42 protein-coding genes and 1 tRNA gene are annotated in these 44,249 nt (G+C 40.0%); 7 read left to right on the forward strand and 36 right to left on the reverse strand.

Annotation, left to right across the window (positions count from 1 at the left end; translation table 11 throughout):
* Positions 1–34: 34 nt before the first annotated feature.
* The 4 genes from FD44_RS04145 to FD44_RS04160 form a co-directional block, all read right to left on the reverse strand.
* Positions 35–583, reverse strand: a complete 549-nt coding sequence (locus FD44_RS04145; RefSeq protein WP_010620594.1) for a GNAT family N-acetyltransferase — start codon at positions 581–583, stop codon at positions 35–37.
* On the reverse strand, positions 543–1,019 hold the full coding sequence (tsaE, locus tag FD44_RS04150; RefSeq protein ID WP_033445284.1) for a tRNA (adenosine(37)-N6)-threonylcarbamoyltransferase complex ATPase subunit type 1 TsaE: 477 nt from the start codon (positions 1,017–1,019) through the stop codon (positions 543–545). Before tsaE ends, FD44_RS04145 begins: the two co-directional genes overlap by 41 nt.
* Before the next feature lie 66 nt (positions 1,020–1,085).
* Complete coding sequence (gene pta / locus FD44_RS04155) at positions 1,086–2,057, reverse strand: phosphate acetyltransferase (RefSeq protein WP_010620592.1); 972 nt, start codon at positions 2,055–2,057, stop codon at positions 1,086–1,088.
* A 57-nt stretch (positions 2,058–2,114) separates the two neighbouring features.
* Positions 2,115–2,816 carry a uracil-DNA glycosylase gene (locus FD44_RS04160; protein ID WP_010620591.1) on the reverse strand — a complete coding sequence of 234 codons (702 nt, stop codon included), beginning with the start codon at positions 2,814–2,816 and terminating at the stop codon, positions 2,115–2,117.
* 120 nt (positions 2,817–2,936) lie between these two features.
* On the opposite strand from FD44_RS04160, the gene FD44_RS04165 reads away from it, so the two are divergent.
* A complete protein-coding gene (locus tag FD44_RS04165; protein ID WP_010620590.1) occupies positions 2,937–3,512 on the forward strand; it encodes an LURP-one-related/scramblase family protein in 576 nt (191 codons plus the stop codon).
* A gap of 29 nt (positions 3,513–3,541) precedes the next feature.
* On the opposite strand, the gene FD44_RS04170 is transcribed toward FD44_RS04165, so the two are convergent.
* From FD44_RS04170 to FD44_RS04225, 12 genes are all read right to left on the reverse strand, one after another.
* Positions 3,542–4,285, reverse strand: coding sequence for an amino acid ABC transporter ATP-binding protein (locus FD44_RS04170; RefSeq protein WP_010620589.1), 744 nt, complete (start codon positions 4,283–4,285; stop codon positions 3,542–3,544).
* On the reverse strand, positions 4,282–5,670 hold the full coding sequence (locus FD44_RS04175; protein ID WP_235786633.1) for an ABC transporter substrate-binding protein/permease: 1,389 nt from the start codon (positions 5,668–5,670) through the stop codon (positions 4,282–4,284). The genes FD44_RS04170 and FD44_RS04175 overlap by 4 nt, the downstream gene beginning before the upstream one ends.
* Positions 5,671–5,889: 219 nt before the next feature.
* Complete coding sequence (gene smpB, locus FD44_RS04180; RefSeq protein ID WP_010620587.1) at positions 5,890–6,363, reverse strand: SsrA-binding protein SmpB; 474 nt, start codon at positions 6,361–6,363, stop codon at positions 5,890–5,892.
* A gap of 33 nt (positions 6,364–6,396) precedes the next feature.
* Entirely contained in the window at positions 6,397–8,742 is a 2,346-nt protein-coding gene (gene rnr, locus FD44_RS04185; RefSeq protein ID WP_010620586.1) for a ribonuclease R, read from the reverse strand.
* A gap of 3 nt (positions 8,743–8,745) precedes the next feature.
* Positions 8,746–9,501, reverse strand: a complete 756-nt coding sequence (locus FD44_RS04190; protein WP_010620585.1) for an alpha/beta hydrolase — start codon at positions 9,499–9,501, stop codon at positions 8,746–8,748.
* Between the two features lie 68 nt (positions 9,502–9,569).
* Entirely contained in the window at positions 9,570–9,806 is a 237-nt protein-coding gene (gene secG, locus FD44_RS04195) for a preprotein translocase subunit SecG (RefSeq protein ID WP_010620584.1), read from the reverse strand.
* 97 nt (positions 9,807–9,903) lie between these two features.
* Entirely contained in the window at positions 9,904–11,181 is a 1,278-nt protein-coding gene (locus FD44_RS04200; RefSeq protein ID WP_010620583.1) for a hypothetical protein, read from the reverse strand.
* Positions 11,182–11,253: 72 nt separating this feature from the next.
* The gene (eno, locus tag FD44_RS04205; protein ID WP_010620582.1) at positions 11,254–12,573 is read right to left on the reverse strand and encodes a phosphopyruvate hydratase; all 1,320 of its coding nucleotides are present in this window, start codon (positions 12,571–12,573) and stop codon (positions 11,254–11,256) included.
* Positions 12,574–12,665: 92 nt separating this feature from the next.
* Positions 12,666–13,421 carry a triose-phosphate isomerase gene (tpiA, locus tag FD44_RS04210; RefSeq protein WP_010620581.1) on the reverse strand — a complete coding sequence of 252 codons (756 nt, stop codon included), beginning with the start codon at positions 13,419–13,421 and terminating at the stop codon, positions 12,666–12,668.
* 116 nt (positions 13,422–13,537) lie between these two features.
* A complete protein-coding gene (locus tag FD44_RS04215) occupies positions 13,538–14,740 on the reverse strand; it encodes a phosphoglycerate kinase (RefSeq protein ID WP_010620580.1) in 1,203 nt (400 codons plus the stop codon).
* A gap of 98 nt (positions 14,741–14,838) precedes the next feature.
* A complete protein-coding gene (gene gap / locus FD44_RS04220) occupies positions 14,839–15,849 on the reverse strand; it encodes a type I glyceraldehyde-3-phosphate dehydrogenase (protein WP_010620579.1) in 1,011 nt (336 codons plus the stop codon).
* A gap of 66 nt (positions 15,850–15,915) precedes the next feature.
* A complete protein-coding gene (locus tag FD44_RS04225; RefSeq protein ID WP_010620578.1) occupies positions 15,916–16,944 on the reverse strand; it encodes a sugar-binding transcriptional regulator in 1,029 nt (342 codons plus the stop codon).
* 235 nt (positions 16,945–17,179) lie between these two features.
* Here FD44_RS04225 and FD44_RS04230 point away from each other — a divergent pair.
* The 3 genes from FD44_RS04230 to FD44_RS04240 all read left to right on the forward strand — a co-directional run bounded on the left by FD44_RS04230 (position 17,180) and on the right by FD44_RS04240 (position 18,678).
* Positions 17,180–17,251: transfer RNA gene (locus FD44_RS04230), tRNA-Arg, on the forward strand.
* A gap of 270 nt (positions 17,252–17,521) precedes the next feature.
* On the forward strand, positions 17,522–18,115 hold the full coding sequence (gene clpP, locus FD44_RS04235) for an ATP-dependent Clp endopeptidase proteolytic subunit ClpP (RefSeq protein ID WP_010620577.1): 594 nt from the start codon (positions 17,522–17,524) through the stop codon (positions 18,113–18,115).
* Positions 18,116–18,165: 50 nt separating this feature from the next.
* Positions 18,166–18,678, forward strand: a complete 513-nt coding sequence (locus FD44_RS04240) for a thioredoxin domain-containing protein (RefSeq protein WP_010620576.1) — start codon at positions 18,166–18,168, stop codon at positions 18,676–18,678.
* 41 nt (positions 18,679–18,719) lie between these two features.
* Here the strand turns inward: FD44_RS04240 and whiA are convergent, their stop codons facing one another.
* The 19 genes from whiA to FD44_RS04335 form a co-directional block, all read right to left on the reverse strand.
* On the reverse strand, positions 18,720–19,661 hold the full coding sequence (gene whiA, locus FD44_RS04245; protein WP_010620575.1) for a DNA-binding protein WhiA: 942 nt from the start codon (positions 19,659–19,661) through the stop codon (positions 18,720–18,722).
* 4 nt (positions 19,662–19,665) lie between these two features.
* Positions 19,666–20,682: a gluconeogenesis factor YvcK family protein gene (locus FD44_RS04250; protein WP_010620574.1), complete on the reverse strand. Its 1,017-nt coding sequence runs from the start codon at positions 20,680–20,682 to the stop codon at positions 19,666–19,668.
* Complete coding sequence (gene rapZ / locus FD44_RS04255) at positions 20,682–21,557, reverse strand: RNase adapter RapZ (RefSeq protein ID WP_010620573.1); 876 nt, start codon at positions 21,555–21,557, stop codon at positions 20,682–20,684. The genes FD44_RS04250 and rapZ overlap by 1 nt, the downstream gene beginning before the upstream one ends.
* Positions 21,558–21,696: 139 nt before the next feature.
* Positions 21,697–22,227 (reverse strand): HdeD family acid-resistance protein, encoded by a 531-nt coding sequence (locus FD44_RS04260; RefSeq protein WP_033445286.1) that lies wholly within the window; start codon positions 22,225–22,227, stop codon positions 21,697–21,699.
* Positions 22,228–22,377: 150 nt separating this feature from the next.
* Positions 22,378–25,227: an excinuclease ABC subunit UvrA gene (gene uvrA / locus FD44_RS04265; protein ID WP_010620571.1), complete on the reverse strand. Its 2,850-nt coding sequence runs from the start codon at positions 25,225–25,227 to the stop codon at positions 22,378–22,380.
* Positions 25,228–25,259: 32 nt separating this feature from the next.
* A complete protein-coding gene (gene uvrB, locus FD44_RS04270; protein ID WP_010620570.1) occupies positions 25,260–27,260 on the reverse strand; it encodes an excinuclease ABC subunit UvrB in 2,001 nt (666 codons plus the stop codon).
* A 152-nt stretch (positions 27,261–27,412) separates the two neighbouring features.
* Positions 27,413–28,354 (reverse strand): thioredoxin-disulfide reductase, encoded by a 942-nt coding sequence (trxB, locus tag FD44_RS04275; RefSeq protein ID WP_010620569.1) that lies wholly within the window; start codon positions 28,352–28,354, stop codon positions 27,413–27,415.
* Between the two features lie 90 nt (positions 28,355–28,444).
* On the reverse strand, positions 28,445–29,338 hold the full coding sequence (gene galU / locus FD44_RS04280) for a UTP--glucose-1-phosphate uridylyltransferase GalU (RefSeq protein ID WP_010620568.1): 894 nt from the start codon (positions 29,336–29,338) through the stop codon (positions 28,445–28,447).
* Positions 29,339–29,354: 16 nt separating this feature from the next.
* Positions 29,355–30,380: an NAD(P)H-dependent glycerol-3-phosphate dehydrogenase gene (locus FD44_RS04285; protein ID WP_010620567.1), complete on the reverse strand. Its 1,026-nt coding sequence runs from the start codon at positions 30,378–30,380 to the stop codon at positions 29,355–29,357.
* Position 30,381: 1 nt separating this feature from the next.
* Positions 30,382–31,242, reverse strand: coding sequence for a prolipoprotein diacylglyceryl transferase (gene lgt / locus FD44_RS04290; protein ID WP_010620566.1), 861 nt, complete (start codon positions 31,240–31,242; stop codon positions 30,382–30,384).
* A gap of 19 nt (positions 31,243–31,261) precedes the next feature.
* On the reverse strand, positions 31,262–32,200 hold the full coding sequence (gene hprK, locus FD44_RS04295) for an HPr(Ser) kinase/phosphatase (RefSeq protein WP_010620565.1): 939 nt from the start codon (positions 32,198–32,200) through the stop codon (positions 31,262–31,264).
* Between the two features lie 82 nt (positions 32,201–32,282).
* Complete coding sequence (locus FD44_RS04300) at positions 32,283–32,636, reverse strand: phage holin family protein (protein WP_010620564.1); 354 nt, start codon at positions 32,634–32,636, stop codon at positions 32,283–32,285.
* On the reverse strand, positions 32,633–32,938 hold the full coding sequence (locus FD44_RS04305; protein WP_010620563.1) for a PspC domain-containing protein: 306 nt from the start codon (positions 32,936–32,938) through the stop codon (positions 32,633–32,635). The genes FD44_RS04300 and FD44_RS04305 overlap by 4 nt, the downstream gene beginning before the upstream one ends.
* Positions 32,939–33,115: 177 nt before the next feature.
* Positions 33,116–34,270, reverse strand: a complete 1,155-nt coding sequence (locus FD44_RS04310) for a PDZ domain-containing protein (RefSeq protein ID WP_010620562.1) — start codon at positions 34,268–34,270, stop codon at positions 33,116–33,118.
* Positions 34,271–34,357: 87 nt separating this feature from the next.
* Positions 34,358–35,474, reverse strand: a protein-coding gene (gene prfB, locus FD44_RS04315) for a peptide chain release factor 2 (protein ID WP_187240413.1) whose coding sequence is annotated in 2 segments (ribosomal slippage) — positions 34,358–35,401 and positions 35,403–35,474 — 1,116 coding nt in all. Because the reading frame shifts where the segments join, the coding sequence is not laid out codon by codon here.
* 55 nt (positions 35,475–35,529) lie between these two features.
* Positions 35,530–37,893: a preprotein translocase subunit SecA gene (gene secA / locus FD44_RS04320; protein WP_010620560.1), complete on the reverse strand. Its 2,364-nt coding sequence runs from the start codon at positions 37,891–37,893 to the stop codon at positions 35,530–35,532.
* Positions 37,894–38,046: 153 nt separating this feature from the next.
* Positions 38,047–38,604, reverse strand: a complete 558-nt coding sequence (hpf, locus tag FD44_RS04325) for a ribosome hibernation-promoting factor, HPF/YfiA family (protein ID WP_010620559.1) — start codon at positions 38,602–38,604, stop codon at positions 38,047–38,049.
* Between the two features lie 137 nt (positions 38,605–38,741).
* Positions 38,742–39,167 (reverse strand): ComF family protein, encoded by a 426-nt coding sequence (locus FD44_RS10565; protein ID WP_162258114.1) that lies wholly within the window; start codon positions 39,165–39,167, stop codon positions 38,742–38,744.
* Positions 39,168–39,423: 256 nt separating this feature from the next.
* Complete coding sequence (locus FD44_RS04335) at positions 39,424–40,776, reverse strand: ATP-dependent helicase ComFA (RefSeq protein WP_010620557.1); 1,353 nt, start codon at positions 40,774–40,776, stop codon at positions 39,424–39,426.
* 59 nt (positions 40,777–40,835) lie between these two features.
* On the opposite strand from FD44_RS04335, the gene FD44_RS04340 reads away from it, so the two are divergent.
* On the forward strand, positions 40,836–41,480 hold the full coding sequence (locus FD44_RS04340; RefSeq protein ID WP_029327620.1) for a YigZ family protein: 645 nt from the start codon (positions 40,836–40,838) through the stop codon (positions 41,478–41,480).
* Positions 41,481–41,505: 25 nt separating this feature from the next.
* On the opposite strand, the gene FD44_RS04345 is transcribed toward FD44_RS04340, so the two are convergent.
* Positions 41,506–42,612, reverse strand: a complete 1,107-nt coding sequence (locus FD44_RS04345) for a glycosyltransferase family 4 protein (protein WP_010620555.1) — start codon at positions 42,610–42,612, stop codon at positions 41,506–41,508.
* 327 nt (positions 42,613–42,939) lie between these two features.
* On the opposite strand from FD44_RS04345, the gene FD44_RS04350 reads away from it, so the two are divergent.
* The gene (locus tag FD44_RS04350; protein WP_010620554.1) at positions 42,940–43,377 is read left to right on the forward strand and encodes a CidA/LrgA family protein; all 438 of its coding nucleotides are present in this window, start codon (positions 42,940–42,942) and stop codon (positions 43,375–43,377) included.
* A 47-nt stretch (positions 43,378–43,424) separates the two neighbouring features.
* Positions 43,425–44,207, forward strand: coding sequence for an LrgB family protein (locus FD44_RS04355; protein WP_010620553.1), 783 nt, complete (start codon positions 43,425–43,427; stop codon positions 44,205–44,207).
* Positions 44,208–44,249: the final 42 nt, after the last annotated feature.

The raw sequence follows: 44,249 nt of genomic DNA on the forward strand, positions 1-44,249 counted from the left end.
CAATATTTGGGGTTCACTTCATTATTAATATTGATCAAAACTCTTTTTTGACGGATAAATTCATCATAATCGTGTTCTTTTTTTCGCCATCAGGCAGTTGCATCTTCTCGGCTTTTAAGATTTCAAAGCCTGCGCGCTTATAGATATGAATTGCCGCGGCGTTTTCGGCGATGACCGTCAGCCATAATTTACGAAGCTTCGACGTCGTCTGAGCCCAATAAATTGCTTCATCGACTAACATACTCCCTAACCCTTGATTCCAAAATTCTTTTAAGACGCCAACTCCTAATTCCGCTTCTGCTTTTTTGGAATCTGTGCATTGCAGACTTACAACACCAATTAAACTGCCGTCAAAATCAGCAACAATCACCTGATCCAAAGGTGATTGATTAATAAGTTCCAATTGGTCACTTTCTTCTTGAACGGACAACATTGGAATTTGTTCATCAATGGTAATTGTTTCCGTTTCCGATTGAAGCTTATTGAGTAACTCAACTAAGGCTGCTGCATCAGCGCTTTCCACTCCCCGCGCAGTCACTTCTTCACTCATTTGAATGTACCAATTTTTGACTGATTTCTTCAAATCTGGAGCCATTTGGTTTTAAAATTAGTTTTCGGTCATTCTCTGCCTGATCATCCTCACGTAAAAAAACAATTCTCAAGTAATTTTCTGGTAAATCTTCATTGATAAACTTCGACCACTCAACAACGTTAACCCCATCGCCATTAAAATACTCATCAAGTCCAAGTTCATCAGCGCCGCCTTCTTCAAGACGGTAAGCATCCATATGGTACAGTGGCAATCGCCCCTCTTGATATTCGCGAATAATTGTAAAAGTAGGACTTTTGACGTTTTTCTTAATGCCAAGACCACTCGCTAATCCCTTCGTAAAGGTCGTTTTTCCAGCGCCAAGATCTCCGTCTAGTAAAATTAAATCCTTTGCCAACAGGAATGGTGCGAGTTTTTTCCCAAGCTCAAATGTCTGTTCTGAATTTGTTACTTCAACTTCATAATCCAAATTATCTTCCTCCAAAATTAAAAATAGCCTCCCAAAAGAGCGCCTTTTGAGGGACTATCTTAAAATTTATGCATCAAAAGATTGCGCAGCAGTGATAATGGCAACTTTATATACATCCTCTTCATTTGCACCACGTGAAAGGTCAGAGACAGGCTTATTTAGTCCTTGTAAAATAGGACCAATAGCTTCAAATCCGCCAAAACGCTGTGCAATTTTATAGCCAATATTACCTGATTGTAGTTCAGGGAAAATAAATACGTTAGCATGTCCAGCTACCTTAGAACCGGGAGCTTTCTTTTCGCCAACTGATGGAACGAAAGCTGCATCAAACTGTAGCTCGCCATCAAGCGCCAAATCAGGGGCTTGTTCATGTGCTAATTTAGTTGCTTCTTCAACCTTAGTGACCATTTCACCCTTTGCTGAACCCTTAGTTGAGAAGCTAAGTAATGCAACCTTAGGATCGATACCAAAGACCTTAGCAGTGTGGGCACTTTCAATGCCAACCTCTGCCATACCTGCAGCATCTAATTCAATATTAATGGCACAGTCAGCAAAGACGTAACGTTCTTCACCCTTTTGCATAATAAAAGCACCACTAATTCGTTTAACGCCGGGCTTTGTTTTGATAATTTGTAAAGCAGGACGAACGGTGTCCCCGGTTGGATGATTAGCACCTGAAACCATGCCATCTGCTTTATCCATATAAACAAGCATCGTTCCAACATAATTAGGATCTTCAAGCATTTTTTTGGCCTGATCTTCAGTGTTCTTTCCGTGACGACGTTCTACCAATGACTGTAACATTGCATCATCAGCAGCCACCTTAGGATCCACCACTTGTACCTTGCTTAAATCCCAACTATGACTTGCAGCAAGCTTTTTAACCTGTTCTGGGTCACCTAAAACAATTGGCGTTACCAAATCGTCTGCCGCTAATCTAACTGCGGCACCAACAATCCGTTCGTCTTCCCCTTCAGGGAATACGATTGTTTTCTTTTGCTTGCTAATCTTCTGCTTTAACCCATCAAAAAGTTCCATGTACAAAGCCTCCACTAAATAATATTTCTCAATCTCTCTTATAGAAATAGCTTGGACTCACTTGTCAGATTGCGTTAATTCAACGTGTTCTGGCAATTGCCAATCAATCGGCGCTTCTCCCATTGATTTTAAGGCGATATTCGTCTTAGAAAATGGTTTTGAGCCAAAGAATCCACGATTTGCCGAAAGCGGACTCGGATGGACCGATTCAATGACAATGTTCGTCTTGGTATCAATCAACTTAATCTTATTTTGAGCTGCCCTTCCCCACAAGATAAAGACCACGGGTTCCGAGCGTTGAGACAAAGCTTGAATCGCAGCATCAGTGAGCTGCTCCCATCCCTTACCTTTATGCGAAAACGCTTGACCATTTCGCACGGTCAACACTGAATTCAGTAAGAGCACTCCCTGCTTCGCCCATTTTTCCAAATAACCATGATTAACTGGTTTGATTCCAAGATCTGACTCTAATTCTTTATAAATATTTCGCAAAGATGGGGGAATTTTTTCGCCAGGTAAAACTGAAAAACTTAAGCCATGAGCTTGATGTGGTTCGTGATATGGATCCTGACCCAAAATAACGACCTTTACCTGACTATATGGCGTCCACTCGAAGGCTTCAAAAATTTGAAACATATCCGGATGAATATCATAATTCTGATACTCTTCCTTTAAAAACGCATGCAATTTTTGATAATAAGCTTTCTCAAATTCCGGCTGAAGTACTTCCCACCAGTCATTATGAATAAACGGTTTCATTCCCAACACCTCAAGGTTTATTCTATCATAATTTATCACGAAATAACATTAACGGATTTATTTCTCCGTTCATGATAAACTGTCTTTAGTAGTATTATTAAACTAGAAACGAGGGATCTTATGCGCAAGCTTTATATCAATCAATCTAGTTTGAAAACGCAAGAATCTGCTGTTGTCCGAGATGAACAGCGTCAATCCATTTATTTGTTAATCGGTAAATGGGGAATAGCTGCTGATTCCATTTCTGCTTACAATATGCACGGTGGTTTAGTAGCCGAATTAAAACAACTTTCAACTGGCCTATTTCCTAAGTTTGATTTGTACGCTTACCAGCATAAAGTTGGAACAGTTTCTAAACATATTGCCTTCCAAAACGAACTAACCTTTGTTCATGGCTTAAATTGGGTTATAGTCGGAAATCAGCTTAAGGGCGATTATAAGATTTACCATGGATTGAACCTTGTTATGTCTGTTAAATCAGGCGAATATAATGGTAGCCACAATTATAAGGAGCTCGTAATCTCCGAGATTGAAGATGAACCCGTTTGCGTTTGTCTTGTGGCAATCCTTGATCACTGGGCTCACCGTAATCAGCCTTTAAAAAATAGAATAGCATCTCGTCTGAATCCCGGGACAAATTTGGGTCAAGTTCAATATCGAATTACCTCTTGTTCAGATGAAGACCATAAAAAATAGTCATTCGACTTTATCGAATGGCTATTTTTTTACACGTTCATAACTTTGCTCAAAAAATCTTGCGTCCGGGTATTTTGTGGATGATTAAACACCTCATCCGGCGTACCAATCTCTTGAATTTTACCGCCATCCATAAAAGCCACTCGGTCGGCCACTTCTTTAGCAAATCCCATTTCGTGAGTAACGACAACCATCGTCATCCCGTTTGTCGCTAAATCCTTCATGACGGCAAGTACATCGCCAACCATTTCAGGATCCAAAGCACTCGTTGGCTCATCAAAGAGCATAATCTCTGGTTCCATTGCTAAAGCTCGTGCGATGGCCACTCGCTGCTCCTGTCCACCAGATAGCGAAGCAGGCTTCACATCTGCCTTGTCTGATAGTCCAACCTGATCAAGCAAGCGCACAGCACGTTTTTTGGCATCAACTTTTGTTAATTTTTTTAGTTGAACGGGTGCCAGCATAATATTCTCAATCACTGATAAATGTGGGAACAGATTGAAATGCTGAAAAACCATGCCGATATTTTGTCGGACCTTATTTATATCGGTTTTTTTATCCACAAGATTGTATCCATTGATTTCAATGATGCCAGAATTTATTTGTTCAAGGCCGTTCAAACACCGCAATAAAGTTGATTTTCCTGAACCAGAAGGTCCAATCACACAAACAACTTCTTTGGGAGCAACTTCTAAATTAATGCCACTTAACACCTCATTGTTGCCATAACTTTTATGGAGTTCTTTAACTGATACCTTTAACTGTTCGTTCATACTTGTGTCCTTCTTTCAACCCAGTTGGATAGCCAAGTGAGCAACGTAATGATAACAATATAGATAATCGCAATTATCGTCCAAATTTTGAACCCTTCCATATTTCTTGAAATAATCACTGTTCCTGTTTCGGTTAATTCAAACAGGCCAATAACGGAAAGAATTGACGTGTCCTTTAAAGTAATGATGAACTGGTTTACAAATGATGGCACCATAATCCGTAATCCTTGAGGCATGATAACCCGTCTCATTGCCTTTCCATATGGTAAGCCTAACGACCTTGCAGCTTCCATTTGGCCCTTATCCACAGCTAGGAATCCACCCCTTACAAACGCACCGGTATAGGCCCCTTCGTTAAGCGTTAATGCAATTATTCCGGCGACTAGCGCAGGTATCTTATTTCCAGTTAGGTTGGGAAGCCCAATATAAATGAAAAATGCTAGAACCATGAGTGGCATCCCTCGGAAGAGATAAATAATGACTGCCGCTATGCCCTTTGCAATCCGATTTGGAATAACACCCAAAACTCCCAGAATAATTCCTAAGATTGTCGCAAAGAAAATTGAAACAACTGTTAATTCAAGCGTTAGAACTAAACCATGTAATAGAGCTGCTCGATTCGTTTTAACTAACCCAATGAAAGTTCTGCTAGATTTTGAATCAGTCGTTAATTTAGATTTCTTTGATGAAAGATATCGATCAACGATTTTTTTGTACGTGCCATCCTTTTTTGCTGCCTTCAGCCCTTTATTGAATTTGCTAAGAAGTAAGGCGTTCTCACCTTTCTTCACGGCAAAACCGTACTTACCAGCTTGCTGAGGCTTCGTGACAATTTTAAGCCCATCTCCATTTTTAATTCCGTAAGCCATCACAGGATAATCTTCAAAGCATGCAACTGAATTGCCAACTTTAACATCATTATACATGGTATTCGAATCGTTAAAATACTTAATTTTAAACCCATATTTAGACTGCAATGATTTCCCATATTCTGCAGCCGTTGTTCCTGTTTTTAAAGCCACTGTTTTGCCCTTTAATTGCTTATATGTTTTAATTTTACTTTTCTTACCAACAGCCATTACTTCTCCTGAAGAATAATACGGTTCGGAGAAATCAAATTGTACTCGTCGTTCACTGGTAATATTCATGCCGGCAATAACGCCATCCACTTGTTTTGCCTCAAGTGCTTGTACACATGCGTTAAAGCTCATTGGCTTTAATTTGTATGTAAAATGCTCCTTCTTTGAAATTTCCTTCAATAAGTCCATATCGATTCCTCGATAACTACCATTATCTGCCCGAAATTCAAATGGCGCATAAGTTGCATCTGTTGCAATCGTATAATTAGGCTCGCTAGCGGCAGAAACCTTTTGGGCATTACCCATTACCAGCCATACGAGTGTCAAACAAAAGCTTAAAATAATAACCCAATATTTGCTTCTCATAAAACGACCTCATTTCTTGAAATGAATTTCATGTTATAAAACATAACATACATTTTGTGAAAATGCGATAGTTTTATTAAAATCAAATTAAAATATTGGACGTCATGTTAGGTTAAGTGCACAAAAAAAGCCATGAAAGTTATTTCATGGCTTAAATCATCAATAGTGCTTGAGAACTCTCGCAATTTGTCGATCTTGATCTCGACGCTTGATGGTTTCTCGTTTATCATACTCGTGCTTACCTTCGCCAACTCCTAACAAAACTTTGGCAAAACCCTTTTTCAGATAAACTTTAAGGGGAACAATGGTAATCCCTTTGTCCATTGTCATCGTTCCGAGCTTTTTAATTTCTTTCTTATGGAGCAACAACTTTCGATTTCGCAACGGATCGTGATTGAATCGGTTTCCCTGATCATATTCACTAATGTGAACATTTACGAGCCAGGCCTCACCGTTTCGAATCTGTGCAAACCCATCCTTTAAATTAAGTCGTCTCTCACGGGCAGACTTAATTTCAGTACCAGTCAAAACAACGCCAGCCTCGACAGTTTCTAAAATATTATAATCGTGCCTGGCCTTCTTGTTTTGAGCTAATACATTGTCATCATTTTGTTTCGTTTTCTTTTTTGCCAAATTCGTCACCTCGATATAAATGGATGCGACGCTTTATTTTCGCCGACCTTGATTAGATCCGTTTCGATTAGATCTGCTTTTATCATTTGGTCGATTATTTCCGTGCTGTGCGGAATGTTGATTACTTGAATGTGACTGACCCGGTTTGTGTGAACCACCATTACCACGTCTGGGTCCGCGCGAATGAGATGGGCGCTTTGGAAGTAAATCACTGGTTGGTGTTTCTTCAGGATTTACCAGATCAAAATCAACTGCACTCTGTTCCTTATCTACATTGACAACTTTAACCTTAACAGTTTGTCCGATTCGATAAGTTCGTTTTGTATTACGGCCAACTAGTGCCAGGTACTGTTCAACATACTCGTAGTAATCATCCTGCATTCTACTAATATGAACCAAACCTTCAACCGTGTTGTCCAATTCAATAAACATCCCAAATTTCATAACCGAGCTGATAGTGGCAACAAATTCTTCGCCAACGTGATCTGCCATGTATTCAGCTTTCTTCATGGCGTCTGTGTCTCGCTCAGCGTCAACCGCACGTCGCTCATTTTCTGAAGAACGAGTGGCAATTTCGTCAAGTAATCCACCATATTTTGCCTTAGATTGCTTGGTTATGCCATTTTCTTCATAGTAGTGAATTAGTCGATGAACCATAGTATCTGGATATCGTCGAATTGGTGACGTGAAGTGGGTATAAAAGTCCGCTCCCAATCCAAAATGTCCAAGCGATTGATCCGTATATCTTGCCTGCTTCAAACTGCGAAGCATCATGACGGAAACAACTGCCTCCTCAGGCTTGCCTGCAACCTGCTTCAAGATTCCTTGCATCGTTTTAGGACGTAAGTGAGCTGGATCTCCCTTGACGTTAACACCAAATGCCGTCAAGAACTCAAAGAAACTTTTAATTCGATCAGCATCTGGTGTTTCATGAACACGGTAAATGAACGGTGCCTTTGCTTGATCATAGTTCTGAGCGACTGTTTCGTTTGCGGCTAACATAAATGATTCAATCATTCTTTCAGCCAAACCACGAACTCGAAGCTTAATGTCGACTGCATGACCTTTTTCATCCACAATAATTTCTGCTTCACGGTCATCAAAGTCAATTGCGCCACGGCGCTTACGATGCTTATACAAGATTTTGTGTAAAGCACCCATTGTTTCAAACATTGGTACTAATTCAGCGTACTCATCTCTGGTTTTGTCATCATGGGCTTCAAGAATTTGGTTGACCGCTGTGTAGGTCATACGAGCAGTAGACTTCATCACACTTGGATGAATCCGGTGCTTAATGACGTTACCTTCTTGGTCAATCTCCATTTCACAACTCATACAAAGTCGCAAAACGCCTTCATTAAGCGAACAGATTCCGTTTGAGAGTCGTCTAGGCAACATCGGAATAACCCGATCCGTCAGATAAACACTGGTTCCTCGTTTGAATGCCTCTTGATCAAGCAGTGATCCCTCTTTAACGTAGTGGGAAACATCAGCAATATGGACGCCTAGATGGAAATTACCATTAGGCAGTTTCCAAGCCGTCACAGCATCATCCAAGTCTTTTGATGATTCACCATCAATCGTAACTAATTTTTGATCAGTGATGTCTTCTCTGCCGGCCATTTCTTCCTCAGTCACGTGATCTGGAATTGAATCTGCTTCCTGTAAAACATCCTCAGGGAATTCTGCTGGAATATCATGCGCATAGACAATCTGAAGAATATCAATTCCTGGATCGTCAACACTACCGATAACTTGATTTGCAACTCCGACCATAGCGAGTGGATGTTGACTATTAGGATATTCAGTAATATCTGCTGTCACAACTTCACCAGGTGTTGGCTTTAATCCAACGTCCGTTACATAGAACTTGAATCTCTTCAACTTCTTATCAGTAAGTCTTATTTGACCATAATACCCTTGGTCATCATCAGTCTTTTGAAATTCTCCCACAACATGATCATAGTGGTGAGTGATGATTTTCGTGACTTTTCCTTCTGGACCCTTGTCAGAATGGGGATCTGCACGACGCACAATCTCCATTTCGACTTCGTCTCCGTTAAGCGCACTAAGTGTATTGTCCGGTGCAATAAAGGCATCAGATTCAACTTCACTATAGGACACAAAGCCAAAGCCCTTATCATTACCATGAAAAATACCTGATAATACCAGAGCTGCAGGGTTTAGCTGAAATTTGCCAGTCCCCGTTACAATACTTTGCTTCTCACGTTCTAGAACGGCTAGCTCCTGAACAATTAACTTAAATGCCGCTGAACCATGATAACGTAAGGCATCTGAGATTTCTTCAACTGAGTAGCTTTTTTCTGGGTTATTTTGTAACAACCCGATTATTTGATTTTTTAAATTATTATCTTGCACTTTTTATTCCTCATCACTATAGATTGATTTCAGAAACTGACTTATGTCAGCCTCTAATTGTTTGTGTGCACTATTTACCGTTAATGCGTGTCCAGCCGTCTCGTACCACTTAAATGAGACGTCTGAATGATTAAGTTCCTCTGAAAGTAACTTACCACTTTCAGGACTCACCAACTCGTCAGCACCGCCCTGTGCCACAAAAGTTGGTTGTGAAATATCACTTAGATGTGCGGCAATATTTGCCGTTTCCGCATCAATTAATGCCAATTGATCCGGTAATTGTTGCCTGATTTGAGCAATTCGACCTAACTTTTCAGTTTCGTTTAGTTCCTGGGCGTTATATGTCATATCAGCGAGTCGATAAAATTCGTCTGAAATATCACTAAAACTTTCTGTCAAAACCGGTGCACTAAAAGATCCACCAGCAACTAACTGATTATCCATTTCTAGAGCTTTAATGGCGTACGCTCCGCCAAGTGAAAGCCCAAAAATGCTAATCGATTGATATCCTTTTTTCCTTAGATATTCAATCGCAGCCTTAACATCTTGCCACCATACGTTAGGGTCCCCAAGCCTCAAGATATCAAGCGGTTCCCCAGTTGAATGTCCCGTAAATAATGGTGCAAATACGGTATAATTCTCATGTTCCAACGTCCGAGCAAGTAATCGAACATCGTTTGGTCCACTTGCATATGCATGGAGTAGGATGACAGCCCTTGGTCCATGTTCAAATAAAAATGGTTTCTGTGCTTTAAACATCATCCTACTCCCTTACCTGAATATGTATAAAAAACCTCCTGTAATCAAATCACAGGAGGTTCAACTGACTAGTGTGAAGATAAATAAACCAATGCGAGTGCATCCACAAAGAAAACAATTCCAAGGACAGTTGTAACTTTCTGCATAAAAGCTTCAAAGCCTCGTGCTTTTTGTTTTGAGAATAACTCGTCTGCGCCACCGCTTAAAGCAGACATAGCGTCACTTTGTTTTGAAGGTTGCATCATAACGGCGATAATAATCAACACGCTCACAACTAACAAAATTGTCATTAATAAATTATACAAAGAAATGCCTCCTAGACATTGCAATAGGTCTGATAACACTGATACTAATCTATCATAAATAAAGGAAGAATTCCAGTATCAACTGCGTAAATTACGCTTACTGTACACCACGTTTTTTATAAATACGATCGGCTAACCCTAGGAATGCCAAAATACTAATTCCGATTAGCGATGTAAACTTGGTTAGTCTATTTTCACTGGTTTGTGGCAATTTTGATTTTTGACCAAGGCTCTGAGTTGCCGAATCATGATTACCTTCAACTGGTTCTTGGGTTGAAGATAGTGAATCATGATTTAAACTACTTTTAGCTTTCGTCTTTTTGTCAGTATTGCTATTTTTTGATTTTAATTGCTTTTTCTGATCTTTTTTGGTTAATTTTTTATTTGTTGTACCTAAAGTTGATTTGACTGATTTAGTTGGCTTTGAAATTGATGGGGTGAGTGGCTCCTGTTCCATTTTGTTGCTTGTCACATCGTTAGGTTTGAACTCTTTAAGGATTGAAATTTTGCGTTCCGGTTGGACTACTTCATTTTTCTTAACCTCTTCATTTGTTTGCGTGTCAGCATCAATGCCAAATACCTTATCCAAATTAGGTAGCTCATCTGTTTTCGAATCTGAATCAACTCCAGCTGGCTTGACCGAACCACCTGTTTGGACACCGGAATCAATCAATTCAACCTTGTCCGGTAATGTCGTTTGAGTGTCTTGATCAATGCTAGCAGGTTTGTCTGATTCTTTTTCTGAGCTAGTTTCATCATCTTTTTCATCAGGTAAAACAGGCTTCGTAATTTCCGCTATAAGGTCACCTTTATCTTTATCGTCCTCTGATTCTTTCTTTGGCTCTCCAGCGAGTTTGTATCTCAGAACAATCACCTGGTTTGGATCAGAAATGATTCCCTTTTTACTGTCTGGATTTAATAGCTCATAGTTTGCCAATGATTCATCCGTCAGTTCATCAGTATTATATTTGCCACCCACCGTTGCCGTTTTAAATTTTGACTCGGGTTTGATGCCATCCTTGGCCTCAGTTCCATCATTTTGAATTAACTGATATTTAACGCTTGGTGTTGCAGGATTTCCATCGTAAAAACTACTATAGACTTGATCCTCCTTACTAGAGGTAATAAATATTGTGCTGGATTTTCTTGTATAATTTTTGATTTCCCCTAGAGGGTTATCCTGCTTTCCTGCTGGAAGATCCTTTTGGACTGAATCAAGTTGAATATCTTGCTTGCTCCCATCCGTGTTGACCACCCGTCCAACTGCATTCACCGTAACATGATACGTTTTTTCATCCGCATGAGCGTTGACCACCATTTGACTGAATGCACATGTTCCTAAAACCATTGCCGAAACTACTTTAAATTTATTCATAAAAAAACCTCCTTCGTAAGATTAATTACGAAGAAGGTTTCAAAAATCATCAAACTTTATTTATAAAGTTGATTATTTACTTTGAATAGCATCACGAGCTTGGTCGCTCAAGTTATAGAATGAGTTAACACCCTTATACTCTGAGACAGTACCAAGTTGATCTTCAATTCTCATTAATTGGTTGTACTTAGCGATACGTTCGCCACGACTCATTGAACCAGTCTTAATTTGGCCAGCATTCAAAGCAACAACTAAGTCAGAAATGGTTGTGTCTTCAGTTTCACCTGAACGGTGAGAAATGATGGCAGTGTAACCAGCTTCTTTAGCCATTTCAACAGCTTCAACTGTTTCAGTTAAAGTACCGATTTGGTTAAGCTTGATTAAGATTGAGTTTGCAACGCCCATCTTGATACCCTTTTCAAGGTAGTCCGTGTTAGTAACAAATAAATCATCACCAACGATTTGGACTTTCTTACCAAGACGATCAGTTGCCATTTGCCAGTCTTCCCATTCGTTTTCATCCAAAGGATCTTCGATTGAGATAACTGGATACTTGTCAACGATACTCTCAAGTAATGATACGAACTCATCAGCATTGTATGACTTACCGTCACCAACTAAGTCGTAAGTCTTTGTGTCTGTGTTGTAGAATTCTGATGCAGCACAGTCAAAGGCAATCGCAACATCTTTACCTGGCTTGTAGCCGGCACGTTGGATAGCTTCAACAAGAATATCAAATGGTTCCTCGTTATTCTTCAAATCAGGAGCAAATCCACCTTCGTCACCAACAGCAGTTGAGTAACCGCGTTCGTTCAAGATAGCTTTTAAGCTATGGAAAGTTTCTGCACCCATACGGATTGCTTCTTTAACAGAAGGTGCACCAACAGGCATGATCATGAATTCTTGGAAATCAACCTTGTTGTTGGCATGCTTACCACCATTGATAACGTTCATCATTGGAGTAGGTAATACATGGCCATTAAAGCCACCTAAGTAGTTATATAATGGTGTTTCTAGTTCGTCAGCGGCTGCACGAGCGGCTGCAAGTGAAACACCTAAGATTGCGTTTGCACCGAGCTTACCCTTGTTAGGCGTACCATCAAGCTTGATCATGGCCTTGTCAATTGCAACTTGGTCAGTTACATCGTAACCCACAATTTCTTTTGCGATAATGTTATTAACGTTGTCAACGGCCTTCGTAACACCCTTGCCGCCAAAACGATCTTTGTCGCCATCACGTAATTCAACAGCTTCATGTTCACCAGTAGATGCACCAGAAGGAACGATTCCACGGCCCATAGCACCAGCTTCAGTATATAATTCGACTTCAACGGTCGGATTGCCTCGTGAGTCTAAAACCTCACGAGCATAAATATCAGAAATAATTGACATTGTATTCTCTCCTTATGATTTTATTGCCTAACGGGAAAACATCCCGATTACCATTTTATAAGTTTACTACTGAACTTGCAATTATATTTTACTTATTTTTTATATTGAACTAGTTGTAAAAACGTTTTCTCATCCAAACTTGCGCCACCAGCAAGAACGCCATCAATATTGTCCTTATTCATGATGCCGGAAACATTTTCTGGATTGACGCTACCACCGTATAAGACACGTACTTGATTGGCAATTTCATCGCTGTAAATATCCGCAACTGTTTGCCGAATTAAATAACAACCATCCTCTGCTTGGTCAGCAGAAGCCGATTTACCACTTCCAATTGCCCAACTTGGCTCATATGCAATAATCAAGTGTTCAGCTTCTTCAGGACTAACTCCCTTTAGCGCTGCAGTAACTTGACTGACAACCCAATGAATATCTTCACCAGATTCTCGTCGGCCCATCGTTTCATCGCAACAGAGGATTGGAATCATCTTATTATCAAAAACCGCATGGACTTTCCGGTTAATAATATCATCTGTTTCATTAAAGTAGCGACGCCGTTCCGAGTGCCCAATAATGACATAGTGAAGTCCCATGTCTTTTAACGCCATTGGACTTGTTTCGCCAGTATAAGCACCCTCATTCTCATAATAACAATTCTCTGCAGCGATCTGAAGTCGGTCCCCAGTATTTGCGTCCATCATCGATTTTAACAAAATTGCTGGTGCCGCTATTGCCGTTTCAATTTCATTCGGAGCTGGCAGTTTATCGGTTACTTGAGTGATGAAATCAACTGCCTCAGTGACAGTTTTATTCATTTTCCAATTACCCGCAATGAGTGGTATCCGCACGATATAACTTCCTTTCAAGAAGAAATTTAGTTTACTTGCTCATTCTACCGAAAACGCTTTACTTAATCCAGTCATATATAAAAACCAGACCTACTTATCGTAAGTCTGGTTTGAAATTACTTTTCGCTAATAGCAGCAATACCTGGTAAAGTCTTACCTTCAAGGTATTCAAGTGATGCGCCACCACCGGTAGAAATATGAGTTAATTTATCAGAAACGCCAAGTTGTTGAACGGCAGCTGTTGAGTCTCCACCACCAACAATTGTAGTAGCGTTGCTTAAATCGCCCAAGAACTTACCAATTTCAAGAGTTCCTTCAGCATAGTTACTCATTTCGAACACACCCATTGGGCCGTTCCAAACAACTAACTTAGCATCCTTAAGAACGGCCTCAAAGTCTTGAACTGACTTTGGTCCAATATCAAGTGCCATGTAGCCATCAGGAATATCGCCTTCAACTGTCTTGCTTGGAACATCATTAGAGAACTTTTCAGCAACAATTGAGTCGACAGGAAGAACTAATTTATCGCCAGCTTTGTCCATAATTTGCTTAGCAAGGTCAATTTTGTCTTCTTCAACTAATGAATTACCAATCTTCATACCCTTTGCAGCATAGAAGGTGTAAGTCATTCCGCCACCAATAATTACTTTATCAGCTTTGCTTAATAAGTTGTCAATGACTCCGATCTTATCGGAAACTTTGGCACCACCAAGGATAGCGACAAATGGATGCTCGGGATTTGATACAGCTCCACCAATAAACTTAATTTCTTTTTCCATTAAGAAACCGGCAGCAGTTTGACCCATGTTTGAAGCAATACCAACGTTTGATGCATGGCTACGGTGCGCAGTTCCAAAAGCATCGTTGATAAATACGTCACCCAATGAGGCCCAGTACTTACCTAACTCAGGATCGTTGCCAGATTCACGTTTAACGTATTCCCCGTCTTTAACATCTTCAAAACGGGTGTTTTCAACAACGAGAACTTCGCCGTTATTCATCTTATTAATTGCGTCTTCCAACTGTTTGCCTTCAGTAACGGGAACGAAGGTAACTGGCTTGTTTAAAAGATTTGATAATCTTTCTGCAACTGGACGCATTGAAAGTGACTTCTTGTCATCTTCCTTTTTGATTCGGCCAAGATGAGAGAAAAGGACAGCCTTACCACCATGTTCGATAACATAGTTAATGGTTGGTAATGCAGCTTGAATTCGGTTATCGTTACCGATAACGCCGTCTTTAATTGGGACATTAAAGTCGACACGCATTAAAACTTTTTTGCCTTCTAAGGCTAAATCAGAAACAGTTAATTTTGCCAATTGAATGACCTCCAAAAAAATTGATAGTTATTATTCTAATTATTAAAAAAGCGGAGAAGTTACCTCCCCCACCTTTCCAATTTGATTACATTATTAAATTAAAGAGTTGCAAACTTCAACAATGTACGAACCATGTTGCAAGTAAAGCCCCATTCGTTGTCATACCAAGCAACAGTCTTAACTAATTGAGTATCACCATTAGTTGTTACTTCAGTTTGAGTTGGGTCAAATACTGAACCATGATCGTCATCGATGATATCAGTAGAAACGATTTCGTCTTCGTTCCAGCCGTATGCATCGTTGTTAAGTGTATGCTTCTTCATAGCACTGTTGATTTCATCAGCAGTAACCTTCTTGTCCAATACAGAAACAAGTTCAGTCAAAGAACCGTCAACAACAGCAACACGTTGTGCATGTCCTTGTAACTTACCCTTTAATTCAGGGATAACCAAACCGATAGCCTTTGCGGCACCAGTTGAGTGAGGAATCGTGTTAATGCTTGCAGTACGGTTGTTACGCATCTTTTTGCCTCGAGGGCCATCAAGAATTTGTTGAGTAGCAGTGAAGGCATGAATAGTCGTCATTGTACCAGCTTTAATTCCGAAGTCTTCGTTCAAGAAGTATGCCATAGGTGCTAAACAGTTAGTGGTACATGAGCCAGCAGAAACGATCTTGTCGCCTGCTTCAAGTGTATCCAAGTTAACACCAGCAACAACTGTACGAACATCGCCAGCAGGTGCTGAAACTAGTACACGCTTTACGCCAGCGTCAAGGTGAGCTTGTGACTTTTCTTCTGAAGTGTAGAAACCAGTACATTCAAGAACAAAATCAACGCCATCATTCTTAACCCAAGGAATGTTCTGTGCCTTTGGTTCAGCATATACAGGATATTCCTTTCCATCAACAACAATACCCTTGTCCGTTGATGAAACTTCGCCTGGGAAACGACCATGTGTTGAATCATACTTTAATAAGTAAGCCAACATTGATGGGGTTGTCAAGTCGTTAATTGCAACGACTTCAATTTCGTCAGAGTGTAGTTGGTGGATTCGCTTGAATGCTAAACGGCCAATCCGTCCAAAACCATTAATACCAATTTTTACAGTCATACTAAGATTTCCTCCTTAGGAAGTTAGAAAATATTATTTTTAAAAAGTAACACAAATGATATAGTATCACTTTTTTAAAATCGTGTCAGCAGCTCCTTCATCCGTGATTAACCACGTCTGTTTCGGAGCAATTTTTGCATATGCCTGAATTGCCGCGGCTTTTTGGGGGCCACCAGCAACAGCAAGTACAAAATCCATTTCGGCAAGATCCTCAAGTTGAAGACCAATTCTTGGTAACTTATAAACTATTTGACCACTTTTATCAAAAAAGTACCCAAAAGCCTCTCCAACCGCTTGCCTTTTTTTCAGCGTTTCAATTAGCTCAGGCGACATTTGTCGCCGTTTGGCCATTTGAATTGCTTCACCAATACCATGAATTACAATGTTACTGGACTTAATAAGTTTCATCACATCTCTTATGCCCGGATCCAATCTCAAAGAGTCAATTGCTTCCTGACTAATTGATTCAGGTATAAATAGTGAATGATATTGACTACCCGTTTGTTCCGCCATTTTAGCGCTAATGGTGTTCGCCTGCAGTGCAGGTGCTTCACCAATTCCACCACGAGCCGGGACAAAAGTTAGTTCCCGATTTCGAGCCAAAGCCGGGGTTAAACACTCAGCAACGCTGACCATTGTCGACCCACCCATAACCGAAACAACGGACGGTCCTAACGGCAACTCATCTTGCAACAAGTCGCTTGCGGCCTTTCCCATCGCTGAAAGCACTTCTGGCTGAGTATCTGCATTACCAGATACTATCAAGCACCGTGCAATTCCAAGACAGGATCTTAATTGCTCTGCTCTGTGTTTTCGACCCAACAACAAATCAATTGTTCCTTTTAACTTAGCCAGTACTTGTATGCCCTCGGAAGTTGTTTGCATCCCAATCTTATCGATTGAAATCAGATTGAACTCCTTGAGTAATTCGGTTTCGGTTCTCATGACTCGCTCAGTCACACGCATTTTTGTCGCTAGCGTTCTTCTACCGATGGGTTGAAAGCGACTGATTGCATCTAAAAATCGGTACCGGTTGATTAATTTATCCTGCATATCCGGGACAATCTTATTAAGCCACTGCCATTCTTCTTGCAAAGTTGTCAACTCCTCTAGTGGGACACAAAACGACCGTCCACGTCCTGAGGCGACCCATCATACCCAAAAAAATAAGGCAATGCCTTGTACCGTGGTGCTAATTCAACTTAGCATCCACACATTATATTAATCCAGATGCCCTATTTCGTCAATCACTTGTACTTAATTAATCGACTGGAGACTTCTTGAATTTTTATCCAGAATCAGTTATAGTTATTAAGGTATTTGAAACTATGCGCCCGTAGTGTAATGGATCGCACGTAAGATTCCGGTTCTTGAAATGAGGGTTCGATTCCCCCCGGGCGCATTACGTTTATTACTTATCTAAATTGATTCATATTCTGCATTGTGGAGTCGGGAAAATATTCCGACTCTTTTTTAAACTTCTCTTTTATCCTTCAACTGCACTTTGCAGATAATTATGGCAATCCTTTGACTTTTAATGCTCAAATCAGCCATAATATAACAGATGCAAGGTTCAGTTCATTTTGTTTGACCTTAATTGACCTTAGCGTTAAACTACTTTTATTAGTTAATAAGACTAATTTTTACATGCTTATAAGGAGGCAACACAACTATGAATTTAGTCCCAACAGTTATCGAGCAATCGTCACGTGGCGAACGTGCTTATGATATTTACTCAAGACTTCTCAAGGATCGAATCATTATGTTATCAGGTCCAATCGAAGATGATATGGCAAATTCAATTATTTCCCAGTTACTCTTCTTGGATGCACAAGATTCAGAAAAAGACATCTATCTTTACATCAATTCCCCTGGTGGTGTTGTAACATCAGGACTTGCCATCTACGATACAATGAATTTCGTACAGGCTGATGTTCAGACCATCGTCATGGGTATGGCTGCTTCAATGGCTAGTGTGCTTGCTACTTCTGGTGCCAAGGGCAAACGTTTTGCATTGCCTCATTCAGAAATTTTGATTCATCAACCTTCTGGTGGCGCACAAGGGCAACAGACTGAAATTGAAATTGTTGCTGAAGAAATCCTGAAGACTAGAAAATTAATCAACAAGATTTTAGCTGACAACACTGGTCAGTCACTTGAAACCATTAACAAAGATACTGAGCGTGATCATTACTTAACCGCACAGGAATCTGTTGAATATGGTTTAATTGATAGTATTATGACGAGTAGCAAGGATCGTAAATAATAATCATTAGGTCGATCATTAAGTGATCGGCTTTTTTTGAGGTGATAGATATGGATATTAGCAAAATTGATGTAACTAAAGTCAATTCCGCCAATAGTATCGTTATTGGTAATCCCAACACCACCAAAACCGTGGTTGAGTATCTTAATCTGCGCTGCCCTTGGAGCAAGTTGTGGTTTCAAAAGAATGATAGTGTTTTGGCCACGGCCGTTTCATCTGGCAAGGTTAACCGGCATATCAAGCTCCTCAATAAGTTTAAAGAGCCATTAAAAAAAGGAAATATTGTCCATCAATACATTCCAAGCGATCCATTAATGGCCTATCTTTTAATAAAATCTGTTTTTGATAATCAAGAACAGTGGAAGAGCCTCGATGATGCCGAAATTCCTTACTATTTAGAATCGGAGCTACACCTCCACCACCAGCAGAATGCTAAGATGCTAGCCAATATTGTGACGGAAGCAGAAGAAACGCATGTCCAATTCGTTCCCTCTATTGTTGTTGGGCACCATGTTTTTGATGAGTCTATTTCACCTGAAAATTTATCAAAATTATTAAACTAAAAAGCAGGATCAACTGAAGTTCATTCAGTTGGTCCTACTTTTTATGCACTAATTTCATGTTGCCGTAAGTCATCTGCAAATTCAGTAATCTTCTTTAATCGATGATTAATGCCTGATTTAGAAATAACCCCGCTCGGAATTAAGTTGGCTAATTCCTTTAAACTAACTTCTTTATGAGTTAATCGAATTTCAGCAACTTCCCGTAATTTAGGAGGTAATTGATCTAATCCAACTGTTGCTTCAATAAATCTGATGTTTTCAATCTGTTGACTTGACGCGTTAGCAACTTTATCCATATTGGCGTTTTCACAGTTCACTAACCGATTTACTGAGTTTCGCATATCCCGCATAATTCGAATATCTTCAAACTTTAGCATCGATTGTGTGGCCCCAATCAACGAAAGAAAGTCAGCAATTCTTTCGCCCTCTTTTAGATAGGTAATATAGCCGCTACGCCGATTAGTGATTCGGGCATTCAAACCATACCGATTCATCATTTCCATAATCATCTGATTATGTTCCTCGTATAATGAATAGATTTCCAAATGATAACGGGAAGTTTCAGGATTATTGACTGATCCCCCCGCCAAAAAAGCACCCCGTAAATAAGATCTGACTTGCGCGTCGTTTTTCAAAAGGTCACTGGGCACCTTTTCAGCAATTTGTGTCCCATCAAAAATTGATAAGTCCTCAAGAACTTCCTGATTCCCAGTTTTCACTCGGACAATGTATAAGTTATTCTTTTTCAACTTCATCTTTTTTCGAACGATGAGCTCACTTTCTAGCTCATAAAATTGTTTCAATAGCTGATAAATCCGCCTTGAAATGGCCGGATTTTCAGTTTGGATATTCAAAACAAATGCATGATTTTGCAAAGTTAATGAGCCATTCATCCGAATTAAAGCCATTAACTCTGCTTTTGCATTCTCTCTGTGAACTGACAATGTCGTCAGTTCCTTTTTAACTTCACTTGCATAAGACATTTTGTCACCTCCAGGCACTATCTCGCCAACTGGGTTGCCCCAATAAATTTACTAATTCTGCAGTAACCTGGTCTCCATTATGGAATGCACCATTGTCCCGTAATTCCAAAAAGTCATCAGAAATAACGCGACATCCCTGTTCCTTTAGCCCTTTGAAATCATGGGTTACCTCTTTAGACATTTCATTCCAACGCTGATAATCAATATATTCATCTGGAACCTTTTTGGTGTTAACAAGAACCGTATCTACAAATCTATCGTGTAAATGTTCATGCAACACCCGAATATGGTCCGCATCAGAAAAGTTTTCAGTTTCGCCCTTTTGGGTCATAATATTGCAAATATAAACAACCTCGGCCTGCGTTTTCTTAACGGCATCGCCTACATTACTGATCATTAGGTTAGGTAAAATACTGGTAAACAAGCTACCTGGGCCAAGTACAATCTGGTCAGCATCCATAATGGCATCAATAACTGGTTGCACAGCTTCTGGCTGCTTGTCCTTGTGTAATCGTGAGGATACCCATACCCGTTTGATAAGTTTATGAGCCGCTGAAATTTCCGATTCTCCCGTAATAGTGGTGTCGTCAGCAAATTCAGCATTTAGCTCCAATGGCTCATCTGCAGCCGGATAAATATGTCCATCCACTTTCATCATGCTAGAAAGTTCTTGAACGGCATCAAAAATACCATTTTTCATTTCAGATAGCGCCGCAATAATTAAATTACCAATCGCGTGACCTGCGAAAAATTGGTCCTTACTGTTAAATCGATATTGAAAAATATCAAGATAGAGTTGTGGCAATTTAGATAGCGCAGCCATGACGTTCCGAATATCTCCAGGTGGGACAACGTTCACATAGTTGCGAATGACGCCAGAAGAACCACCATCATCTGCCACCGTCACGATTGCCGTAATATCAACATCCTGATCCCGCAAACTTTTTAAAATAACTGGTAGTCCTGTTCCACCACCGATAACGACTATTTTTGGTCGGTGCCACTTATTTCCATTTAACATTAATGCTTGGCACCTCCTTGGCTTTTTTCGACATCTCGATGGGATGTATGAACTGGATATTTGTCTCCCAGTGCCTCAGATAGTCGTTCAACCAACGCAACTGACCGATGTTGACCACCTGTACAACCTATGGCGACCGTTAAACTTGTTTTTCCTTCTTTTTTATAGCCTGGCATCATAAATGATAATAATCCTAAGAAACGCTCATAAAATTCAGTCGTCTCCGGCTGTGCCATCACGTAATCGTATACCGGCTTATCCTGACCCGTTTTACTGCGTAGTTCTGGAATATAGTATGGATTCGGTAAAAATCGAACATCCATCACGATATCCGCATCAATTGGAACCCCGTATTTAAATCCAAATGACATCATTTCAATGTGAAATGGTGTATCAACATTTGCTTCAAAACTACGGAAAATTTCTTCACGTAGTTCCTTAGGTGCAAGATTACTGGTATCAATCACAAATTGAGCTGATTGCCGAACTTGTGCTAATAAATCACGTTCTTTTTTGATTCCCTCAAGTACTCTTCCATTTCGGGCAAGTGGGTGAGCTCTTCTTGTTTCCTTATATCGAGAAACTAGCTCTTCATCAGAAGCGTCCAAGAAAATGATTTTTGCACCATTATCTTGTGACAAATTCCCTAGCGTTTCAATGACATCCTTATAAAAGGCTCTGGATCTCAAATCAATCGCAAGTGCAACCTTGCTAAGCTTCCCTGATTCCTTAACTAACTCAAGAAACTTTGGTAAAAGCGAAGGCGGCATGTTATCAATACAAAAGAAACCTAAGTCTTCTAGTGAACGCATCGCAACCGTTTTACCGGCGCCACTCATTCCCGTAATAATTACTAATTGAAATTCTTTAGTCATAGTCAGTCTCCAATGTACCCAAAATGATGACAGCTAAAAATTCATACTATAACACTATAACATACCTGGTGTTTCATTTACAGCTAGCCCTTTCCAAACTAAAAGCCATAGTTAGTTAATTCTAACTATGGCTTTTATATTAACGTCTAGCAAACGCCAGAACAATTGCATTTATTCCAAAAATAACTAAATAACAAACGACTAAAATGTTAATTGAGAAAAAGGCAATCCAGGGATGAACGAAAAGCAAGATACCTGCAATTAAGCCTAAGACATCAAGTATGAGCGATAACCAGAAGAAATGGCTTCTAAGCTGACGTACATGGCTCACGACGATTAATCGTTCAATCGAGTCGAAGATAAACCAAATTCCAAATAGGTAACCCAACGTCACGATTGCACTTTGATAATCGAACAAAAAGATTAGTCCAATAATAATATCTAAAACGGCGAATACAAGTGCAACAACTGCTCGGCCATTCACGTAATCTCTCAACTTAGAGTAGCCAGCAAATGTCGTTAACCCACTTAGGATCGCCATAATTGCCATCAAAAGTGCAATTGCAATGGCGCTAACCTTTGGTGCCGTAAACAATCCAAACGCAACAACGATAAAGAGTATTCCAGTAATGAGCTCGTGCCAATCAAATCCCCAAGCTCTTCTATTCATGTTAAACAAACGCGTTTCCCCCTCTTCCGGGTAATATTTTATATGAAACTGGTTTCATAATACTGGTTTTTACTAATTTTCACAAGTTTTCGCCCAATTGACGCTAATTAACCAAAAAAAAATGACGGCTAATTCGCCATCATTTGAGTCTTACTGATTTTCAATTGTTCGCTTCGTATCTCTTTCAAGCACAGGCTTTAAATATTGACCTGTATAACTTTCCTTAACTTTGGAAATGTCTTCAGGCGTTCCAGTAGCGACAATTTGTCCGCCACCTTCACCGCCTTCAGGTCCTAAATCTATCAAATAATCCGCAGATTTAACGACATCCAAATTATGTTCGATAATAAGAATTGTATTCCCATTGTCGACGAGGCGTTGTAGAACAACCAATAGGCGCTTAATGTCATCCATGTGTAAGCCAGTCGTTGGTTCATCCAAAATATAGAAGTTCTTCCCATCGGCCTTCTTTTGTAGCTCGGCAGCTAATTTCATTCGTTGTGCTTCACCACCAGAAAGCGTTGTGGCTGGTTGGCCCATCTTAACGTAACCTAATCCAACGTCTACAATCGTCTGCAATTTACGACTAATTTTAGGAATAGCGCTAAAGAAATCAAGTGCTTCCGTTACCGTCATATCCAAAACTTCCGCAATATTTTTCCCTTTGTAGTCTACTTCCAATGTCTCGGAATTATATCGACTACCATGGCAAACTTCACATGGAACATAAACATCAGGTAGAAAGTTCATTTCAATTTTAAGAATTCCGTCTCCATGACACGCTTCACAACGGCCACCCTTGATGTTAAAGCTAAATCGGCCCTTTTGGTAACCTCGTAGCTTGGCTTCGTTTGTTTGCGCAAACAGCCCCCGAATATCATCAAAGACGCCCGTGTACGTTGCTGGATTACTTCTCGGCGTTCTCCCAATTGGGCTCTGATCAATATTAACAATTTTCTCAATATTCTTATAACCCGTGATTGTCTTATACTTCCCAGGCTTTTCAGAATTATGATTTAATTTTTGCGCCAATGCCCGTTTCAAAACAGAATTCACAAGTGTCGATTTTCCTGATCCAGATACGCCAGTAACCCCGATAAATTTACCTAGTGGAAAGTCTACCGTAATATTCTTGAGATTATTTTCAGAAACACCGGTCAGTTTAATTTTTTTGCCGTTCCCTTTTCGACGCTCTAGTGGAACGGGAATAAATTTCTTACCAGCTAGATATTGCCCAGTCAATGATTTTTTGACTTTCTCGACCTGTTTAGGTGTCCCAGCAGCCATCACTTCACCACCGTTTTCACCCGCACCGGGTCCAATATCAATTAGATAGTCCGCGGCAAGCATCGTGTCTTCATCATGTTCAACAACGACTAATGTATTCCCAAGATCGCACATTTTCTTAAGTGAACTAATTAACCGGTCGTTATCGCGCTGATGAAGACCAATTGAAGGTTCATCTAGAATATAAAGGACCCCAGACAGGTTTGATCCAATTTGAGTCGCCAAACGAATTCGTTGCGCTTCTCCACCTGATAGTGTTCTTGCTGAACGACTCAAAGTCAGGTAACTTAATCCAACATTTTCCAGAAAAACGAGTCGATCCCGAATTTCCTTTAAAATTGGCTTTGCGACAACTGAGTCCTGTTCACCAAAGGATAAATCATCAAAGTAGGATAACTCTTTACCAATCGCCAAATTTGATACTTCCGCGATATGCTTTCCATTCACCTTAACGCTTAAAGCTTGCGCATTTAACCGAAATCCATGACAAGTTTGACAAGTTAATTCACGCATGTATGACTGCATTTGATTTCGAGTGAAATCTGAACTAGTTGAGTGGTACCGACGATTAACGTTATTAATCACACCTTCAAATGGTGCTTCCGTATCTTTTACGCCACCAAAGTCACTTTGTAGATGAAAATGGAATACTTTTCCCTTCGAACCATACAAAGCAAACTCTCGATCTGATTCACTCAATTTCTTCCATGGTGTATTCATGTCGACGCCAAACTGTTCGCAAGCCTGTTCTAACATTTCCGGATAGTATTGTGAACTAGTTGGATTCCAGGGTGCAAGAGCTCCCTCACTTAACGTTTTCGTATCATCGGGTACAACAAGATCCTCATCAACTTCAAGCTTAATACCTAAACCATCACAATCGGGACATGCGCCAAATGGGGCATTAAATGAAAAGAGCCGTGGCTCCAATTCACCAACTGTAAATCCACACACCGGACAAGCATAATGTTCGGAAAAGAGAATTGGATCGCCATCAATTAAATCCGCCACTGCGTAACCGTCACTCATTCTTAATGCTGCCTCGAATGAATCAAACAGCCGCGAGCGAACGTTCGTTTTGACAACAATTCGGTCCACAACGACGTCGATTGAATGTGCCTTGTTTTTCTCCAAATCGATATCATTATCAATGTCGCGAACATCCCCATCAATTCTAACTCGAACAAATCCTTCACGCTTAATGCGCTCTAGGACTTTTTTGTGCTGACCTTTCTTTTGTCGCACAATGGGGGCTAAAATTTGAACTTTTGTACGCTCTGGCAACTGCAAAACTCGATCAACCATTTGTTCAACCGATTGACTTGAAATTTCAGTTCCATCGTTCGGACAAATTGGTTTACCAACTCGCGCCCACAATAAACGCAAGTAATCATTGATTTCGGTAACGGTTCCCACCGTTGACCGTGGATTCTTAGAAGTCGTTTTTTGATCAATCGAGATTGCTGGTGATAGGCCATCAATTGAATCAACATCTGGCTTATCCATTTGTCCCAAGAATTGTCGCGCATATGCCGAAAGACTTTGAACGTATCGTCGCTGACCCTCAGCATATAGCGTATCGAAAGCAAGTGAACTCTTTCCCGATCCAGACAACCCAGTCATGACGACCAACTTATTCTTAGGAACCGTCACATCAATATTCTTTAGATTATGAGAACGCGCTCCGTGAATGACAATTTCATCATTTGCCAATTATTATTCCTCCTACATTTACCGCTAGCATTTTACTGCTGTGCTTTTAGTTCCAGAATTGTGTCACGTAAATTTGCAGCATTTTCGAAATCTAAAGCCTTAGCTGCTTTTCGCATTTGACCCTCTAGCTGTGCTAACATTGCGTCTTGTTGTTTTTTCGTCATTTCTTCAAAATCAGTTTCGAGGAAATCATCCTTCTCCCCTGATTTGTCATTTGGTTTAGTAACCGAAATAAGTTCACGAATGTCCTTCTTGATGGTCTTGGGGGTAATGTGATGTTCCTCGTTATACTTTTCTTGAATTGTACGTCGTCGAACCGTTTCATCAATCGCCCGTTGCATCGAATCCGTCACTGAATCGGCATACATAATAACTTTACCGTGTTCATTTCTTGCAGCCCGCCCCATCGTTTGAATCAAGGAACGTTCATTACGAAGGAACCCTTCCTTATCAGCATCAAGAATTGTGACTAATGAAACTTCAGGCACGTCAATTCCCTCTCGTAGTAAATTAATTCCAACGAGGACGTCATACTTACCAAGTCGCAGATCACGAATAATTTCAGTTCGCTCTAAGGTCTTAATATCACTATGCAAATAGGCAACCTTAATCCCTAAGTCCTTCAAATAATCAGTTAAATCTTCCGCCATTTTTTTAGTCAAAGTGGTGACAAGAACTCGCTCGTCAGCATCCATTCGCTTATGAATTTCACCAACTAAATCATCCATTTGACCCATAATTGGCCGGACTTCAACTTTAGGATCAAGCAACCCCGTTGGTCGAATAATTTGCTCCACCACATCAGTTGTTCGGTCTTCTTCATAAGGGCCAGGAGTTGCTGACATATAAACAATCTGATTCACGTGAGTTTCAAACTCCTCACGCGTCAGTGGTCGGTTATCTAACGCACTTGGCAGTCTAAATCCGTAATCAATCAGTTGTTGCTTACGAGAACGATCACCCTTATACATCCCACCAATTTGGGGCATTGTCACGTGAGACTCATCAACCACAATTAAAAAGTCGTCAGGGAAAAAGTCCAGTAGTGTGTAAGGTGGTTCACCCGGTTTTCGACCATCCATGAATCTTGAATAATTTTCAACCCCGTTGGTATAACCCATTTCCTTGAGCATTTCAATATCATAGGTTGTCCGTTGCTTCAGACGTTCCGCCTCAAGTAATTTACCCTCTTTTTCAAAATAGGCAAGCCGATCCTTTAGCTCTGCTTCAATTCCCTCAATTGCTCGTCCCATCGTATCCTCATTCGTCATAAAATGAGTGGCCGGGAAAATGACAACGTGATCTCTATCACCGACAACTTCGCCGGTTAAAGAATCAACCTCACGAATTCTGTCGATTTCGTCACCAAAAAATTCAACTCTTAAGGCTCGTTCATCCCTCGAAGCTGGAAAAATTTCGACAACATCCCCATGAACTCGAAAACGTCCACGTTGAAAATCGATATCGTTTCGATCAAATTGGATATCAACCAATTTACGCATCAAATCGTTTCGTTCAATCTGTTGACCCACACGTAGCGAAACGGCGTGATTCTTATATTCAGTGGGATCTCCTAATCCAAAAATCGAGGAAACAGATGCGACAACGATAACATCGTTTCGTTCTAGCAACGAACTAGTTGCGGAATGTCGTAGTTTATCAATCTCATCATTAATCGATGAGTCTTTTTCAATATAAGTATCACTCGAAGGAACGTAGGCTTCTGGTTGGTAATAGTCGTAATAACTCACAAAATATTCCACCGCATTATCTGGAAAAAATTCCTTGAATTCACCATAAAGCTGTCCTGCTAGCGTCTTATTATGCGATAAAACCAAAGTGGGTTTATTGACGTTCTTGATAACGTTAGAAATCGTGAAGGTTTTCCCAGTTCCAGTGGCACCCATCAAAATTTGTTCTTTTTTGCCAGTTTTTATTCCGTTTGTTAGTTCAGAAATGGCCGTCGGTTGGTCACCGGTTGGTTGATACTTTGAAACTAAATTAAATTCACGATTATCTTCACGTTCTATCATGTCTAACCTCCATAGTTTTCCACTCAAAAAAAGGAAAGCACTTGCCTCCCTGTTGTTTACCGAATTATTTTACCATACCGAACATAGTTTCGCTACTTATCCCACTTACCGTAAAATACAAAAAAATTGACCTATTAAAGGTCAATTTTTAGTTATTTAACATTCACTTGGGTTTTTAGATTTTCAATAAAATTGAACACACCTTGGCCCGCAATACCGCCCTCACCAACAGCTGTGGTAATCTGACGAAGTTCTTTTTTACGAACGTCACCAATGGCATAAATACCCGGAACCTTGGTTTCCATTTTATCATTGGTTAAAATCCAACCGTCATCATCAGTAATACCTAAATTACGAAATGATTCAGTCATTGGTAGAATGCCAATATAAATGAAAACGCCAGATGCATCAATTACTTTTTCTTCGTTCGTCTGGTTATTAACAACCTTCACGCCGGTAACCTTCATGTCGTCGCCTAAAATTTCCTCTACATTGGTATTCCAAACAAAGTCAATTTTATCGTTGGCAAATGCTCGATCCTGAAGAATTTTCTGTGCGCGCAACTGATCACGACGATGAACAACCGTCACTTTGGAAGCCAGTTTTGCTAAATAGGTTCCCTCTTCAATAGCAGAGTCACCACCACCAACCACGACAACCTCGCGATTTTTGAAAAACGCACCATCACAAACTGCACAGTATGAGACACCACGGCCACCATAAGACTCTTCACCGTCAACGCCCAACTTCTTGTATTCAGAGCCGGTTGCAATCACAATCGCCTTAGCTTGATAGCTATCAGAATCTGTTTTTACAAGCTTATAAGCACCATGATCTTCAATGCTTTCAACCGTACCATAACCATATTCAGCACCAAATTGGGTTGACCCCTCATACATGTTTTGGGATAAATCTGGTCCTAAAATTGATGAGTAACCCGGATAATTTTCAATTTCGGCTGTATTATTCATTTGACCGCCATAAATTCCGCGATCTAACATCAAAACGGACAGGTTTGCTCGTGAAGCATACAAAGCGCTAGTCATGCCGCCTGGTCCAGCACCAATCACGATTACATCGTATTCTTTTGCCAAATTCTCTCCTCCAGTCGTTTATAATAACTAGCCTGTACTTTACTATCGAAAAGTAAGTCTGTCCAATATTTTAACTCAATTTTGATTTAATTATTTTTTTGAATCTTCATTCGTTAATTGTTTGCCAAGCATCTTAATATAGCTACGGAGTTGATCCTTAACTTCTGGATGACGTAATCCATATTCAATATTTGTTTGGAGCCAACCAAATTTATTACCAACATCATGACGATCACCCTTGAACTCGCGCGCAAAGACTCGCTGAGTTGTGTTCAGTAAGTCAATCGCATCCGTCAATTGAACTTCGTTTCCTTTACCTGGTTTCGTATTCTCCAGAGCCTTAAATATTTCTGGGGTAAACAGGTAACGACCAATGATTGCTAAATCTGATGGTGCATCTGCTGGATCTGGTTTTTCAACGAATGAATTAACATTAAACAGACCTGGTTTAACTTCTTCACTTGGATCAATTACGCCATACTTTGCGGTCTCTTCGTGTGGCACCTTCATAACAGCAAGTGTTGATGCACCAGTTTCTTCATATGAATCCATCAATTGCTTCGTTAATGGCACTTTATCCTCCATCATGTCATCACCTAACATAACGACAAATGGTTCATTACCGATAAAGGCCTTTGCTGTTAACACAGCATCCCCTAAGCCACGAGGATGAGATTGTCGAATAAAGTACAAATTGATATCTGTCGTTTCTTGAACGAGTTTAAGCATCTTATCTTTGTGTTTTGCGGTTAAATTGGCCTCAAGCTCTGGGTTTGAGTCAAAATGATCTTCAATTGAGCGTTTACTTTTGCCGCTCACAATGACGATATCTTCAATCCCCGACTTGCGCGCTTCTTCAACGATAAATTGAATCGTGGGTTTATCAACGATTGGTAACATTTCCTTAGCTAAGGCCTTCGTTGCTGGTAAAAATCGGGTCCCCAACCCAGCTGCTGGAATAATCGCTTTTCTAACTTTTTTCATAACCTAATACGTCTCCTTAATTTAAATCCATACTCTCAGAACGGCCTTCACGTTGCATTAAATCCCGAATTGCAGTCTTAACATCTTTATTTTCATACAAAACTTGATAAATGGCATCCGTAATTGGCATTTCGACACCACGAATTTTTGATAATTCATAAGCTGCTTTTACAGTTGTTAAGCCTTCAATCACCATTCCCATTTCATTGACAACTTTATCCAAAGGAACACCCTTGCCAAGCTCATTTCCTGCTCGCCAATTACGTGAGTTAATACTCGTTGACGTGACAATGATGTCCCCAACACCGGATAAACCGATGAAGGTGAATGGGTTCGCGCCAAATGATGTACCTAACCTTGATATTTCAGCAAGGCCACGGGTCATTAATGCTGCCTTGGCATTGTCTCCATAACCAAGACCATTTAAAGCACCGGCACCCAACGCAATGATGTTTTTAAGTGCTGCACCAATTTCAACACCAATGACGTCATCATTGGTATAAACTCGGAAATAGTTATTCATAAAGAGGTCCTGAGTGTGCTTTGCTGCCTCAAGATCTTCACTAGCTGCCGTAACTAACGTGATATCTTTCTTAGCGACTTCTTCAGCGTGACTTGGACCAGATATAACAGAAATTGCTTTACGTTTCGTATCTGGAATTTCTTCAGTCAATACTTCAGATAGGCGTTTGTACGTATTCTCTTCAATTCCCTTACTTGCATGAATTAAATAGGGCTTTATTCCTAACTCGCTAATTGCCGTATTTACTTGCTTTGCAACGGAACGGACCGCTTGCGTGGGCACAACAAAGAGAATTGTTTGTGCACCAACTAGGGCAGTCTTCAGGTCTGAATAAGCAACTAATTTATCCGAGTAAGTAAAGTTAGAAACGTAATTTACATTCGTATGTTTCTGATTCAGTTCTTCAACTTGCTTTGGGTTGTACGACCAGAGTCGAACGTCATTTCCATTTTCAACTAATAAGTTAGCTAAAATACTACCCCAAGATCCAGCGCCTAAAACTGCAATTTTTTCAGTCATGTTAATTCTCCTTATTTTTAACTAATTGATCCTTCTTTACAAATGGATTCCCATCCAGATACATTGGTGTTCCCATTTCCCTGTGTCGACGATAAATGATTAGAATAATGCTTCCAACGAATAGCACAATGGAGAGAACTTGGGAAACCCTAATGGTATTCGCTATCATCAAGCTATCAGTCCGCATTCCCTCTATGAAAAATCGACCAAAGGAATACCAGATGACGTAACTGAGGAATACCTCTCCTTGCTGGAATAGGCCCTTCCGATGTCTAAGTGACATCAAAACAATAAAGCCTAAGATATCCCACATAGATTCATAAAAAAAAGTAGGTTGACGATACGCACCGGCAATGTGCATTTGTTCAATAATCCAGTTAGGCAAATGAATTGACTGCAAGAATGCCAAACTCGTTATTCGACCAAAGGCTTCTTGGTTCATAAAATTCCCCCAGCGGCCAATTCCTTGCGCCATGATAACAGTTGGTGCGGCTACATCTAGCATCAACCATGTGGGGATGAATTTTGCCCGGCAAAATAGATAAACAACTATTCCTGCCCCAATTAAGGAACCATATATGGCAATTCCGCCGTCCCAAATTTTAATAATTTGGTCTAAATGTTGTTGATAATATCCCCACTCAAAAGCGACGTAGTAGATACGAGCACAAATTAATGCGGCGGGTAATGCCCACAAAATCATATCATAGATATCATCCGCAAGTATATTTCGCCTTGTCCCTTCACGTACAGCCAAGGTGACGGCAATGATAACTGCCGTTGCAATGATAATTCCGTACCAATGAACTTCGATTGGTCCTAGATTAAAAGCAATCGGGTTTAGTGCTGCTTGTATGCCCAAGAATGCGACCCCCTAAATTCTATTTTTCTTTAGAATTTTCCTTTATTAGACTGTTTAGATTTTCATCAAATACTTTGGTAGCATCGTAGCCCATTGAGCGAGCCCGGAAATTCATGGCCGCAACCTCAATAATGATTGCCAAATTTCGACCTGTTTTAACAGGAATGGCCACTTTGGGAACCTCAACATCGAAGAACTGACTCGTTTCGGTGCCGTTTCCAAGCCGATCAAATGGTGTATCCGGTGACCAATTTTCCAAATGGACGATGAGATCAATTGGGGTCTGGCTTCGAACGGCTCCAGCGCCAAATAAATTCATCACATCAATAATTCCGATTCCTCTAATCTCAAGTAAATGATTAAGAATTTTAGGTGCTTCTCCAACAAGCGTTTGCTCGTCTTGTTGATGAACCTCAACTCGATCATCAGCAATTAATCGATGCCCACGTTTGATCAATTCAAGTGCCGTTTCACTTTTACCGATACCGGAATCACCCGTGATTAAAACACCAAGTCCATAAATATCCACAAGAACCCCGTGAATTGACTGCCTTTCAGCTAATTTACCTTCCAAATAGTTGGTCATATTACTTAATACTCTTGAAGTGGTTACCTTTGTGCCCAGGATTGGAATTTTTGCATCCTCAGCGGCTTTAACTAGCTGCTTCGGGGGCTCGATATTTGTTGACACAACAAATACTGGCGTTTCTGGTTGACACATTTCTTCCATAACTTTTGTTAACTCTTTATTGGTCATTTTCTTGGTAAATGACGTTTCGGTAATTCCCAACAACTGAACCCGTTTAGCTGGGTAATAATCAAAATAACCAGTCAGCTCTAATCCGGGTCGTGAAATATCACTCGTTGTAATTAATCGATCTTCTAAATATTTTTCCCCCGCATAAACGTTCAACCTCACGTTTTTAACGAGTTCTGCTACGGTTACACTATCTGCCAAAAGAATACCCTCCTTAACCGCTTTCACTTGATTTAGTTTATCACTTTAAGTTAGTTGCTTACTAGCTTTATTCTATAAATAATCAAGACTTTCTTGATGTTACAAAACTAGAGATAATCGTATTGCAAATTGACATCAGGACGGCCATCAATAATGATGCGCCAAATGACGAAAACCTAAAACTGTTTCCGATAAAGAACGCTGTCAGTTGAAGCATGACTGCGTTAATCACAATACTAAATAGGCCAAGGGTCAAAACCGTTATTGGTAAAGATAGTATATAAAGAATGGGTCTAACAAGCGCGTTTAAAACTGCCAAAATTAAACTCGCAACCAAGGCAATCCAAATATCTGAAACAAAAAACATGTTCTTAAAGAATCCGGCTAATGCAATGAACAACAGTGTGTTGATAATAATTCGCATCCAGAATTTCATTTAGAATCTCCTTCTTTGTGATGTTGGTCATGTTCTTCAACGTCATCTAGGTTTTTCCTTTCAGGTTTTGCGTGATTCATCATGTTAAACAGCGAACTTCCCTGACGTTTACTTGGAATAAAGGTAATGAGGACCGCATAGATTAAAATGCCACCAAAAACGTGTCCTGGAAACACACTTAGTACAACGTAGAGTACCCTGACAATGGTTGAATTAATACCAAAGTATTCAGCCAATCCACCAAGGACGCCACCGATAATTCGATCATCTGATCTCGTAAGTCGTTTTCTGTTTTTTGCCATTTTATTTTCTCCATTCAAATTGAACTAGTTATTAAGTCTATTTTACCATTACTTGGATTAGACCAAAAATAATAGGTCAGAGGCTTCCTTCTCGGATTGCCGCTGACCTATCTATCATATAATTTAATCTCTCATTCTAACAGAAATACTTTTTCTTTTAGGCAATTTTTATAACGTTTAGTTATCTTTAAAAATCACAAGCCCAATTTCATGGGGTGAATCCGTAAAAATGGCCGTTTCAGTGATGTTAAATTGGCCATCATGCCCCTTAACCCTCAAATGACAATACGTTGGGTTCAGTAACAGGGCACCATATAATTCAGTTTCTGAGGTGACCGACTGATGGTTACATTCTAAAATGATATCCCCTACAACGAGATTCATTTTAGCAGCGGGCGTCCCAGGCTTAATTCCAAGTATTCGAACTCCCTCATCAGTTTTTGAATACCAGAACGACTGATGACGATCAAACCACTTTGCTCTGATAAAGGTGAAGCAGTAGACCACAAATAGTAGCAGGATAGAATACCATGCGATTCCAGCCACAAAATAATTAATAGCGGATAAAATAATTCCAAGTAGTCCAACCAACAATTGCTGACGACTGAGAACCTGCAAAGCTTTCTTAGGAAGTTGTCTAAAGATGGTCATTCGGAATCCAATCAATATTGGTATCAATAAAAAACTAATCGGATGCCCAGCAATATTAAAAACTGGCCAAAATGGTATATGAACACTAATCCAGTCCCCAGGAACTAACATCAAGGTCGGTACGATAAGTAATTCTTTAAAAGGATAGCCGCCCACTAATCGTCCCCGGCGTTTCGGATATATTTTTGGAGAAGGATTACGACCACCAACTCGCGAAAGAAACCAGCTGGTTAGCAAAATAATCAGCGTCAAAAGGATTAAGAAATTAGCTGGGTTAGCGGTTGCATTTGTTAAGCCGAATGGCAAATTAACAGCATCGAGTGGGTTAAAGTTGAAGTAGTTTGAAGCCCACATCAATAGTGCTGCAAAACTGACCCCTAACACAGGTGCAAGAACCCCAGGTAAAAGCAGCAAAGCGAGTAACGTCACAAATTCATAAATCATGATGAACCAAATCGGTAATGTTAAGCCAACAACAACTGAAATAACGGAGGCAACTATCCCTAATAGAATGCCCCATAGTAAAAAGTGTCGAATTTCAAATTCTTCGCTAAAAACTGCACTTCTAAAGTCTTTTCGTTCTCGCTTTATTCGTCCCCTAGCTGACAGCCAAGTTCGTAAAAGCCCAACCCACAAAACAGGCTGACAAAAGAATATTAGTATAATCCACCAAATGGTCATTATTTTCCCCCATAATTTTTCTATGTAAACCGAGTTAAGAAACTCTCGGTTATCTTATTATATCGCATTGTAACGATATACTTCTTGTTAATCTGGATTTTCTTTACCCAACTGAAACTGTAAGTAAGCATCAATAAATGGATCTAAATCACCATCCATGACCCCTTGCACATTTGCAGTTTCCTGATTGGTCCGATGATCCTTAACCATCGAATACGGATGAAAGACGTAAGACCTAATTTGAGATCCCCACCCAATATCAAGTTGAACGCCTTCAAGAGCAGCTTTCTCTTTCGCTTTTTTTGATTCTTCCAATTCGTACAATTTTGCCTTCAGCATATTCATTGCCGTTTGACGGTTTTGTAGTTGCGAACGTTGAGCCTGACTGGCCACGACAATTCCAGTTGGCTCATGGGTAATTCTAACCGCTGAAGAAGTCTTATTAACGTGTTGACCACCTGCACCACTCGCCCGATAGACGTCGACCCGCAGATCTGCTGGATTGATTTCAATATCAACCGAATCATCTAGTTCTGGCAAAACATCAACTGACGCAAATGAGGTATGTCGCCTACCCGCTGAGTCAAAAGGCGAAAGCCGAACAAGGCGGTGAACTCCTTTTTCCGACCTTAAGTAGCCGTACGCATTATGTCCCTTGATTAATAAGGTCACACTATTAATGCCGGCAACATCTCCTGGTTGATAATCTACTGTCTCAACCGCGAAATGGTGCTTCTCTGACCATCTGGTATACATTCTAAGAAGCATGGATCCCCAATCTTGCGACTCTGTTCCACCAGCTCCCGGATGAATTTCCAAAATAGCGTTGTTCTTATCGTATTGTCCGTTCAATAATTGAGCCAGTCGATATGCCTGTAAATTTTCTTGCAATTTGGCAAGCTTTTCTTCAAATTCAGTCCACATCTCATCATCAGGATCGTCCATTAATAGTTCCAACAGAACGTTTACATCATCCAAATCGGTGGTCAATTTATGAAAATCGTCAAACTTTTTCTTCAAATCATTCGTTTCATCGATTAAACCTTGAGCACTTCGCTGATCATCCCAAAAATGCGGTTCAGTCATTTTACTTTCATTCACCGAGATGCTTTCACTTAGAGAATCTAAGTCAAAGCGACCCCCTAAAGCCATCAATTTCTTGTTGGATAGCTTGTAATTGTTTTTTTGCGTCACTTAATTCCATTATTATCTACTCCTTAAAAAACGACATAATGGATACCCCATCATGTCGTTTTGTGTTATCTCGTAATATTTTGACGAATTTCTGACTTCATGAAAAGTCGTGTTGCATCGTAATCGATATCCGAAATAATTTCTTCAAACATCCGATAACCATCTTGTTGGTATTCAACCAATGGGTTCAATTGACCATATCCACGAAGACCAATCGATTGACGCAATTGATCCATTGCATCAATGTGATCTGTCCAGTGTGAATCAACAACTCGAAGAATAACAACCTTTTCAAATTCTAGCATTTGAGCTGGATCATACAATTGTTTCTTCTTTTCATCATAAACTTTGTTTGCAATATCCATTAAGTAAGACTTAATTTCATCTGCGTTCTTACCCTTAAAGTCATCTAAACTAATTTCTTCAGGACTGACCATTGCGGAAATTGCAAAATCAAGGATTGTACTTAAATCCCAATCTTTCTCTTCTCCTTGAGTGTGTAAGTTAACCACCCGTTCAACAGTTCGCTCAATCATTGGGATAATAACCCACTTAAGGTCTGTATCTTCATCGATAACCAATGAACGCTGCTTATAAACAACTTCACGTTGCTCACGCATCACATCGTCATATTGAAGCACGTTCTTACGTGAATCGTAGTTATTACCTTCAACCCGTTTCTGAGCTGATTCAACTTGTTTCGTAATCATCCGGCTTCTGATGACAGCTTGTTCGCCATCAACATTCATTCTCTCAAGGAAGTTCTTGATTCTATCTGATCCGAATCGACGCATCAAATCATCTTCCAATGACAGATAAAACTGAGTCATACCAGGATCACCTTGACGGCCAGAACGGCCACGAAGCTGATTATCGATACGACGTGATTCATGTCGTTCAGTACCAATAACAGCTAAGCCGCCGACTTCACGAACACCGGGTCCTAATTTAATATCAGTCCCACGACCGGCCATGTTGGTTGCAATCGTAACTGCACCCCGTTGACCGGCATTCATAATGATTTCAGCTTCTTTAGCATGATTCTTTGCATTCAAGACAACGTGAGGAATTTCTTCTTCATCGAGTCGTTGAGATAAGTACTCAGAAGTTTCAACTGCAACAGTACCAATTAACATCGGTTGGCCTTTGGTATGCAGTTCCTTAATCTTGCTGATAACTGCCTCAAACTTAGACTCCAATGATGGATAAAGAACATCAGGTTCATCAATCCGAATAACTGGCTTGTTTGTTGGAACAGTCACAACTTCCATATTATAAATTTCACGGAACTCTTCCATTTCAGTTCGAGCTGTACCCGTCATACCTGAAAGCTTTTTATACATTCTGAAGAGGTTTTGGTAAGTGATGTTTGCCATCGTCTTACTTTCCTCTTGGATTTCAACAGCTTCTTTAGCTTCGATTGCTTGGTGAAGTCCGTCAGAATATCGACGGCCTTCCATGACACGTCCCGTAAAGGAATCCACAATCAAGACTTCACCATCTGAAACAACGTAATCCTTATCACGCAACATAATGAAATTGGCACGTAGCGCTTGATCCAAATGGTGGGTTAAGGCTGTGTTATCAGTATCATAAAGGTTCTTTAAGTTGAAATACTTTTCAGCCTTAGAAATTCCCTGTTCATTTAAAGAAACGGTCTTTGACTCCAAATCAATCTTAAAGTCATCGTTTTCATGGAGCGTTTTAGCAAAACGATCTGTCCGTTCGTAGAGCTGAGTCGTTCCTTGAGACTGCCCAGAAATAATCAGTGGTGTCCGAGCCTCATCAATCAAAATTGAATCAACTTCATCGACAATTGCAAAGCTCAATGGACGTTGAACTCTATCTTCTTTGTAGACAACCATGTTGTCCCGAAGATAATCAAATCCAATTTCACTGTTGGTTGAATAAGTAATATCGCAATTGTAGGCTTCTCGTTTAGCTTCTGGTTCCTTTTGGGCGGAGTTCAACCCAACAGTTAATCCTAACCAGTTATACAATTCACCCATTTCAGTTGCATCACGTTCTGAAAGATATTCATTAACCGTCACAACGTGGACCCCTTCGCCAGCTAAGGCGTTGAGATAAACCGGCATGGTAGCGGTCAAGGTTTTACCTTCACCAGTTTTCATTTCGGAAATGTTACCCTCATGAAGGACAATCCCACCCATAATTTGAACATGGAAAGGATAAAGTCCAAGTACTCGTTTTGCACCTTCACGGGCTACCGCAAAGGCTTCTGGTAGTAAGTCATCAAGTGTTTCACCATCTTGATAACGTTGTTTTAATTCTGGTGTTTTTGCTTTGAGGTCGTCATCCGACAAGTCTTCGTATTGTTTTGAAAATACGTTAACCTCATCAGCCAATTTGCTTAGGCGTTTAAGTTCACGTGCATCGCTTTCAACCCATTTTTTTAAAATGTTAGCCATTAGTTAAATCCCTTCTACTTATTACTATGTTCATAAAAATCTCATTAAAACAAACTAAGCTATATTTTAACATTAATAAGCAGTATTTAAAACTATCTGGTCAAAAGATACAAAAAAGTCTGAAACAAAATTGCTTCAGACTTTTTAAAATCGTTATTCTTCACTTGCTTCAATTAATCCATAACGCCCGTCATTACGACGATAGACGATACTTACGCCATTCGTATCTGAATCTTCATAAACAAAGAAATCATGTCCCAGCATGTCCATTTGTAGGATAGCTTCTTCATTGTCCATTGGCTTTAATGAAACTCGCTTTGTACGAACAACCTCGATTGCCTTCTCGTCCTCGTTAGAACTGTCTTCCTCGGATTGTGGCGCAAAATCAAGGTTCTTAAATCCTTTTTCACGAGACTTACGGTTGATCTTGGTCTTATATTTACGAATCTGACGTTCCAACTTATCAGTGACTAAATCAACGCTTGCGTAAAGATCTGGTGAAGTTTCCTCTGCTCTTAAAGTCAAATATGGTAACGGAATGGTTACCTCGACCTTAGCTGTCTTGTTTTGATAAACTTTCAAATTGACATGAGCAGTTGAGTCTACGTTCTTTTCGAAGTATTTCTCGAGCTTATTAAGTCGCTTTTCGACATAATCTCTAATAGCGTTAGTAACCTCGATGTTTTCTCCACGAATATTAAATGTGAGCATAAAACTTCTCTCCCTTCAACACAAGCAATCTAGCTTGGTTAGAACAACAACCGAAGGACCACTCTTCAATTGCTTTTCTTATTTTCATTATAATAGAAAGCGCTATATTTAACAATTATTTGCCCAAAACTTTTTATTTATCGGGCTAAAGTATTTCCTTGAACTTCACTTGCCCCGGCTTCATACATTAATGCTGCAGCATGTCTGATTGTTCTCCCGGTTGTGTAAACATCATCTAGAATCAACACCCGTTTGTTGGCAACCAACTCCGGATTTACGAGCCTAAAGGGTTGAACAGTCTCCATGCGAGAACGTCGATTTTTACTCGATTGACGAGCCTTATGAATATCCGCCCGTACTTCCAGTGCACTGGTTAAATGCTGGCCAGTCGTCAATCCAACAACCTGATTAAATCCTCTAGTAACCATCGTGTCTGCATCAATTGGAATTGGCACAATCAAATCAATTTTTGACTTCTTAATTTTCTTCATAAATTGTGCCCGAAATACTTTGGCTAATTGATAGTCCCCCGCAAACTTATACTGTTGCATAAATTTTTTCATTTCATCATTGTACACAAAACAAGCGCTGTTTTTAAAATCCAAGCTGCTCTGCGAATTCCATTTGACGCAATCATGACAAAGTTCTCTTTTTTTCATTTTTCGCCCACAGTCTGGACAAGCCTGTTTCTGATTGATTAATTCAAATCGCCGACAACAGCGATCACAACAGGTTGGTTCATTAATTTTAACGGGTAACATTAGATCAATCAGCCCAATCGAAAAATTAACGGGTCGATGACACAAAACACAGTCATTTTTAGTCATCAGAAGTTGACCGCTGCTTCAATAGGATTAATCCTTTTCGATTAACGTATCGAATTTGTTTAATCGCTTCTAACACATTCTTTGAATAGCCACCACACCAAAAAATAACGTCACCGGTTGGCCGATCTATCTTCCTACCAACCCTACCAGCAATCTGGACCAACGCTGCGCTTGAAAATACGTCGTCATCGGCGCCTAACACAAATACGTCGATTCCAGGAAAAGTGACACCTCGTTCCAATATCGTTGTCGTGATCAGAAAGTTAATTTCGTTTTGACGCATCATCTGGACCTTTTCAATTCGTTTTTCGTCTGCAGCATGAACCGTTACAATTTTTTCTCCTGGTAACTGCTTGTGCAAAATTTGTTGTACTTGTTTCAATTGTTCGACATGAGGAACAAATAATAAAAATCTGATTTTCTTTTTCAGCCTTAGTTTAATTTGGAAAATCAGCGAATTTGGTAGCTTTTCCTTCTTTAACTTTAATTTCCAGCTAGGCGTCGTTTTACACTTAATCGTTGGTAGTAGATGCCCATGATACCTTAATGGTAAATAACTAATGCCTAATCTTCCTGTCTTAATTTGTTTTAGAAGCGATTCACCAGGAGTCGCCGTCAAAAATAATAGGGCTCCCTCCCGCTTTTTTGCATGTTTTGCTGCGTACAATAACCCTTCATTCTGAGCAAATGGAAAAGCATCTACTTCATCAATAATTAAAACATCAAACGCTTCATAAAAGCGTAGCAATTGATGGGTCGTACAAACCGTAAATTGGCAATATTTGTAGGGAGAATCATTTCGCCCATGGAGGAGCTGTATCTCAGTATTTTTAAATGCTTCCACAAACCTTGGAAATAGTTCATTACAAACGTCAATTCTGGGCGAAGCAACTGCCACCCTGAGTCCTTGACCAAGTGCCCAGTCGAGACCTTCAAACAACATCTCAGTCTTACCGGCGCCAGTAACCGCCCAAAGTAAATGTTGTTTTCGTTGCTGAAAAACTGTTAGGATATTCTTAGAACATTGGGCCTGAATGTCCGATAAATTGCCATCCCAGGTAAGAACGTCATTGTCATATTTCTTAAATTTGTTAGGTTCACTTGCCGAAATTAAAGAAAGCGTTGTGCTCACGCGACCAAGCTGAATGCATTCAGCACAGTAATAAACTCCTCCTGGTAGCGCACAAGCCGATTTAGGCCGAGCTGAGCCACACCGATTACAAATAACCCAGTTTCCCTCAGCCTTCATTGCTGAACGAACGGTCAAACCTTTTGCCGTTTGTAATAACTCAGTGGGCACTTCTGTTGATAAAAGTTGCCTGCCGTAAAGATCTGCAATTTTCATAAATTGTCACCTCAATGACAAATACGAAATACGAGAACATTTAAACGAATCGAGGCGTTATTTTGGAACCTTTTCTTACAATTAAACAAACCGGAACCGCAGAACTGGAAATCAAAAAATCACGATTCCTCTGTTCAATCGCACAAGTAACTGATGAGGCAGAGACCCGGCAGTTCATCGCTAACGTTGCCCAACAGAATCCTAAAGCCAATCATAATTGTTATGCTTACATGATTGGTGACGATAATCATATTCAACGAGAAAGTGATGATGGTGAGCCGTCTGGGACCGCTGGCGTACCAATCCTAAATGTCCTGCAACAGGAAAATCTCCATAACCTCGTCGCTGTCGTTACGAGATATTTTGGGGGTATCAAACTTGGTGCAGGCGGCTTGATTCGTGCTTACAGTAACTCCGCTTCTAATGGCATCCGTGAAATTGGGATTGTTGAACGCGTTATTCAAACGGAACTTCAGCTGGTCACCGATTACTCATCATATGAGAAACTCGCTTACTACCTCAAAAAAAACGACCTAAATTCTGATCCACCAGAATTTAGCGTGATCGTGAAGTTATCAATTTACGTAGATAAAGACAGTATTGAAACAATTAAATCGGATATAACGAGTTTACTGGCTGGTAATGTCAAAATTTCGACGGGCAAAGAACGATATCAAGAAAGACCATATGACCAAAAAAAGTAGGATTCGCACTTTTAAAGTGCCAATCCTACTTTTTGTCATTTGAATCTCTAGACGTCATGCTCTTCACAATACGTTTAATCCAATTTAAAAACGGTTGCCGATCCGTTCCAACTAATCCGATTGCTTCAACAAACAATTCCAATCCAATTAGAATGGCGATGGTCAGTAAGACGGACCCCCAAATGGTTGAGATTGGATATAATAATGAAATAAACGAGAAAATGAGTGCAATTCCATAAATAACAAGAACAGTTTGCCGATGCGTAAGCCCTATTTGCATTAAACGGTGGTGTAAATGATGCTTATCCGCATGCGTAATTGGCTGTCGATTCAGCATCCGTCTCAAAATTGCATAAACCGTATCCGTAATGGGAACCCCTAAGATGATCACTGGAATGATAACCGAAATAAAAGTCGCATTTTTAAGGCCATATAGTGAAAATGTTGAAATCATGAACCCAATAAAAAGTGCACCAGTATCTCCTAGATATATTCTGGCTGGGAAAAAATTATATGGTAAGAATCCAACCATTGCAGCCACTAATGAAAAAATCATGATTGCAACGTAAGTATTGGCGACATTCAGGAAGAAAAATCCCGTAATTCCGGTCGTCGTTAACGCAATAATTGAAACCCCCGTTGCCAGACCGTCTAGTCCATCGATCAAATTAATGGCATTGGTTATTGCAACAATCCAGAGCCAAGTAATCGGTAAACTCAGCCAACCAATCTGCCAACTCCCAATAAATGGTAGCGTGATACTGGTCATTTTTAAGCCGGCACCAAAGTAGACGACCAAGGCAGCAATTGAAATTCCCAGCATCTTTTGACGGGGCTTTAGCACGAATACGTCATCAATTACCCCTGTCGCGATAATCACACACTCACCCGCAAAGACCCCCCACAGCTGTCGTTGTGGAATGGCATTTCGCAGGAGTACCATCGTGGCAAATGTATACGCAATAAAAATAGCCAAGCCACCTAAAGTTGGCATTGGAATTTTATTAACTCTTCGAGAGTTCGGGCGATCTTCTGCGCCAATCATAAATGCAAATTTTCTAACAAATGGTGTCAATACTGCAGACACAATCATCGTCGCAAATAGACTAACAATGATTTCAAATTTTAACATGGCGAACCTCTCTTTTCGATTTCCTTTACTATACTATACAAATGAAAATTCGTAAAAACAACTCTGTCCTCAGCTAAATTAATTTTAATAAAAATAATTGATAAAACGTTTTATTAGCTCACCATATCATTTGTGGCTTGATTATGAGACAGCGTCATCTTGTGAATTTCACAAATCAACTTATGTCACCTCTTGTAATCGCTTCACATTATTTATATAATAGGTTCAAGAGCTTTTGGAACTTTTTGTGATTTCAATTATTATTCCTGGATTGTGAAAGATTTCTAAAACTCTTAACAATAAATTTTTTGAAAGGAGTGTTTGATTATGGCTAGCAATGCTAAAACACAATCTCCTGCAACTGAAGAGCACGAACCAGCTCCTATTTTGCAACAAATGGGGATTTTTGGCGCCATTTTGTTCGTTTCTAGCTTAATATCACCACTTTTCCCAGCTACATTCCCAGTTCCAACTCCAGTACTTGGATTAGTTATTCTTTATGTGCTGCTGTGTGCCAAGATTGTTAAGTTATACCAAGTTGAAAAGATGGCAGACTTTTTAGTTAGTTTGATTGCCTTCTTATTCGTCCCATCAGGTATTCAATTAACAGCTTCCCTTGACATTATGGCAAAATCCGGTGTTCAGATCATTAGTGTCGTTGTTCTTGTAACCATCGTTATGTTACTTTCAATTGCGTACACTACAGCTGGTTTCATGTGGATCAGTCGTCACGTATTCCATCGTGATACTCACGTTGAAGAATAGTTATCTGGCACTAACAAAATCGCACTTATAGAAAAGGATGATTTATAATGACATGGGCTACATTTCTTGGAAATGCCTTAGCTAAGAATCCTGACACGGGAGCGAATCTGGGTCAAGCATTCTTCGGTATTTTCCTTTCATTAGCCGTATTCTTAATTGGTCAATGGCTATTTAAGATCGGCAAAGGTTTCTTCCTATTCCAACCACTATTCGTTGGTATGGTTTTAGGTATCGCAGTATTAGTTGTCATGGCAAAATGGTTCCACGTAGATACAACCTACTTCTACCAAGCAGCTTACAAACCAGGTGGAGATATCCTATTCTGGTTCTTGAACCCTGCTACTATTGCCTTCGCCGTTCCGCTATATCGTCGTAATGACGTTGTTAAGCGGTTCTGGGTTGAAATTGTGCTATCATTATTTGTTGGATTAATTATTTCATTATTCTTAACCGTTGGTATTTCAAAACTCTTCGGTTTGAATAACATGTTAACTGCTTCAATGTTAACGCAAGCCGCAACCACTGCTATTGCAATGCCAGTTGCAGGTTCAATTGGTGGTAACACCGCTGTTACCGCTATGGCATGTATTTTGAACGCTGTTATCATCTACGCTCTTGCATCATTCTTAATCAAGGTCTTCCGTTTAAACGCCGATCCAGTCGGTGCAGGACTTGGTTTAGGAACTGCAGGACACGCCGTTGGTACTGCCAAAGCCGTTCAATTAGGTTCAATTCAAGGTTCAATGGCTTCAATCGCCGTTGTTGTTATCTCAATCTTTATTGACCTTGTTGTTCCTACGTTTGCTAGAATGATGGGAATCTTCCATTAATCAATAATTGAAATCAAAAAAAGGCTCTCTGTCAAATCCTGT

The organism is Secundilactobacillus malefermentans DSM 5705 = KCTC 3548, from assembly GCF_001436395.1.
In the GTDB taxonomy this organism is placed as follows: domain Bacteria; phylum Bacillota; class Bacilli; order Lactobacillales; family Lactobacillaceae; genus Secundilactobacillus; species Secundilactobacillus malefermentans.

Excerpts from the sequence above, each read along its gene's own strand:
- pta (WP_010620592.1), bottom strand. The coding sequence starts at position 2,057 with ATGGAACTTTTTGATGGGTTAAAGCAGAAGATTAGCAAGCAAAAGAAA.
- FD44_RS04160 (WP_010620591.1), bottom strand. The coding sequence starts at position 2,816 with ATGAAACCGTTTATTCATAATGACTGGTGGGAAGTACTTCAGCCGGAA.
- FD44_RS04165 (WP_010620590.1), top strand. The coding sequence starts at position 2,937 with ATGCGCAAGCTTTATATCAATCAATCTAGTTTGAAAACGCAAGAATCT.
- FD44_RS04170 (WP_010620589.1), bottom strand. The coding sequence starts at position 4,285 with ATGAACGAACAGTTAAAGGTATCAGTTAAAGAACTCCATAAAAGTTAT.
- FD44_RS04175 (WP_235786633.1), bottom strand. The coding sequence starts at position 5,670 with ATGGGTAATGCCCAAAAGGTTTCTGCCGCTAGCGAGCCTAATTATACG.
- FD44_RS04190 (WP_010620585.1), bottom strand. The coding sequence starts at position 9,501 with ATGTTTAAAGCACAGAAACCATTTTTATTTGAACATGGACCAAGGGCT.
- FD44_RS04200 (WP_010620583.1), bottom strand. The coding sequence starts at position 11,181 with ATGAATAAATTTAAAGTAGTTTCGGCAATGGTTTTAGGAACATGTGCA.
- eno (WP_010620582.1), bottom strand. The coding sequence starts at position 12,573 with ATGTCAATTATTTCTGATATTTATGCTCGTGAGGTTTTAGACTCACGA.
- gap (WP_010620579.1), bottom strand. The coding sequence starts at position 15,849 with ATGACTGTAAAAATTGGTATTAATGGTTTTGGACGGATTGGCCGTTTA.
- clpP (WP_010620577.1), top strand. The coding sequence starts at position 17,522 with ATGAATTTAGTCCCAACAGTTATCGAGCAATCGTCACGTGGCGAACGT.
- FD44_RS04240 (WP_010620576.1), top strand. The coding sequence starts at position 18,166 with ATGGATATTAGCAAAATTGATGTAACTAAAGTCAATTCCGCCAATAGT.
- whiA (WP_010620575.1), bottom strand. The coding sequence starts at position 19,661 with ATGTCTTATGCAAGTGAAGTTAAAAAGGAACTGACGACATTGTCAGTT.
- FD44_RS04250 (WP_010620574.1), bottom strand. The coding sequence starts at position 20,682 with ATGTTAAATGGAAATAAGTGGCACCGACCAAAAATAGTCGTTATCGGT.
- rapZ (WP_010620573.1), bottom strand. The coding sequence starts at position 21,557 with ATGACTAAAGAATTTCAATTAGTAATTATTACGGGAATGAGTGGCGCC.
- FD44_RS04260 (WP_033445286.1), bottom strand. The coding sequence starts at position 22,227 with ATGAATAGAAGAGCTTGGGGATTTGATTGGCACGAGCTCATTACTGGA.
- uvrB (WP_010620570.1), bottom strand. The coding sequence starts at position 27,260 with ATGATAGAACGTGAAGATAATCGTGAATTTAATTTAGTTTCAAAGTAT.
- galU (WP_010620568.1), bottom strand. The coding sequence starts at position 29,338 with ATGAAAAAAGTTAGAAAAGCGATTATTCCAGCAGCTGGGTTGGGGACC.
- FD44_RS04285 (WP_010620567.1), bottom strand. The coding sequence starts at position 30,380 with ATGACTGAAAAAATTGCAGTTTTAGGCGCTGGATCTTGGGGTAGTATT.
- FD44_RS04300 (WP_010620564.1), bottom strand. The coding sequence starts at position 32,636 with ATGAAATTCTGGATGCGAATTATTATCAACACACTGTTGTTCATTGCA.
- FD44_RS04305 (WP_010620563.1), bottom strand. The coding sequence starts at position 32,938 with ATGGCAAAAAACAGAAAACGACTTACGAGATCAGATGATCGAATTATC.
- FD44_RS04310 (WP_010620562.1), bottom strand. The coding sequence starts at position 34,270 with ATGACCATTTGGTGGATTATACTAATATTCTTTTGTCAGCCTGTTTTG.
- secA (WP_010620560.1), bottom strand. The coding sequence starts at position 37,893 with ATGGCTAACATTTTAAAAAAATGGGTTGAAAGCGATGCACGTGAACTT.
- hpf (WP_010620559.1), bottom strand. The coding sequence starts at position 38,604 with ATGCTCACATTTAATATTCGTGGAGAAAACATCGAGGTTACTAACGCT.
- FD44_RS10565 (WP_162258114.1), bottom strand. The coding sequence starts at position 39,167 with ATGAAAAAATTTATGCAACAGTATAAGTTTGCGGGGGACTATCAATTA.
- FD44_RS04335 (WP_010620557.1), bottom strand. The coding sequence starts at position 40,776 with ATGAAAATTGCAGATCTTTACGGCAGGCAACTTTTATCAACAGAAGTG.
- FD44_RS04345 (WP_010620555.1), bottom strand. The coding sequence starts at position 42,612 with ATGTTAAAATTTGAAATCATTGTTAGTCTATTTGCGACGATGATTGTG.
- FD44_RS04350 (WP_010620554.1), top strand. The coding sequence starts at position 42,940 with ATGGCTAGCAATGCTAAAACACAATCTCCTGCAACTGAAGAGCACGAA.
- FD44_RS04355 (WP_010620553.1), top strand. The coding sequence starts at position 43,425 with ATGACATGGGCTACATTTCTTGGAAATGCCTTAGCTAAGAATCCTGAC.